At 53.2% G+C, this 45,064-nt stretch carries 29 protein-coding genes, 1 pseudogene and 1 CRISPR repeat array; of the genes and pseudogenes, 20 read left to right on the forward strand and 10 right to left on the reverse strand.

Going from position 1 to position 45,064, the window contains the following annotated elements:
• Positions 1 to 856: 856 nt before the first annotated feature.
• From purT to ccmS, 3 genes are all read left to right on the forward strand, one after another.
• Positions 857 to 2,029, forward strand: a complete 1,173-nt coding sequence (purT, locus tag OSC10802_RS0129750; RefSeq protein ID WP_017720430.1) for a formate-dependent phosphoribosylglycinamide formyltransferase — start codon at positions 857 to 859, stop codon at positions 2,027 to 2,029.
• A 159-nt stretch (positions 2,030 to 2,188) separates the two neighbouring features.
• Entirely contained in the window at positions 2,189 to 4,015 is a 1,827-nt protein-coding gene (locus OSC10802_RS0129755; protein ID WP_017720431.1) for an ABC transporter ATP-binding protein, read from the forward strand.
• A gap of 175 nt (positions 4,016 to 4,190) precedes the next feature.
• Positions 4,191 to 4,622, forward strand: a complete 432-nt coding sequence (gene ccmS / locus OSC10802_RS0129760) for a beta-carboxysome assembly chaperone CcmS (RefSeq protein WP_017720432.1) — start codon at positions 4,191 to 4,193, stop codon at positions 4,620 to 4,622.
• A gap of 132 nt (positions 4,623 to 4,754) precedes the next feature.
• Here ccmS and OSC10802_RS0129765 read toward each other — a convergent pair whose 3' ends face one another.
• Positions 4,755 to 5,648, reverse strand: coding sequence for an alpha/beta fold hydrolase (locus tag OSC10802_RS0129765; protein ID WP_017720433.1), 894 nt, complete (start codon positions 5,646 to 5,648; stop codon positions 4,755 to 4,757).
• A gap of 147 nt (positions 5,649 to 5,795) precedes the next feature.
• Between OSC10802_RS0129765 and OSC10802_RS42440 the strand changes: the two genes are divergently transcribed.
• The gene (locus tag OSC10802_RS42440; protein WP_017720434.1) at positions 5,796 to 6,287 is read left to right on the forward strand and encodes a GUN4 domain-containing protein; all 492 of its coding nucleotides are present in this window, start codon (positions 5,796 to 5,798) and stop codon (positions 6,285 to 6,287) included.
• Positions 6,288 to 6,388: 101 nt separating this feature from the next.
• Here the strand turns inward: OSC10802_RS42440 and OSC10802_RS0129775 are convergent, their stop codons facing one another.
• Positions 6,389 to 7,573, reverse strand: coding sequence for a DUF3747 domain-containing protein (locus tag OSC10802_RS0129775; protein WP_017720435.1), 1,185 nt, complete (start codon positions 7,571 to 7,573; stop codon positions 6,389 to 6,391).
• Between the two features lie 121 nt (positions 7,574 to 7,694).
• On the opposite strand from OSC10802_RS0129775, the gene OSC10802_RS51525 reads away from it, so the two are divergent.
• From OSC10802_RS51525 to OSC10802_RS0129790, 3 genes are all read left to right on the forward strand, one after another.
• A complete protein-coding gene (locus OSC10802_RS51525) occupies positions 7,695 to 7,910 on the forward strand; it encodes a hypothetical protein (RefSeq protein ID WP_155968576.1) in 216 nt (71 codons plus the stop codon).
• A 5-nt stretch (positions 7,911 to 7,915) separates the two neighbouring features.
• Entirely contained in the window at positions 7,916 to 8,647 is a 732-nt protein-coding gene (locus OSC10802_RS0129780) for a DUF7873 family protein (RefSeq protein ID WP_017720436.1), read from the forward strand.
• 623 nt (positions 8,648 to 9,270) lie between these two features.
• Positions 9,271 to 12,411, forward strand: a complete 3,141-nt coding sequence (locus tag OSC10802_RS0129790; RefSeq protein WP_017720437.1) for a protein kinase domain-containing protein — start codon at positions 9,271 to 9,273, stop codon at positions 12,409 to 12,411.
• A 134-nt stretch (positions 12,412 to 12,545) separates the two neighbouring features.
• Here OSC10802_RS0129790 and OSC10802_RS0129795 read toward each other — a convergent pair whose 3' ends face one another.
• From OSC10802_RS0129795 to OSC10802_RS0129810, 4 genes are all read right to left on the reverse strand, one after another.
• Positions 12,546 to 13,220, reverse strand: a complete 675-nt coding sequence (locus OSC10802_RS0129795) for a cyanoexosortase A system-associated protein (RefSeq protein WP_017720438.1) — start codon at positions 13,218 to 13,220, stop codon at positions 12,546 to 12,548.
• A gap of 27 nt (positions 13,221 to 13,247) precedes the next feature.
• A complete protein-coding gene (crtA, locus tag OSC10802_RS0129800) occupies positions 13,248 to 14,087 on the reverse strand; it encodes a cyanoexosortase A (RefSeq protein ID WP_232731784.1) in 840 nt (279 codons plus the stop codon).
• 376 nt (positions 14,088 to 14,463) lie between these two features.
• A complete protein-coding gene (gene pbpC / locus OSC10802_RS0129805; RefSeq protein ID WP_017720440.1) occupies positions 14,464 to 16,794 on the reverse strand; it encodes a penicillin-binding protein 1C in 2,331 nt (776 codons plus the stop codon).
• 570 nt (positions 16,795 to 17,364) lie between these two features.
• Positions 17,365 to 17,652: a hypothetical protein gene (locus tag OSC10802_RS0129810; RefSeq protein ID WP_017720441.1), complete on the reverse strand. Its 288-nt coding sequence runs from the start codon at positions 17,650 to 17,652 to the stop codon at positions 17,365 to 17,367.
• A gap of 90 nt (positions 17,653 to 17,742) precedes the next feature.
• Between OSC10802_RS0129810 and OSC10802_RS0129815 the strand changes: the two genes are divergently transcribed.
• A complete protein-coding gene (locus OSC10802_RS0129815; protein ID WP_044170133.1) occupies positions 17,743 to 18,744 on the forward strand; it encodes an IS4 family transposase in 1,002 nt (333 codons plus the stop codon).
• Positions 18,745 to 18,802: 58 nt separating this feature from the next.
• Here OSC10802_RS0129815 and OSC10802_RS51530 read toward each other — a convergent pair whose 3' ends face one another.
• From OSC10802_RS51530 to OSC10802_RS0129825, 3 genes are all read right to left on the reverse strand, one after another.
• Entirely contained in the window at positions 18,803 to 19,006 is a 204-nt protein-coding gene (locus OSC10802_RS51530) for a hypothetical protein (RefSeq protein ID WP_155968578.1), read from the reverse strand.
• A complete protein-coding gene (locus OSC10802_RS0129820) occupies positions 18,939 to 21,497 on the reverse strand; it encodes a leucine-rich repeat domain-containing protein (RefSeq protein ID WP_017720442.1) in 2,559 nt (852 codons plus the stop codon). The genes OSC10802_RS51530 and OSC10802_RS0129820 overlap by 68 nt, the downstream gene beginning before the upstream one ends.
• Before the next feature lie 654 nt (positions 21,498 to 22,151).
• A complete protein-coding gene (locus OSC10802_RS0129825; protein ID WP_017720443.1) occupies positions 22,152 to 23,135 on the reverse strand; it encodes an RpnC/YadD family protein in 984 nt (327 codons plus the stop codon).
• Between the two features lie 259 nt (positions 23,136 to 23,394).
• Between OSC10802_RS0129825 and OSC10802_RS0129830 the strand changes: the two genes are divergently transcribed.
• The 12 genes from OSC10802_RS0129830 (at position 23,395) to OSC10802_RS0129895 (ending at position 40,693) form a co-directional block, all read left to right on the forward strand.
• The gene (locus tag OSC10802_RS0129830; RefSeq protein ID WP_198525218.1) at positions 23,395 to 29,127 is read left to right on the forward strand and encodes an alpha-2-macroglobulin family protein; all 5,733 of its coding nucleotides are present in this window, start codon (positions 23,395 to 23,397) and stop codon (positions 29,125 to 29,127) included.
• 741 nt (positions 29,128 to 29,868) lie between these two features.
• Positions 29,869 to 30,336: a DUF4231 domain-containing protein gene (locus OSC10802_RS55025; protein ID WP_232731785.1), complete on the forward strand. Its 468-nt coding sequence runs from the start codon at positions 29,869 to 29,871 to the stop codon at positions 30,334 to 30,336.
• A gap of 197 nt (positions 30,337 to 30,533) precedes the next feature.
• A complete protein-coding gene (locus OSC10802_RS53405; RefSeq protein WP_198525219.1) occupies positions 30,534 to 30,716 on the forward strand; it encodes a hypothetical protein in 183 nt (60 codons plus the stop codon).
• 210 nt (positions 30,717 to 30,926) lie between these two features.
• Entirely contained in the window at positions 30,927 to 31,139 is a 213-nt protein-coding gene (locus tag OSC10802_RS53410; protein ID WP_017720447.1) for a hypothetical protein, read from the forward strand.
• 210 nt (positions 31,140 to 31,349) lie between these two features.
• Entirely contained in the window at positions 31,350 to 32,381 is a 1,032-nt protein-coding gene (locus OSC10802_RS0129855; protein ID WP_017720448.1) for an NADP-dependent oxidoreductase, read from the forward strand.
• Positions 32,382 to 32,508: 127 nt separating this feature from the next.
• The gene (locus tag OSC10802_RS0129860) at positions 32,509 to 33,123 is read left to right on the forward strand and encodes a hypothetical protein (protein WP_017720449.1); all 615 of its coding nucleotides are present in this window, start codon (positions 32,509 to 32,511) and stop codon (positions 33,121 to 33,123) included.
• A gap of 192 nt (positions 33,124 to 33,315) precedes the next feature.
• Entirely contained in the window at positions 33,316 to 33,546 is a 231-nt protein-coding gene (locus OSC10802_RS0129865; RefSeq protein WP_026098933.1) for a YgiT-type zinc finger protein, read from the forward strand.
• 135 nt (positions 33,547 to 33,681) lie between these two features.
• Positions 33,682 to 34,146: a VOC family protein gene (locus OSC10802_RS0129870; RefSeq protein WP_017720451.1), complete on the forward strand. Its 465-nt coding sequence runs from the start codon at positions 33,682 to 33,684 to the stop codon at positions 34,144 to 34,146.
• 149 nt (positions 34,147 to 34,295) lie between these two features.
• Positions 34,296 to 35,762 carry a DASH family cryptochrome gene (locus tag OSC10802_RS0129875; RefSeq protein WP_017720452.1) on the forward strand — a complete coding sequence of 489 codons (1,467 nt, stop codon included), beginning with the start codon at positions 34,296 to 34,298 and terminating at the stop codon, positions 35,760 to 35,762.
• A gap of 270 nt (positions 35,763 to 36,032) precedes the next feature.
• The gene (locus OSC10802_RS0129885; protein ID WP_017720454.1) at positions 36,033 to 36,662 is read left to right on the forward strand and encodes a class I SAM-dependent methyltransferase; all 630 of its coding nucleotides are present in this window, start codon (positions 36,033 to 36,035) and stop codon (positions 36,660 to 36,662) included.
• Between the two features lie 125 nt (positions 36,663 to 36,787).
• Positions 36,788 to 37,759 carry an alpha/beta fold hydrolase gene (locus OSC10802_RS0129890; protein WP_017720455.1) on the forward strand — a complete coding sequence of 324 codons (972 nt, stop codon included), beginning with the start codon at positions 36,788 to 36,790 and terminating at the stop codon, positions 37,757 to 37,759.
• Between the two features lie 333 nt (positions 37,760 to 38,092).
• A complete protein-coding gene (locus tag OSC10802_RS0129895; protein ID WP_198525220.1) occupies positions 38,093 to 40,693 on the forward strand; it encodes a PAS domain-containing sensor histidine kinase in 2,601 nt (866 codons plus the stop codon).
• Positions 40,694 to 40,928: 235 nt separating this feature from the next.
• Positions 40,929 to 44,777: direct repeats of the CRISPR family, unit length 37 nt; unit sequence GTTTCAATCCCGTTGCCGGGATTCAGCTATAGGAAAG.
• A 116-nt stretch (positions 44,778 to 44,893) separates the two neighbouring features.
• On the opposite strand, the pseudogene OSC10802_RS51540 reads toward OSC10802_RS0129895, so the two are convergent.
• Positions 44,894 to 45,064, reverse strand: a pseudogene (locus OSC10802_RS51540) (IS4 family transposase); the annotation flags it as partial.

Raw genomic sequence — 45,064 nt, forward strand, 5'->3', positions numbered from 1 at the left:
CGTAAGGGTGATGGGGAACCGGGAGTCAAGACAATTTGGCGTGGGCTGTGTAGACTCCATGATATTGCCTCTACTTGGCAACTGAGGGACTCTGGCCACCCCAAAGAGGTGATGGACTTCCAAATGGGCTATACATAAATCTTCATTAAGAAAGATGTGGGTAATGGATAGCCCGCTAGCGGGGAGGGGGAGTGTTTTCTTGTTCCTAGGCGGAGTCGGAACTGGGAGGATCCGCTTCCTCCCGTATTGAGAGGGGTGCGCGGTATCTGGTACAATAAATTTACTCGAAGTTTCACTAAGATCCTGGCGATTGGAAATCGCAGCTATACAAACAAAGCCCGCCTGCGCGGGCTTAAGAATGCTTTCATCTCTCGTTTTCTCGTTCCCAGGCGGATGGAACAGCTGGGAGGCAAAGCCTCACCCCTGATTGAGAGGGGTGCGCGGTATCTGGTACAATAAATTTACTCGAAGTTTCACTAAGATCCTGGCGATTGGAAATCGCGGCTATACAAACAAAGCCCGCCTGCGCGGGCTTAAGAATGCTTTCATCTCTCGTTTTCTCGTTCCCAGGCGGATGGAACAGCTGGGAGGCAAAGCCTCACCCCTGATTGAGAGGGGTGCGCGGTATCTGGTACAATAAATTTACTCGAAGTTTCACTAAGATCCTGGCGATTGGAAATCGCGGCTATACAAACAAAGCCCGCCTGCGCGGGCTTAAGAATGCTTTCATCTCTCGTTTTCTCGTTCCCAGGCGGATGGAACAGCTGGGAGGCAAAGCCTCACCCCTGATTGAGAGGGGTGCGCGGTATCTGGTACAATAAATTTACTCAAGTTTTAGAGCGGGGTCAACCAATCAATGGCAAAATCGATTAAACTGCCTCAAAAATTGATGCTTTTGGGATCGGGAGAGTTGGGCAAGGAAGTTGTGATCGCGGCTCAACGTCTGGGCAATTATGTTGTTGCCGTTGACCGCTACGCCAACGCACCGGCAATGCAGGTAGCTGACGCCAGCGAAGTGATTTCCATGCTCAGTGCTGAGGACTTGGAAAGGATTGTCGAGAAACACCGGCCCGATTTCATTATACCAGAGATAGAGGCAATCCGCACAGAGAAACTGCTAGAATTTGAGGGGCGAGGCATCACGGTAATCCCGACGGCGAAGGCAACGGACTACACGATGAATCGCGACCGAATCAGGGAACTGGCTCACCGGCATCTGGGCGTGCGGACGGCTCAATATGCTTACGCGGCATCGCTGGAGGAGCTGGTTGAGGTTTCGGAGTCGATCGGGTTTCCTAATGTGGTGAAGCCGGTGATGTCTTCTTCTGGCAAGGGCCAGTCTGTGGTCAAAGACCGAAGTGAGGTGGAAAAAGCCTGGAATTACGCGATTGAGGGTTCCAGGGGCGACACCCAAAAGGTGATTGTTGAGGAGTTCATCAATTTTGAGATAGAGATTACTTTGCTGACTGTTAAGCAGTGGGACGCCCCGACGATTTTCTGCCCGCCCATCGGGCACCGGCAAGAGCGCGGAGACTATCAAGAATCTTGGCAGCCGGCGGGGATTTCTGAGGCGCAGGTTTTGTCAGCGCAGGCGATTGCGAAAAAAGTGACGGATGCGCTGGGGGGTGCCGGCATCTTTGGGGTTGAGTTTTTTATCACGAAAGATGAGGTGATTTTCTCGGAACTTTCGCCCCGCCCCCACGATACAGGGATGGTGACGCTTATTTCGCAGAATCTCAATGAGTTTGAGTTGCACCTGAGAGCGGTTTTAGGGCTGCCGGTGCCCAAGATTGAGCAGCTGGGAGCTTCCGCGAGTGCGGTGATTTTAGCGAAGGAGCATTCGGATTCGATTTCCTTTGAGGGGGTGGCGGAGGCTCTGGCGGAGCCTGATGTAGATTTGCGGCTGTTTGGCAAGCCGGATTCCCGTCCTTTTCGGCGGATGGGGGTGGCTCTGGCGAAGGGGAGCAATGTTGAGGAGGCGCGGGAAAAGGCGGCGCGGGCGGCGAGTAAAGTCAGAATTGTCAGGTAGGAGAGGTACTGAGAAACATTGAGAAACCCGGTTTCTTAAAGAAACCGGGTTTCAGGGGCGTATAATTTCACTTTTGAAGTAAAATTAATCAGGTAAATACGAAACGGCTGCCCCTGGTTTTTTGTTCTCACGGTTGCGCTTGATGTTAATCTTACTTCAATGAAATCCCAAATCCCAAATCCCAAATCCCAAATCGACCCCCCCTCCCGGCGGAAACTCCCAAAAACGGCGCACCCCCTGCGGCGTCTGCTCGACTACGGGCACAAGTACCGACTGCAAATCTGGCAGGCAACGGTGTGTTCCCTCCTCAATAAACTCTTCGACTTGGCACCCCCCGGCTTAATCGGAGTCGCTGTCGATGTGGTCGTCAAAAAACAAGACTCCCTCATCGCTAAGCTCGGCGTTAAAGATATCTACGGGCAATTCGTAATCCTGTCGGTTCTCACCGTTATCGTTTGGATACTCGAATCCGTATTTGAGTACGCCTACGCCCGTCTGTGGCGCAATATCGGTCAGAACATCCAGCACGATTTGCGCCAGGATGCCTACCGGCACATGCAAGAACTGGAGCTCGCTTATTTTGAGGAGCGCAGCACCGGCGCGCTGATGTCTGTACTCAGCGACGACATCAACCAACTGGAGCGCTTTCTCGACTTTGGAGCCAATGAAATCCTCCAGGTTACTGCCACAGCGATCATTATTGGCGGCGCTTTCTTTATTTTAGCTCCCAGCGTGGCGTGGATGGCAATGCTGCCCATGCCGTTTATCCTGTGGGGTTCAGTTTGGTTTCAGCGCCTCCTCGCCCCCCGATACGCTGAGGTGCGGGAAAAAGTCAGCCTGCTCAACGGACAGCTGGGCAATAATCTCACCGGCATCACCACGATTAAAAGCTTTACCGCCGAAGAGTACGAAGCGGGGCGCATTCAGCGAGAGAGCGAAGCCTACCGGCAAAGCAACCACCGCGCTATCGCCCTTTCTGCTGCCTTCGTGCCGCTGATTCGGATGATAATTTTAGCCGGCTTCACCGCACTGCTGCTCTATGGCGGGATGGAAGCAGTTGCCGGCAAAATGTCTGTCGGCACCTACAGCGTGCTAGTCTTTCTCATCCAGCGGTTGCTGTGGCCTTTAACCCGACTGGGAGAAACCTTCGACCAGTATCAGCGGGCGATGGCTTCCACCAGGCGGGTGTTCAATTTGCTCGACACTCCGATTGCCATTCATCCGGGAGACAAACCGCTATCTGTCGCCTCAGTTCGGGGCGAGCTGGAATTGCGGAATGTGACTTTTGCTTACCGGGATAGAGCGCCGGTGATTAAGAATCTCTCCCTGCACATTCCCGCCGGCAAAACTATCGCGATTGTCGGCTCCACCGGCTCCGGAAAAAGCACCTTAGTCAAACTCCTGCTGCGGCTGTACGAAATTGAATCTGGCAGCATCACCCTGGATGGCGTTGAGTTGCGCGAACTGAATCTCAAAGATTTGCGCCGCTCCATTGGCTTAGTCAGTCAGGACGTGTTCTTATTTCACGGCACCGTCGCCGAGAATATCGCCTACGGCACATTTGACGCCGCGCCGGCAGATATAATAGCTGCAGCGAAAGTTGCTGAAGCTCACGACTTCATCACGCAACTCCCGCACCAATATGAGACAATTGTAGGCGAGCGGGGGCAGAAATTGTCAGGGGGGCAGCGGCAAAGACTCGCCATCGCGCGAGCAGTTTTGAAGAACCCGCCGGTGCTCATCCTCGATGAGGCGACCTCTGCAGTGGATAACGAGACAGAAGCTGCGATTCAGCGCTCTTTGGAGCGGATTATCCAGAACCGGACTGCGATTGCGATTGCTCACCGGCTCTCCACTGTGCGAAATGCCGATTGCATTTATGTCATGGAACATGGGAAACTGGTAGAGTGGGGCCGGCACGAAGAACTCCTCGAACAGCACGGGATATATGCCGGTCTCTGGCGGGTGCAAATGGGCGTAAGATGATAGGGGAACAAATTTAAACGTAAAATCACCTCTCCCCCCTACCCCGCTCGGTACAACAGAGGGGGAAAAATCTCCCCCCACTTCCGGATCGCCCAGAGGGGGGGTAGGGGGGGTGGGGTTTACGGCTAAGTTTATTCATGTCCACCTACTTAGTGCCAGCGACGGAATACAGACCATGATCATGTTTGGCAGGACCCAGCCGAATGGGGCAGAAAATAACTGGCGACGCCAGCTAGATGAGTTCGTCAAGGCGAACCAGGAAGAATTGGCCGCTTTAGCTTGGGGGCTATTTCTGGAAAAGGGAGAGGAAATTGATACTGTGGGAATTGACCTCAAGCCGGCACCGCATTTCGTCTACTGTCCCCGAGAGGCTATAGAAACCCTGAATCGCAAGGTTGACAACCACCTGCAGGAGATTTTGGGGCTTGTTGACAATCACAAACCTGAAAAAGAAGTTCTGATGATCGGGATTGGCAGCGACCAAATCAAGCTGATTTATTTTGAGCCGGAACCGGCACCCCCCGCTTGTTTTGAGCGAGTCGCCAAGGATGTCGATACCTTAGTGCAGCATCTGGAGCAGCGCATGAAAGAGCAGATCCAGTGCTGAGCGATGAGTTCGCAGTCAGGGCTATATACTCACAATACGTCCGGTTAAAACCGGACGCTATACAGACTTTCGCCCGCCTGCGCGGGCTAAATTTTATCATATCAAGAAACCTGGTTTCTACTTGGACAGGCATCAGTCAGTATCGCCCATAAAATCTAAAATGTGCTGGGCGGTGATCTGCGGCTGTTCCAGGTGCGGGAGGTGACCGCAATTTTTAATCCAGATCAGCTGGCTGCGCCGGATTGCTTTCTCAAACTTTGCGGCATAAGCTGTCCCTAAAATTTTATCATTTTTCCCCCATAAAATCAAGGTCTGCTGCTCAATTTCTGCAAGTTCGTCCGCAAAAGAGCCGTACCCGCCACTCTGGGTAAAAGCAATCAGCGCTTGATTCCAGCGGGGCATTTCCAGGTGCAGCGCCGCACACAATTCGGCATCTGGGGAAACAAATTTCGGGTCGCAGTAAGCGGCGAGGCTGATGCGCCGCCGCACTTTGGGATTGCGCAAAAATTCTGTAGCCAGGTAGCCAAGGGGCGGAAACAGGAATTTGCCGGCAACAGGACGCTTAGCCAAACCGGCACTGTCAATGAGGGCGAGCTTTTTGACCGCTTCGGGGTGAGTGAGGGTAAAGTCAATCGCCGCCGCACCCCCCATTGAAACGCCCACCAAAATCACCGGCTGGTCAATCAGAGTTTTCCAGAAGCAATAAAGATGGGTTTTGATGGCCGTCGGGTTTATGGGGATTTCGGCAAGGCGATCCGTAAAGCCAAAACCCAACAAATCGAGCGCCCAGGTTTCGCTGTGTGCGGCAAGGAGGGGCAAGAGGCGGCGGAACTCAAACACGGAGCTGTCGAAACCGTGGAGCAGCAAGATGGGTGTCCCGCCACTCCCCTGACGGACGAGGGTGGTGGCAACCGGCACCTGGCTCAAAGGAGTGGCAATTGCCTTTCGCTCAATGTTCTGGGCGAGGGCGATGGAGGTGGGCTCTGTGAGTCGCTCGACTGAGGGGGGTAGAACATTAACTTTCATGAATCTCAGTGTACCGCAGGCCGTCAAAGATTCATAGAATTTTGTGGGAGGGCGATTCCCCCCGCAACCCGGGGTGGGTCAGTCCCTTGACGCCGCCAATGCCGGTGGCGCAGTCGTCGTGCGCGCAAACAACAGGAGGGTGCGAGGATGTCGGAGCGAGATGAACTTCTCTCAACTGTGGGGATAGATTACACTCACTTGCGGAATTTACTGGCCGTTGGGAATTGGAAAGAAGCGGATCTAGAAACCAGCGCTGTCATGCTTCTGGCAGCCGGTCGGGAGAGAGAGGGCTGGTTCAGCTTAGAATCCATAGAAAAATTACCCTGCGCTGACCTGCTTACTATGGACAGTTTGTGGGCAAAATACAGCCAAGGTCGCTTCGGCTTCAGCGCCCAAAACCCCATCTATTTTGAAGCGGGACAGGACTTTGAAAAATTTGGCGAGCGGGTCGGATGGCGCGTCAGCAACTACTGGCTAAACTACTCAGAACTCACGTTCGATATTTGCGCTCCCACAGGACACCTGCCGTCGGGGGGAATCGGATACCAGCGCTGGACGAGATGGATAGAGGCGAGTTATTGCTATCTCGCCCACCGGCTCGTGACCTGTAGCGAATCTCTCGCTGAACCGCCCAGATAAAATTCCGCTGATTGCCCGCAATAAAACCCTCACCCCCCAGCCCCCTCTCCCATAAAGGGAGAGGGGGAGTAGTAGTGGGGTGCGTTCCGGAGGAACGCACCCTACTGTTCTGCTTTAACGCAGTTGAGCATCCGCAGGGTTGCTGCAGCTGCGTAGTTGCGGCGAGCCTGCTGATTTGGGTAAAAAGAATTGCCGACTTCATTCAACGGAGAGGCGACCTTGCAGTAGCCAGACATTTGGCTGATGTTTGCCGCCGCCCAGTGGGTAGAAGTGTCTGAGAAGGTTTTGGGTGTTTCTTTGGGAGTGAGTTCCGCACTCAGTCCGCGCTGTGTTTTGCCAAATTCCGCAGCGCGGCGCAGCACCGTTACCAGTTCCGCTCGCGTCACCGGCTGCTCGGGGCGAAATGTCCCATCTTGGTAGCCGCTGACAATCTTGTTATCTCGCGCAAATTGAATCTTGGCAGCGCTCCACCGGGAAGCGTCCACATCGGGATAGGGGCGAGATGCAGCTTGACTGGGAACGGTGATATTGACATTAGGCAGCCTTTTGAGCGATTCCACCACTAAAGACACCAGTTGCTCGCGGGTTAAGGTGGCTTGAGGGCGGAAAGTATTGTCGTTGAAACCCGCCACGAACCCCAGCGTCACAGCTTCGTCAATTTCTGGAGCGTAGACATCATTCACTACGTCTTTGAACTTTGACGAACTCCCACCCGGTGCGGTTTCGGGAGTTGCGCCCAGCGCTATGTCACTGGTAAAATAGACGTGGCCTAGGGTTTTTCCGTTGTAGGTTCTTTTGGTAAACCGCCAACCTGGATCTAGATTTATTTTGAGAAAGCCATCGGCGATGCCATTGGTCTTGCCAATCACAATCGGCGGGGCTTTTGGGTCCTTATTGGAAATCGCGACGAGCTGGATATCGCCATCGCGGTTAACTAAGTTAAGGGTGTATTGCAATCCAAAGTCTTGCTCCGCCATGCGGAGGGAATAGCCGTTGCTGTCTAAACCGCGCCCGCAAATGCCGGTGAAGTCAAACTGCAAGAGCAGGGCCTCTACCTTGACGGGGTTGGAGCCACTTTCGCTCCAGCACGGACGCTGGTTGGATATCTGCTCGATCAGCAGCAGTTTGTAACTGTTACCGGCAAGGGGCTGAGCGACGGCGATGAATTTGTTTTGGTCAACTTCTTGCTGGCCAAATGTGACAGCGAGCGCCTGGCTGAAAGCGCTGACGGTCGAGACTGTGGCTGTGGCAAGTGCCACCACAACCAGCCGGAGTGAAGTTTTCATGGTGTTTCGTTTTTTTACTCAATGGGTTGACTTTAGCAGGGATTCGGTAAGTTCCTCAGGGATATGTCTGCGGTTTGTCAAGGTCTTTAAATAACCAGGAGCATACACTGAAGTTTCTCTTATGTCGAGTCTGCTTTTCAGGACGCCGGCAAGGGGCGAGCCGGCATGGCTTGCGCCCTCCGAATTAACCCGCCCCCCCTTCCCGACCGGCGACCGGCGACCGGCACCCTCTACCGTGCCACCCGGTGGGCCTGTTTGGCGAGCGGGTCACACACCCCCCCAATACTACAATTGTGCTACACTAGGCCAGAAAGCGGATTCAGCAGACATTAAATAGCATTTATGGCACGCCTGAACCAGATTATTGCGATTGAGAAAGGGATAAAAAACCGGTCAGCTCAAGAGCTGGCGGCGGCGCAGCAAGCGCTCCAGAAGCCGGCGCTGCAGGCCGGCATCGCCCGCACCTACCGGCCCAAAGACGAAGAGGGCGAGCAGCTGCCGCCTGAGTCCAACAAGGTGCAAGTCAAGGCGGAGGAGGTGCTGCGCCAGACGGTTGAGATTCTGACCAAGCTGTTTGACGTCACCGCCACGAAGGACTGGACAAACTGTCGCGCCCGTGCGGACGTGGTGGTGGACGGTCAAACTCTGCTGGCGCAGGTGCCGGTATCTTACCTTCTTTTTTTGGAAAAGCAGCTGGCGGATTTGCAAAATTGTATTAAGAAGCTGCCGGTGCTTGACCCAGCGGAGACGTGGGCATTTGACCCCTCGGCAGACTGCTGGGCCACAGAGCCGGTGCAAACGGTCCGCACCAAGAAAATCCCCCGCAACCACGTCAAAGCTGAGGCGACAGAACACCACCCGGCTCAGGTGGAAGTTTATTACGAAGATGTTACAGTCGGGTACTGGCGGACGGTGAAGTTCTCCGGTGCCCTGCCGGCGAGCCGGATCAACGAACTGCTCGGGCGCATGGAGCGGCTGCAGCAAGCTGTTAAGTTCGCCCGCGAGGAAGCCAACAGCACCGAAGCAGAAGAGCAGCGTGTCGCTCAGCGAGTGTTTCAATATTTGCTAGGCTGACACTTGCAGGTTTTTAAAGTTTGAGTTAATATAGAAAAAGAGTACAAGCTCAAGCTCAAACTTTAACTTCAACCTGGTTAAAATCCTGCCACCGCCTGGCTTTGCAGCCCCAGTAGGAGCGGGATGAGCCAACCGGCTTCTGGCCGGTCAGGCGCGACCTCAAGTTCAAGTTATCACTCTAAACTCAGCATTCATCGCCGATCGCCAAAGCGAATGTCTGGGAAAATTCAGGGTCGAGATGCTGGCTCGTATCCAGCCTGGGGTGCCCCATACCCCGGTAGTTTAATTGGCAAAACGCGACTCTAAGTTATCCTTATGCCCTGACTTAAATGCAATGGCGTGCGCAAATGGGCGATAAACCGAAACCCGGGAGAAGGCTACTCACCCGGGTTTCACGCATTTTCGGGCCGGTATTTTATTTGGGCATCTCTCGTTCCCCGGCGGAGCCTGGGAACGAGAAATATATCATATTTGCCGAGAAATAGAAGCTGGCTGGGGCGGGCCAGGGCGACTTTACTTAATCTTAATTTTTGTAAAAAGTTTTGATGAAGAAGTAATAAATTTCACCGCTCTCACGATGAGATAGGCTAGAATGGCGTCAACGGTTTGGAGAAATAGGTGGTATGACGAATTTCCCGCCTCAAGAGAACACCGCCGACAACCGGCAGCGGTGCTACTGCCTCAATCCCGATTGCAAAAGTCCGGAAAATCCGCGAGACGCCGGGGTTTGCCAAAGTTGTGGCTCCCAGCTGCTGCTCTTGGATCGCTACCGATCCATTAAACCCATTGGGCAGGGTGGCTTTGGCAGAACTTTTCTGACTGTGGATGAATCCCAGCCATCCCAAACACGCTGCGTAATTAAGCAGTTTTTCCCCCAACACCAAGGCTCCAACAGCACCCAAAAAGCGGCAGAGTTATTTCGCCAAGAAGCCCAGGGGTTAAAAGTTCTCGGCAAACACCCCCAAATTGCCGCAATGCTGGCGTATTTTGAGCTGGAAGGACGCCAGTATCTGGTGCAAGAGTTTATCGATGGCCAAAACTTGGCTCAAGAACTTGCCGAGAATGGGCCTTTTGATGAAACCCAGATACGGGATCTGCTCAACAGCCTGCTGCCGGTGCTGCAGTTTGTCCACGATCGCCAGATGATTCACCGGGACATCAAACCGGAAAACATTATTCGCCGGCGCAGGGATCGCCGCCTGGTTATCGTCGATTTTGGCGCGGCAAAATACGCCACGGAAACAGCGCTGGGCAGGACTGGAACGGTGATAGGATCTGCTGCCTACACGGCACCGGAACAGACCAAAGGCAAGGCAACCTTTGCCAGCGATATCTACAGTTTGGGCGTCACCTGCACCCACCTGATGACTCAGGTGCCTCCTTTTGACTTGGTTGATACGAGTGAAGATGCCTGGGTGTGGCGGCAGTATTTGAAAACGCCGGTTAGCCCTCAGTTAGGTAAAATTCTCGACAAAATGCTACAAAGCGCCACGAAGCAGCGCTACCAGTCCGCAGAGGAAGTCTTGAAAGACTTGAATTCAAATTCGCTTCCCCAGGCACCAGCAATCAATAAAAAATGGCTGGTGGCGGGTGCCATTCTGGCGCTGGCATCGGCGGGAGTTCGGTCTTTGACTTATCCTGCGATTCAGCAGGTTTCGACTGTCAATAATGGGGGGGTGACGCAGCAGCCATCTGACCGGCAAGACACTCCGAAACAAGGCGGCTTGTATGTCCAGAAAGATGGGCGGCAGCAGGTTTTCCCCCTGAAACACACGGAAGTGATGGCCAAAATCGCTGGCAATCTTTCCCGGGTGGAGGTGACGCAGACGTTTGAAAATCCCTTTCAGGAACCTTTAGAGGCGGTTTATGTGTTTCCGCTGCCGGATGAGGCCGCAGTGGATGATATGGAAATAAAAATTGGCAGCCGCGTCATCCGGGGGGCGATCAAAAAACGGGAAGAGGCGAAGCAAGTTTACGAGCAAGCCAAGCGGGAGGGAAAAACTGCCGGTCTTTTGGAGCAAGAGCGGGACAATATCTTTACGCAGTCTCTGGCGAATATCAAACCGGGGGAGAAAATTGATGTCACCATTCGCTATACGGAAAGCCTGAAGTTTGAGAGAGGGGATTACGAATTTGTCTTTCCGATGGTGGTGGGCCCGCGCTATATTCCGGGAGGGTCGGGCGATGCCACCGGCAATACCAACAAGGTTGCAGACGCTTCGCAAATCACTCCGCCGGTGCTGCCGGCGGGCACCCGTTCCGGACAGGATATTAACGTGACGGTGGAAATTGAGGCGGGGGTGCCGGTGTCTGGGGTGCGCTCGACTTCGCATCAAATCCGCACGACACAAGACGGGCGCATCATGCGGGTCCAGCTGAGCAGCGAGACGGCGATTCCCAACAAAGACCTGGTTGTGCGGTATCAAGTTGCCGGCAAGCAAACCGAGTCGGCGGTGCTGAGTCAGGCGGATGAGCGCGGCGGTCACTTCGCCGTTTATTTAATCCCGGCGGTGGAGTATCAAACGAATGAGATTGTGCCCAAAGATGTGGTGTTCTTGATGGATACCTCTGGCTCGCAATCGGGCGATCCGCTGCTGAAATCTAAGGAATTGATGCGGCAGTTTATTAATGGGCTGAATCCGGACGACACGTTTACTATTATTGACTTTGCCAATACGGCAACGCAGCTGTCTGCTGAACCTTTGGCGAATACGCCGGCAAACCGCGCCAAAGCGATTGCTTATGTCAATCGCCTGGAAGCCAATGGGGGCACGGAGTTAATGAATGGCATGAACGCTGTGCTGAATTTCCCACCGGCACCGGCTGGGCGTTTGCGCAGTATCGTCTTGCTCACCGACGGACTGATTGGCAATGACGAGGAGATAATTGCAGAAGTGCAAAAGCAGCTGAAACCGGGCAACCGGCTCTACAGTTTTGGCGTTGGTTCTTCGGTGAACCGGTTTTTAATTGACCGGCTGGCAGAGGAGGGGCGGGGTGCGTCGCGAGTGGTGCTTCCGAATGAGCCGGCGCAGGAAGTGGCAGAAAAGTTTTTCCGCCAAATCAACAATCCGGTGCTGGCGAATATTGAAGTCCGCTGGGAGGGTTCTGGGAAGGAACCGGAAATTTATCCGCTCAAGTCGCCGGATTTGTTTGCGAATGAGCCGCTGGTGCTGTTTGGGCGCAAAGGCGACGGCAAGAGTGGCACGCTGCGCATAAAAGGGATTGCGGCGGGTGGCGTGCGCTATGAGAAGGCGGTGCCGGTGGAGTTTGAGGGCGGCGGCAATTCTGCAATCGCCCAACTTTGGGGTCGCGCCCGGATTAAGGATTTGATGAAGCAAATGTATGGGGGCGAAACTGCTCAAGGGGTGAAGGCGGTTACTGATACGGCGCTGGCTTACCGGCTGATGTCTAAATATACTGCGTTTGTGGCCGTTTCTTCTGATGTGCGAGTCGATACGAGCAGCACCCGCCAGGTGCGAGTGCCGGTGGAAATGCCGGAGGGTATGAATATCCAAGGGCAATTGAGCCCAATGCCGGCAGCCCCTCCTATGCTGGCAGCCAAGTCTGCGCCGGCACCTCCCCCTGCGCCGGCACCTCCCCCTGCGCCGGCACCCGCCGCTGCACCGGCACCCAGTCAGTCGTTTGATTCCTCTGTTCCGGAACCGGGGCAAATTCTGGGCAATATTCTGGCAGTTTTGTTACTGGGGATATACTTTGCCTGGAAGCGGTTGATGGCATTGAGAAGCACTCCGCCTCGCAATTAGAAAGAGGTTCGCAGTGCTGTGGGGGCGGGTTCACAAATATTTCGGTTGAACCCGCCCTGATTTAAATAAACCGCCCCGGTGAAGGAGCGCCAAGAAAAGAGAGAGGATTTCACAAATTATTTATAAGTGCTATATCATGGATTCGGAAAGCGCGGACTCCACCACTGATACCAGGAAAACCAGGCTTTTTCTAGAGTTTGGTAAGCCTTTTCATGTGAGGAATTATTTAAAGGGACTGACAAATGCGCCCAGAGACAGCGCATATCCCGAAAATCTGCCTGACCTAGCAACCAGGGAAGGAAACGGTGCGAGCGCACATCGTAGGTATATCGGTTGCGCCTAAACTGCTCATCTGTGACGGTACTTCCGCCACGCGGGTTGATACAGGCGCTCAGGTAGGCGCGTCCTTGGTGAGCGAAAAGGGTGTAGGAGCCTACCCCTTTTTTCTCGCGCAAAACCGGCAGAACTTTATCGGCAGATGAGGAGATAGCCGTGTGGGCTTTGATGTATGAGTCAATCCCACCAGAGGTAATAACAAAATAGCGCATCTCAATATCGAGGGGCACACCGTTTTGGATGTAGTGATAGCGCCTTCCAGAAAGGAATTTAGGACTTTTGGCAGTTTTATTGTCCAGGGGAGTGCTGGCCAAAGGCTGCCATTGCGGCAAAGAAACCGCTGCGGGAAAATTGAAGGGGGTGAGTGTGGGCTGGCTGCCGGTGGGATACAGGAGGGACTTTCCCAGAACCAAGAGAACACTGCCAAAGAGGGCAGCCAATAGCGAAATCCGGAGTCTTTTCCAGCCCTTCATAGTTTTTATAATTCTACTATTCCTATTTTAGGAGTGTTTTGCGAGGACTGTCAAGTGGCAAAATAGTCCGAAAATCAGCACAGCTATCGCAGAAAATATCAGAGATCCATCCCCGCGATGCCAGTATTCAAAGGCTTCTTGATTGGAGAGGGCGGCGAGGACAGCCAGGAGAGCAACCCGCACCCCATTGACGGCAAATCCCAGGAGGGCAGCCACCACCGGCACCAATATTTTTTGCTTCCAGCTAGTGGGAACTATGACTAGCAGGATAGATGCCCATCCCAATAGCTGGAGCATCAGACCGATGCCGGAACAGCCCTGGTAAACTTCTATAAAGCCGGTGGGGAGATTCACCAACACCCCCTGGCTAGATGCTGGAAATCCTAATAGCCAAAGGACAAAAACTGCGAATTTAGCGGTTAGCAGAGAGATATCAAAGGGGAATAGCCATCCCTCAGCTACGGAGAGAAAACAGAGGAGGCTGAGTTCTTGCCAGTATTGCTTTAATCCTTTAACGCCAGAGGCTAGAAGACCCAGCCCCAGACCGGAAAGGAAAGGTGAGATGCGAAGGAAAGAGGGATTGCCAGAGAGGTGGGCGCTCTTGAGAAGAACCAAAGTCAGGAGGGATGCGCCGAGAAAGCTGGAGAAAACATCGCTTTCCAGATTTAAGGTGTCGCGCTTTTTCCACAGCAGGGCGGATACCGCCACCCAAAACAGGACGGTCGTGCTCAGCAGGTCACTGTTTCCGCTTTTCCAAGTCAAAGTAAGATGCAGGGCAATTAAGCCGGCGGCTAGACCCAACAGCCATAATTTCAAGTCTTTGACAGAAAGTTTCAGGTTGAGCATAATTAGAGAGTAGCGACACATCCAATTTCGCACCACGGGGTGCCGGTTGCCGGCACCCGCCAGCCACTTCTGGAACTGGCTGGTAGCTACAGTAAATAGGCACTGGCTATTATAAATATGCTGTTGGCGAGCCGTGAGGGGTTAGACCTGTGGCTAGTTCCTCGGCGATTAGCTAGGTTCCAGGCGATTGCAAATCGCGGCTATACAGACGAAGCCCGCCTTCGCGGGCTAAGAGTGGAGCGAGACTCTCAAAATCTGCCCGGTTTTTTTCCAGCAAAGACGAGAACAGGGGGGGAAAGGGTTTCCATTTTCCCCCCCTCTCCCAGGGCGGGAGAGGGGGGTTAGGGGGGTGAGGGTGAAAACCTTTGCAAAAAGGGTATGCTCCCCTAAATGGGGGTCACTTCTTGCTTTCTCTAATCGAGAAGCCCCGGCGCGTGGGTCTGCTCTCACCTAATTGTACTTGAAAGCGGACCTCATCGCTAATTTCTCCCATTCTCACTTGCAAAGTCCACTCACCGGCAGTCATGGGCCAAAATAGGGAAGGGGATGACTGTGCGGCTAGCTTTTTGCCGTTCAGCCACCACTCCACCGGCGCGGCGGGTGCGCCGGCAAGTTTGAATTCTAAGCGGGAAGATTCTCTCTGGTTGAGCAGGAAATAATCGTCATTTTTAGGAAAAACTATCTTGAGTCCGCGAGAGAATGTGGGGTGCTGCTGCATTGCCAGCCACTCGCTGTACTCTGGGGACAGCTGTTGGCTGCCTGACTGGCGTTCGTAGGCGCTGAGGTCTTCTGGGTAGAAATATTCCCAAACTACTGAGGGGCAATCTGGTGCCGGTCGCCATCCGGTAATCGCGCAGATAGGGCGCTGCGCGAGATTTTTTGGCGGGGGGAAGCGGGCGGGTTCTTGATGTTCGTGGAGGTGCAACATGATGCGGTTCCACAGGGGCGCTGCGCCGGTGACTCCAGAAACTTGCCGCATGGGGTCGCCGTTGAAATTTCCCACCCATGTGGCTACAGTATAGTCGGTGGTGAAGCCGACTGTCCAGGTGTCGCGAAAATCGGAGGAGGTGCCGGTTTTTACGGCGGCTGGGAAGGGTAAATTCAGCACGGACTCGACGCCAAATGCTGCGGCGCGGGCGTGCCGGTCGCTCAATATGTCGGTAATCAGCGCCCAGGTTGCCGGTGAGTCAATTTCTTTGGTTTCCTGGGGTTTGGAGGCGGAGTCTGGCAACCCGAAATGGGTGACAGCCGGCACCGGCTTTCCCTGTCTTGCTAGGGTGAGATAAGCCCTGGCTAGCTCCCACAAACTGACTTCGCCGCTCCCGAGAGTTAAGCCTAGCCCGTAATAGTCGGCGGGATGTTTGAGGTGGTTAAAGCCGAGTTGGTGCAGCCGGTCTAAGAATGTCTGCACGCCGGCTTTTTCCAGCACCCGCACGGCGGGAACGTTGAGGGAGTTGGCCAGGGCCACCCTGACGCGCACCGGCCCTAAAAAGGTTTCTTCATTATAATTGGTTGGGCTGTAAAGTTTTGCGCCGGGGATGGCGTAATGTGCCGGCACATCTGCTAAGATAGTATTGGGGCGAATGATGCGCTTTTCTAAGGCTAATTGATAGAGGAAAGGCTTGAGGGTTGAGCCGGGCTGGCGCAGGGCTTGCACTCCGTCGTTGCGCCCCATTTGCGCTTCGTTAAAGTAATCGGGAGAGCCGGCATAGGCTAAAATTTCGCCGGTGCGGCTGTCGATAACTAAGGCGGCGGCGTGGTGGGCGTTCTTTGGGGCGAGGTCGCGAATGATTTGCTCAATTTGCGCTTCCACAAATTGCTGGAGGGGACGGTCGAGGGTGGTTTTGATCTGGGAGGGGTGCTGTTTTGGCAGTTGGCTGGCTAGCCAGAATAAGAAGTGCGGGGCGGCAATAATTCCCTGCCGGCGAGGTTGGAGAAGTATCTCTTCGGCGAGCTCTCTGTCGGCTTGGTTGCGGGTGATATATTTGTCTTTGACCATGCGGTCGAGGACGTAGGCTTGCCGCTTTTTCAGGGATTGCCAATTGTCGTAAGGGTTGAGGTAGGTGGGGTCATTGGGAAGGGCGGCGAGGACGCTGGCTCGCGCCAGGTTGAGGTCAGCGGCAGGGATGCCGAAATAGGTGCGGGAAGCAGCTTCTACGCCGTAGATGTTGCCTCCCATTGGAAGCCGGTTGATATAGGCGGAAAGGATTTCATCTCTGTTCATGCCGGCGGCGATGCGCCAAGCGAGCCAAATCTCGCGGAATTTGTTAGGTAAGGTGGGGGGGGAGGCGTCTAGCATCCGCGCCAGCTGCATGGTGATGGTGGATGCGCCGGAGACAATTTGTTTGGCTTGCGCTGCTTCCAGGAGGGAGCGGGCGATTGCTCTCATGTCTAGGGGACCGTGGTGATAGAACCGCTGGTCTTCTGCGGCGATTATGGCGCGGATAAAGTGGGGGGAAATCTGGTTGAGGGGAGCGACGGCGGTGTGCTCTTGGTCGCGGGTGAGCAAGGTTCCCAGGGGGAGTCCGTTGCGATCTGTAAATTCGATGGCTTGCCGGTCTTGTGCGATGTCTCTGGCGCGGATGGGTGCGAGATAGGGGAGGGTTCGCACTGTCAGGCAAAGGAGGGCGAAAGTTAGGATAATTTTGCACCGCTGCCGGTTTTTGCGACTCAGCCGGTGCCATGTGCTGTGCTGAATCTGTGTTAGAAGCTGGGGGATGTTTCTCATCTGCTATTTCCTGTGCCGGTGGGTAGTTACTTTATTTTGGCTTAGCTCAAGGTCGAATGCCAACCGGCAGCGTACCGTTTTAGACGTTTTCCTGGGGATTAGCTAGTTTCCTGGCGATTGAAATCGCGGCTATACAAACGAAGCCCGCCTACGCGGGCTAAAGAAACCTGTATTCCCTCTCGCTTGCTAGTTCCCTGGCGATTGAAATCGCGGCTATACAAACGAAGCCCGCCTGCGCGGGCTAAAGAAACCCGTATTCCCTCTCGCTTGCTAGTTCCCTGGCGCTTTCGTCCCCCCCTTTCTTCGTCTTTCCTCGAAAAAAACCGCGCTTTGGAGTGAGAATCTCGATCTACTCTTAGCCCGCGAAGGCGGGCTTTGTCTGTATAGCCGCGATTTCCAATCGCCTGGAACCCCGGCTAATCGCGGAGGAACTAGCTGTAGGTCTAACCCCTCACGGATTCGCCAACAGCTTCTTTCAATCGCCCGGTAGCTTTGGTGTTTTGATGTGAGCCGCCCTTCTTTGCCGGTGAGAGAAGGGCGGTTGCGCAGTCAGACAAAAGCGTATTCAACTCACACTTTGTATTGCTTGGCGTGATAGTCGCACAGCCACAAGTAATGCCCCTCTGGAGTTAAGATTTTCTTCAGACCGCCCCAGTGCTGCTGGGGGTCTTTTTCGTCCAAAAGTTGGCGCAAGGCACGCAGAGCAGCGCCATCGGCATGTTGTGGGTCTAGTTCTGCTGTGTCGCCAATCCCAACTTTGCCGGCTAACTCCAAATCGTCAGAGTCTTTTAATTCAGGCAGCTTGCCGGCCAATTCTTTCATCAAATCTATGTCATCTTTGAACACCGTTTCGTACACAAGTGTTGAATCTTAACAATTCGACATAAAAAAAGCGCCCAAAACGTGCTATGATTTGGGCTACGGTCAAATCAATCGTGTTAATAACCTGTGCTCAACTCATTCTCTAAGATTGTCCAAAATCGTTTGGCTTCTTTGCCTAAAAATGATTATCCTGTCCTTAACACCCGCTTGTTTATGTCCATATGGTTGAGCTATGCAATGGATAAAAGCTTGACCAGTATGAGAGATATATTCAAGCGACTAAATGGAACTGGCTATGAGCTAGATATTTCAACTTTCTCCAAAGCTAATGCGTCCAGAAGTCAAGAGCCATTTCTGAGACTTTATCAACAACTTAATGAGGAAATTTGCCGTCAAAAAAGCCTTCAAAAATATGAGCTGTGTCCTATTGATTCAACTGTCATTACTCTAACGAGTAAATTGCTATGGCTGCAAGAATACTACCAAGTCAAGCTTGTTAGCTCCTTAAATTTAACCACAGGAGTTCCAGAAGAAAACTTAATAAATTTTGGATACGACTCTGACTACAGATATGGAAAAGAGATGTTAGCTAGTTTGCCCCCAAACGGTGTAGGGGTAATGGATCGGGGCTTTTCTAGTTTAAAATTTTTACGGCTCGCCCAGCAGTCAAACAAGTATTTTGTCTTGCGCATACCTAACAACTACAAACTTCAATTTTCTGAAAATAAGGGGCAGTTTCTAGTTGGGACAGGCAAGGACTCAGGAATATATAGAGTTGTTAACTTTTGCGATCTTGAAAAGCGTGCTGAGTATAGATTGGCCACCAATTTGGAGCGGGCCGAAGTCTCCGATGAAGAGCTTATGGAAATCTACAAATATAGGTGGCACATAGAGTTGCTATGGAAGTTTCTTAAAATGCACCTTAAGTTGGATAAGCTGATTACTAAAAATGTAAATGGTATAGCTATACAAATTTATGTTTCGCTGATAGCTTACCTGATATTAAAGATAGTAGATATTCCTAAAGAATGGGGGACTACGCTACTAGATAAACTCCGCTATCTTCAATGTTGTATGTGTCAAGAAATCAGCTATGTCCACTGGATAGAACGACTTCTCTCTGGCTAAGCATTTTTACTCAGGGCAGGATAAATGTAAGCTAAAATGTAAAGTTTTGTGACAGAATTCAACACTTGTGCGTTTCGTATTCTTTGATATCTAGCACGTCCAGCCACGGGCCAACCAGAGGTGCGGCATATTTCAACACCCCGACTAACCGGCGGATATAGGGTGCCGTTACTTTCAGCCACTTGGCAGGGTCATCAATTTCGTAATGACCGCCTTCTTGGGTGGGATGCCAGCAGCCCGGCGCTTGGCAGTAGAGTTGCAAATCTAACTGCTGTCCCGCGAGCGCTATCTGCCAATTTTTTTTTGCGATCGCGCGGGCGCAGGACAAAGACGTTAGGGCAGTGAGAATCAATTTTTGCTTGTTCGCGGCGGAACTCATTGGTAAATTGCCGCTGCACCAGCTCTCGCAGATTTATTAACTCATCAATAATAGCCTCGTTTCCTTTAACAATCGTTGTTCTCAAGTCTGCCTGTCCCTCAACAAGTGTTGTTTCCAAATTTTCAATCCGCTTCAAAACAGCATCCTGCGTACTCCAGTCCAAGCCATACAGGAGTTCTGTTACTGATACATCTTCCATCGCCTCTGTACATTCAATTTTGTCCTTCTTTCTTTCAACTCGCTTCAGCAATTGCTGATAGTCGAATTCGTGGCGGCACGGCTGGCCGTTGTGGCCTGGACAAGGAATCTTGCGCTCGACCTGCAATCCTGGAAACCGCTTCAAAAGTACCTCGACGCCATCCTGAAGCAAGGCAAAGAAGTTGTGCGGGTGCTGTCCCCGGACTGTCAGCTGGAGATAGCGGTCGTGGGGAAAGGCTCGCACTAATGCCAGATGTTTTTGCTCAGTTTCGTAGGCAAAAAGGGCACCGGTGCGCCAGTGGGTGCGGGTGGTGAAGCGGTGCTGGCGGGCGATGAACCAGGTGGGGATGCCGGCGGGAATCGTATTGAGTTTGAACCTCATCGAGATTTCCTGGCAGCTGTCCGTTTGTGTGATTTTGCTCCATTTCTGTTCGTAATTTGGGGCTTCTAGGGGCAGGCGCTCCACAACGAGACTGATATCTCTGTTTTCCAGAGTTCGGTAGGAAAGGTCAAAGCGCTCCATCAGGCGCAGGAAATGCTCTCGCATATCTGGTGCGAGGTCATGCCAAAGTTCATTCATGCACTCGCGGGTAAAAATCCCGTTTTCCTGTATCACTTTTTCGCTTTCCAAAACTTTGCTGATGTATTCAGTCACCCACTGGGGCTTGAGGATAACAAGGTCGCTGAGTTCTTCACTGTTCTGGAAATAAAGAATTTCGCCCAATTCATGGAGCCATTGCCCCAGCACCGGCGTGCCCCTCTCGTCAACCCCCTTTTCGGCCATGATGCCGTACAATTGTTGCGGGGTGACGTGTTTTTCGGGTTGAGAGCGGAGGGCACTGGCGGCATTCAGCCAGGTGGTCGGCCAAATTTCACCCATCAAAGGCAACTTGGCAGCAGCTTCCGCAATCGCCAGCCGCAGCGCATTGATGCCTTTACCTGTTTTACTGCTGATTTCGCACTGACCGAGAATCTGGGGGTACTTGTCGCGTAACTCGCTAAGGGGAAGGTCGGCGTCTCGCTCGTCGATGTGGGTGGCGACGAGCAAAATGGGCGAGTCGGGAGCGAGTGCTTGGATGGTGTCGAGCCAATAGTAAAGTTTGCCTTGTTGAAATCCATACCGGGCATTCCAGGCTAGCAGGAAAAGCGAGCGGTTGGTGAGAAAGAATTGATGGGTGGCGTGATAGATTTCTTGCCCCCCAAAGTCCCAGGTGTTGAGCTGCATCGTAACATCCGAGCGGGTGGGATGAGCCACTTCCAGTGTCTGGAGTTCAATGCCGTGGGTGGTTGATTCCTGAGTGTTGAAGGGTTCGCCGCGCAGGGCACGCAACAGTGAAGTCTTGCCAACACCCCCTTCGCCCACCACCAGAAGTTTGGAAACCCACTGCGGCTGGCTGTCCTGCAAACGCTCCTGAAGATACGTTAAAATCGCCTCTGTTCCCTGCTCTACAATTTCAGGCGGCGGAGAAGTCAGTGGATTGTCGTCGATGTTTAAATATTCCAGGTTAGTCAGCCCGCCGATTTCCGCCGGCAGCTCCGTCAGTTGATTGCCCCTGAGGTATAGCTCTGTCAGGCTAGTCAGCCTGCCGATTTCCGCCGGCAGCTTTGTCAGTTTATTGTAGCTGAGGTATAGCCCTGTCAGGTTAGTCAGCCTGCCGATTTCCGCCGGCAGCCCCGTCAGTTTATTGAAGAGGAGTTTTAGCTGTGTCAGGTTAGTCAGCTTGCCGATTTCCGCCGGCAGCCCCGTCAGTTCATTGCCGCCGAGGTCTAGCTCTGTCAGGTTAATCAGCCGGACGATTTCCGCCGGCAGCTCCGTCAGTTGATTGTCGCTGAGGTTTAGCTCTGTCAGGTTAGTCAGCCCGCCGATTTCCGCCGGCAGCCCCGTCAGTTGATTGCCCCTGAGGTCTAGCCGTGTCAGGTTAGTCAGCCCGCCGATTTCCGCCGGCAGCCCCGTCAGTTGATTGCCCCTGAGGTCTAGCCGTGTCAGGTTAGTCAGGCTGCCGATTTCCGTCGGCAGCTCCGTCAGTTGATTGCCGCTGAGGTCTAGCCATGTCAGTTTACTCAGCCCGCCGATTTCCGCCGGCAGCTTTGTCAGCCAATTGTTTGAGAGGTCAAGGGATGTTACCCTATCCTTGGCAGCTTGTTCAATAATTTGCAGCAGTTTTTCATTCGTCATCAATTTACCTCACCGGCGTTTCTTCGGGTTAACGGTGGAGTCTCGCGCACCTGTCATCTAGCTGACTTGGTGCCGAAATAATACGGTTTCTCCTGTCCCTAATTCAGTTTCAATTTGACAGACTGCGCCCGGATGAACGCCTGGGAGTGGCCATCTCCCAATCGCTGCCCCGGATGGGTGACTCTTGACAGGGCAATCTGTCTCTTATTAGAGTGATTTTCACACCTTACCATTAACTCCCTGTCTTGTCAAGTAACTCTGGATTGCTGGAGATCGGGGCGGGACAATGCCACAGAGCGGGGCGCAGAGGCGGAGTGCGGGCGGGGGAAACCATTAGTGTCAACTTAAGCTGTGTCCCGCAGTCTCCCGGCGGTTGTAGACGCCCTTGGCGGCTTCCCGCAGGGTAACCGCAGCTATACAGACGAAACCCGCCTACGCGGGTTTTAAGGTTCTTGCTCTTCTCTTAGCCCGCGCAGGCGGGCTTTGTTTGTCGCAGTGAATTTCAATCGCCAGGAACCTAGCAATAGACGCGATTTCTAATCACCCGTATATTAACACAAGTGACATGAACCTGTGCTAAAGCGCCCGCACAAAAAGGGGCGGTCGCCCTTGGGGACAGAGGCGACCGCCCAGTTCTATCAAGACTGCCGGGTTTCAGGCTGAACCGGCTCCCCCCTCGGAGAGAGCCTGCTCAATGAGCTGCTGGAATTCGGCGAGCGAGCCAATGGTAATTGCCCGCTTATGAAGCCTTTTCAGCAGAGCCGCATCCTTCAGCTGATTAATGACATCGCTCAGCTCAGTGGGGACGCTTTCAAACCGAGTCTCCAAGACTTCGATAACAGCCTCTCGACCCATTTCTAGGATGCCTTCTTGGATGCCATCTTCCCGTGCTATACGCTCAAAAGGTGCGACAAACGGCATTTTGTTTTCCTCCTCGTAAACTCTGACCTGTTCTTGAAAGGAACGCTCCAACTCTTCTGGGAGCGCCATCATCCAGTTGATTAACCGGAATAGCTCCAGGATATCTTGCCGGTTGTAGCCCCGCTGGTAGAGGCTCTTGGCTACCCTCAGTTTCCATTGTAAGCGTTCCTCAGGCTGCCGGCGCGTGGCTTGAGTTTTCAGGTGCGCCATCACGAGCGCAGCAAAGGGATTGCTGCTTTGCTCCAGCACCGACCACTGGGCTTCGTAATCTAACAGTTTCACCACGGGAAACTGCAAACCTGTCCGGCTTCCCCAAAGCTCGTACTCAAATCGGTTGGGACGCCAGGACGCCTGCTCATCGGCCAAAACGACTAAGGTCGCCACCGGCAGCTGGTAGCGGTCAAATAGCCGGTAGTTGTAAACATACATCCGCTGGGCAAACTCTGACTCCACTTGGCTCTGCACTTCTACATGCACCAGCACCAAGCTTTCAAAGCCGTCTGAACGCCAGACTCTCACCAGTTTATCCGCCAGACGCCGGCCCAGTTCGGCATCTCGCACGACTTGCTGGAGTTCGGTATCGAGAAATTCACAGCCCCTCTCCCAGTTTATGTTAGCGTGAGCTAGGGGGAAAAAGAAGGCCATGAACGCTTCAAAGTAGCGGTCGAGCGCCTCTTTCCAGGGACTGTCATAATCTGCAGGGGGTTGATTGGTCATAGACTGTTGGACTTGCCGGCTCTAGCGCGGGGTTTCCTTATTATTGTACTGGCAAAATATGGGGAGAGTGTGGGGGGAGTCCGTCTCAAATATTAAGAAAAATTAAAATCACTTGCAGACGGAAAAATCTGCGCTTTAATAAAGATATGCCCGTCTCAGATGGCGGGAGACATAGTAGAGGAGTTGTGTCACTCCGATCGGGCTGCGTGTGGGGCGGGACGCAAGCGACCGCCCAGGTAAATTAGCTGTGAGGAAAGACATGGGTCTAATCGTCAAAAGTTGGATGAGGTTCCTGCTCATCCTGACACTCGTATGGGGGATAGCCGGCTGCGGTTCGCTGAACAAAGTGGAACAATTGCCGCCGGTTGCGCCTCTCGCTACGCCGCAACTGCCAGACTGGATTGAGCAAATCAGTCCCACCGGCTCTGCGGAACCTCTCGCCCAGATCCGGATTCGCTTTAAAGACGCTCTAATTCCGGTGGAGAGTCTGGACAGTCCGGAACAGCAGGCCAAATTAAAGCAGTTTGAGATTCAACCGGCACTTCCCGGTCAATTTCGATTTTTGACCCCGCGCATGGTGGGCTTTCAACCGGAAAGAGCGCTGCCTAAAGCCACCCGAATCCAAATCACCCTGAAAGCCGGTTTAGAAGACCTGAAAAATCACCGGCTCGCCCAGGATTTTGCGTGGACATTCAACACTGAACCCATCAAGCTGACCAATTTGCCGGCCACTAAGAAAAGTCCCTATGCTGACCCAGAACCCATCGACCTAAAGCCCACACTGAAATTCACCTCCAATGTCGAGCTGGATCTGGCTTCGGTGGCGGAGCATTTGAAGCTAGTGCCGGCGGGCGGGACTTCGGCAGTGGGGCTGGATGTCGCCCCGGAAAAAGCAGAGGAACAGAACCGTAAAGGCGCGGAACCCGCGCCTGACCCGGAGTCAAAATTTGACCCTTCTGCTCGCCCCTGGAATTATACCATAGTTCCCCGGCAAAGTCTAGAAAAAGGGACTCGTTACCGCTTGGAATTTTCCCCCGGTGTGCGTCCCGCCCGTGGCAATCTGCCAACTGAAAATACTTTTGCCAGCGAGGTGGAAACTTATGCGCCGCTGGCCTTTAAGGAAATCAAGTATGTGGGACAGCCCGATGCGGGGGGAGCCTACGGACGGTTTGTTAAAGGCAGCGCCCTGCTGCAATTTAATAACGGGCTGGTAGCGGATTCCGTACTTCAGAATATTGCCGTTACCCCTGCGCCCAAAAAGGAGCCGCGACTTGTGGGAGCGGTTGAAAACCAAAGCGCTGTCACTCTTAACCCTTGGGCGTTAGAACCGGCAACCACTTACACCATTACCATCGGTGCCAACCTGAAAGACAAGTTCGGGCAAACCTTGGGCAAGCCAGTTACGGTGAAATACGAAACCGGCGATGTGGCGGCGGACATCTGGGCCCCCGAAGGCTTGAATATTTTCCCCGCCGGCAAAGACTTGCAGCTAAATATTTCGGCGGTCAATCTGCCAGACTCCCAGTATAAAGCCGGCTTCAAGGTTGTGCAGCCGGCAGATTTAGTCTATACCAACTCCGCCTATCCCAGAGAAGGGGAGTATAATTTACTCCCCAATACCGCTGACTGGCAATCTGTCCGGGTATCGGGCAAGAAAAATCAGTCCGCAGAAATGGCAGTCCCCTTGCGGGAAAAGCTGAATTCCCCCACTGGGATGCTCGCTTATGGCGTGCGGGCGCGAACCAATCGCTACCAGGAGAATGGGCTGGAAAAGTGGCGCGAACCGGCATTTTACGGGATGGTGCAGTTAACTAATTTGGGAGTGTTCGCCCAGTGGTTTCCAGAGTCGGGGCTGGTTCGAGTGCACCACCTCTCCGACGGTTCGCCAGCAGCCGGTGCGCCGGTGGAGATCTATCAATCCAAACTGGAGGCGAAATCTCAACCCAAACCCGCCCCTTGCGCCACCGGCAAAACCGACAAAACCGGCACCCTGCTGCTGAGACGCCAGGATTTGCAGCAGTGTCTGAACAGTCAGAGTGCGGAAAAACCCCCAGAATTGCTAGTCATTGCCCGTGAGAGCAAAGATTGGGCATTCGCCCGCACTCAGGAGTACAGCGGCGCTTATGGCTACGGCATTTATGCCGGCTGGGATGGTGACAAGCCACAATCGCGGGGCACAATTTTCTCCGACCGGCAGCTTTACCAGCCCGGAGAAACAGCCTGGCTCACCGGCGCTGCTTACTACCTGCAAAATGGCACCCTCAAGCAGGACAAAAATGTCCGCTACACAGTTACCCTGGAAAGCCCAGATGGCAGCAAAACTAATTTGGGCGCTCAGACGACGAACGACTTTGGCACCTTTTCCCTAGAAGTGCCGGTGAAACCCAACCAGCCGCTCGGCTACTATTCTGTCCGGGCAAAGGGAGATAGCGGAGCCGAAATTACAGGGCAATTCCGCGTCGCTGAGTTCAAGCCGCCCAATTTCAAGGTAGAGTTAAGCCTTGACAAACAATTCGCCCTGCGCGATGATAAAGTTGAGGCTAAAGCCAAAAGCACTTACCTGTTTGGAGCGCCGGTGGAAGGAGGAAAAGTTAAATACTACGTCACCCGCAACAAGACTCAATTCACCCCGAAGGGGTGGGATAAATTCTCCTTTGGCCGGCAGTGGTTTTGGCCAGAGGAAGAACCTTCTGTTTCCAGCGATGTCCTGCAGCAGAATCAGGTGCTGGACGCCAGCGGTCAGGACAGTCTAACCGTAACTGCCGGCAAGGATTTGCCCTACCCGATGGTGTATCGGGTGGATGCGGAAGTCTCAGATGTGTCTAATCTGTCGGTGGCGAATTCCCAGACCTTTACCGCACTGCCTAGCGATCGCCTGATTGGGTTGCAAAGCAATTTTGTCGCCGATGCCGGCAAACCTTTTCCCATTCAAGTCACCGTCACCGATCCGGCAGGAAATGCGATCGAAGGTGAGCGGGTGCGCGTGGAGCTGCAAAAGATGGATTACAGCCGCGTCACGCAGGTGGTAGAAGGGAGCCAAAATCCTCGAAATCAGGTCGAATACAAGACTGTGGCGCAAGCGGAGGTGAAATCCGGCAAGAGTCCCCAAACTGTCTCGCTCAACCCCCCGGAAGCAGGCTCCTACCGCATCCGGGCCAACTTTGCCGGTGCCAAAGATGAGATAACCGCCACTGATTTGCAAATCTGGGCGACGGGCGAAAGTGCGGTTTCTTGGGGGCGGCGGGGCGACAGCGATCGCCTGGAAATCAAGCTAGACAGAGACACCTACAAACCGGGCGAAACTGCCACCGCGCTGATTCAGTCGCCCTACCCAGAAGCGGAGCTGTACTTTGCAGTTGTGCGCGATAAAACTCTCTACCGGACGATTGCAAAAGTTAAGGGAGGTGCGCCCCAGATTGAGTTCCAAGTCACCCCAGAAATGCTGCCGAACGCAGCAGTGGAAGCTGTATTGGTGCGACAGGGCGCTCCTTTGGCTAAGGTGGAGCCGGGAAGTCTGGAAAACTTGGCGCGGATTGGCTTTGCTCCTTTCAAAACCAGTTTGGACGAGAAGTATTTAAAGGTCAAAGTCACGCCCGATAAAACAGAATTGCAGCCCCGTGCTGAGGAGACGGTGCAGCTGGAATTGAAGGACGAGCGGGGGAACCCAATCAAGGGACAGTTCACCGTTATGGTGGTGAATGAGGCGGTGCTGCAACTGAGTGGCTATCGCCCGCCGGATTTGGTGGAAACGGTTTATGCTGAGCAGTCGATTTCTACTCGTTTTGGCGATAACCGCGCTGATGTGGTGCTGCAACCCCTCGCCTCGCCGGTGCAAAAAGGTTGGGGTTATGACGGCGGGCTTTCATCGGGCGCTGCCAACACTCGCATCCGCAAGGATTTTCAAGCTTTGGCTTACTATAATGGCTCGGTTATTGCCGACGCTAAGGGGCGGGCTAGTGTTCGCTTTAAACTGCCCGACGATTTGACGACTTGGCGGGTGATGGCGGTTGCGGCGAGTGGGGATATGCGGTTTGGAAATGGGGATGCGACATTGATCTCCACTAAACCTTTGATGTCTAATCCGGTGCTGCCGCAGTTCGCTCGTCCGGGCGACGTTCTGCAAGCAGGTCTGTCTGTAACGAACACTACCGGGCAAAAAGGAAATCTGGCGATTAATGGCGAGGTTAGCGGTGCGGTGAAGTTTGAAAAGAACCAGAACCGCCAGAATTTGCAAACGCAGGCGGAAGCCGGCACCCGCGCTTATCGCTTTCCAATGGTGGCGGCTAGCAAGGGTGAGGGTAAGGTGCGGTTTGTCACCCAACTGAATGGGACAGCTGACGCTTTTGAAGTGACTCTGCCGGTGAAGCCGCTAGATGTTGCCGAACAAGTCGTCGAAACCGGCACAACTGACAGTCAGGTCAAGATTCCCCTGAATGTCAGCAAAAATGTTGTGCCAGACACCGGCGGGTTGGAGGTTTCTCTCGCCAGCACGTTAATTCCGGAGATTGCGGCACCGGCACGGCAGGTGTTTGAAGAGGATGACTTGCCTTTCCTAGAGCCGGCAGCGAGCCAGCTGGCCATTGCAGCTAACCTGCAAATTATGGGCAAACAGTACAAGCAGACATTTGCTGATTTCAACACCACCGAACAGGCTGCCCAGTCTTTCAATTGGCTGCAAAAACTCCAGCTGCCAGACGGCGGTTTTGCCGCATGGCCAGGGCAAGAGAAATCTGACCCGTTTGTCACTCCCTACGCGGCGGAAAGCCTTGCCAGAGCGAAGGCTGCCGGTTTGGCAGTTGATTCTGGGATGGTTTCTCGCGTGACTGCCTACTTGAAGAACATTCTGGCTGACCCCGGAAAATATGAGTTTTGCGACCAATTGTGCAAGACTCAGGTGCGGCTGGGGGCGCTGATGGCGCTGGCAGAACTCGGAGAGAAGCGCAATGATTTCCTGGCAGACATTTACGCGCAGCGGGAGCAATTCGATGCGGTAACTCAGATTAAATTGGCGCGTTACTTATCTCAGTTCCCAGAGTGGCAGGATGAGTCAAGAACGCTGTTCAAGCAGCTGCAGGAGACTGTAAATGAGACGGGGCGCTCGGCTGCGGTGAATCTGCCGCAAGGCTGGCGGTGGATAAGCTCGCGCACGACGGCTCAAGCTCAAGTGCTGCGTCTCGCGCTCGCGCAAAAGAGCAAACCGGAAGTCACCGACCGGCTGTTGGAAGGGCTGCTAAATCTGCGGCGGAAGGGCACTTGGGGCAGCACTTACGATAACGCCGAAGCGCTCAACGCTCTGGTGGAATACAGCAAAACGGAGTCAGCGCCGCCGAACTTTACTGCTGCGGTGAAACTTGCCGGCAAGCAGTTAGAGTCAGCTCAGTTTAAGGGGTACGAAAACCCCAGCCTGTCTCTGAATGTGGGGATGACGCAGTTGCCTCGCGGCAGCAGTGACTTACTCCTCCAGAAATCCGGGAAGGGCACGCTGCACTATCTGGTGGCGTATCGCTATCGCTTGCAGGGAAATCAGCCGGGCCGGTTTAATGGGTTGCGGGTGTCGCGAGAAATCCGCCCTGCGAATGAGGAAAAAGTGCTGGGCCGGCAAGAGCTTCGCGCTCCCGACCAGCCCCTGACTGTGGGCAGCGGGCAGGTGTTTGATATTGGGTTGGAAATTGTTACCGACCGTCCTGTGGATCGGGTGGTGATTGCTGACCCGCTGCCGGCAGGTTTTGAGGCGGTGGATGAGAGTTTCCAAACCTCCACACCGGCAGTGCAGGCGCAGGCAAATCGCTGGCAAATTGGCTATCAAACGATTTATCGCGATCGCGTGGTAGCTTATGCCGACCGTTTGGAGCCGGGAGTTTATACTTTGCACTATCTCGTGCGTTCGGTTACGCCAGGAACATTCCTGTGGCCAGGTGCGGACGCGCATTTACAGTACGCTCCTGAGGAGTTTGGGCGTTCTGCTTCGACTACTTTGGTGGTGAAAGAGTGAGGCGATAGGAAACCCCAATAGCACAAACCCGGTTTTTTGAAAAGCCGGGTTTTTTTCTTGGTGAACTTGCCTCCGGCTGTATCCCTGGACGGGCGCAATTGGCCCGCCCCTACAGCCAGGGAACGAGGTGAGAACCCGAGCAAAAGTGACTGGCGGAGGGGTACCCGCACCCGGTTGGGGGGACTGTCCTATATAGGGAGATTCAAAGCTTAGATGTGTTGGCCCTGGCGGGGCTGACCAGAATCCAGCTAGAATCTATTGACAGCTTTTTCCTTTTGGCTTATAATTCTGAATGATGGCCAAAAAGTTCCCGCGGTCGCCGAATTACAGTCGCGAGTGGGGAGAGAGCGGTTTGTCCGCTAAACTGGCTGCATTTTTACCCCTTAGAGAATCGAGAAGGCAACAATGAGCAGTTCCGAAATGGCCTCTACGGAGGAGAAAATACCGACAGAGATTTACGGTCCGAGTCAAGCACTGCTGCTTTTACTGAAAGTAGCAGAGTATCTATTTCTGACCGCTTTTGTCTGTTCAGGCATCCTTGCAATCCTTGTTCCAACCGAGCAAAGAAATCCCCCATCAATAGCTATTTCTCTAGCGGGATTTATTTTTTTCTTTCTCCTAAACAGAGAAGTGGTAAAATCCGCAAACAGTGAGTTGGATATTAAGCGAAAAGCAGAGTTATATCTGGCCAAAACTAACCCATCCGCGAATAACTCGATAACCCTAGGGAGAGAAAAGGCTTTGCAGTATTGCCAAGAATTGATTGACGATTACAAGAGAACTCGCAGTCAATCGCGGAATATTTACTACACTTTGCAACTCTCGACCATCTTCTTCTCTGGGGTAACACCAATTCTAGTCCTGGTAGACAAATTGCTAGTCGGTCAAAATTGGCTGAAGTGGCTTCCTGTCATCTGTCCGGCCATTGCCTCTATCGTTGCCAGTATGGTCTCCTCTTTTCCCTTTCAGGAAAATTGGATTTCTGCCAACACGATTGTTGAGCTGTTAGAGGCTGAGCAAGAGAAATTTGTCTTGGGAGTGACTCCGCTTTATCGTTCCTACGATTCCTCCGATACCGCCGAAGAAGACCAAAAGGCCAAGCAAGCCATCGAAAACTTTATTGTTCAGGTGAATAATATTCACCTCAAGCAATTGCAAGAATCAAAAAATACGATGCCACAGGAGGAACAGTCAGAGAAATCTAGCTAGCGGGGCGGGTCATGCTGGCCCTAAGCTTAGGATGATTGTTCCAAACGGATAAGAGGAGAGAGGCGAGGATCGCTTGCCTCTCTCCATCACAGGGTTTACTTTTTGCTTTCCCTACCGTTAGGCTACAAAATTATGACTGGCTGGTGCTCGCCGGCGATTGCAGAGGAATAACTTTAGAACTTTAGGAGGAATGAGTGTTGATGCTTGCGCTAGATTTAGAACAAAAGCGTCCTTCCCAGGAGGATGTGCAGCAGATGTGGGGCGAATTGCAGGTAACACCTCTGCCATTCCAACATCCAGCCCTTGACGAACTGTTGGAGCGGTTGCGGGCAATTTACGTTAATGGCGGTGCCGAGTTCGCACGGTTTCAGCTGTCGTAACACCCGGTTTTCCAGTGGTTCTGCTCTCAGAAAAAGCTGCCTAAAATTAGCTTTTTTGACCGCTTCCTAACCGCACCGGCAGCCGCCAGCGCTTTGCCCTCACTGTCAATTCAAAATCCACTCCCTTCCCCGCTCAATTTAAAAGAAGATACTAGCGCCTTTACCTTTGACGGGGAGTTGGCAAAGGTTCTGGTGCGGGGCTGAGCTTATATGAGCTACCAGGGTACTGCAGTCGAGGCGAAGGCGATTGGAGTGCGATTTTGTGACGCTCTTTTTGGCCCGCGATACGACGAAATCAAAATGTATATTTCTTATGATGCTTGGTCGCCTTGGTTTGGGAACGTTGCGTGGGATGTTACATGGTTTGGGGTTGACAAACGCAACAGCCAGATATGGCTCTTATGCGCCACCGATACGGATTGAGAGCTACGGTGCTGTTGGCCAGCATGTAGCAATTTACTGAAAGGACTTCTATCAATGTCAAACAATGGTCTGGCTTGTGCTAAAATAGCTGAATATGAAGGCTGTTGCCGCCGGCATTGAGAGAGCCAGCCCCTGGCCTGCGTTCGAGACAGGCACTTAGGATGAGCCAAGCCGCTCTTCCGGAGAAAATTACGCGCGAAGGAGAAACCCATGACAAGAACGATCAACCGGCAGTTTTGTTTAGTTTCCCGTCCTGTAGGGGAGATAAAGGACACCGATTTGGAGTACCGGGAGGTGCCGGTTCCAACCCCTAAAGATGGGGAGGTGCTGGTACGCACTATCTATCTGTCGCTCGACCCTACCAATCGCATTTGGATGAGCGATAGGCCGCAGTACATGCGTCCCGTTGAAGTTGGGGCTGTCATGCGCGGCATCAATTTAGGGGTGGTGGAAGAGTCCAAAAATCCAAACTTTAAACAGGGGGATCTGGTTTCGGGTTTGCTTGGCTGGCAAGATTACGCGATCGCCGAAGGGAATACCGGCGTGTCCATCACGCGACTGCAGCAGCCCCTGTCCGCACCGCTCAGCGCCTATCTGGGAGTGCTGGGACTGACGGGTCACACGGCGTATTTTGGGCTTCTGGACATAGGACAGCCCAAGCAAGGGGAAACTGTTGTCGTGTCGGCGGCTGCCGGTGCGGTTGGTTCCATTGTTGGGCAAATTGCCAAGATTAAAGGCTGCCGTGCAGTGGGGATAGCCGGCTCGGATGAAAAATGCCGGTGGATAGTCGAAGAACTTGGCTTGGATGCGGCGATTAACTATAAAACCGCCGACGTTGCGCAAGCTCTCGCTGAAACTTGCCCGAATGGCATTGACGTGTATTTCGAGAATGTTGGCGGCGCTATCCTTGATGCCGTGCTGGCCAATGTTAATCTGTCCGCGCGGATTGTATTGTGCGGTTTGATTTCAGCTTACAATGCAAAAGAACCAGTGCCAGGGCCGTATAATTTCGGCATGATTCTGATGAAGCGAGTTCGCGTGCAGGGATTCATTGTCAGCGATTATTTTAGCCGGTGGCCGGCGGCTCAAAGTCAACTTTGGCAGTGGCTCGGAGAGGGGAAACTTAAATATGCTGAAGACATTGTGGAGGGCTTGGAAAACGCACCCAAGGCGCTGCGAAAGCTTTTCGACGGGAGCAATCAGGGCAAACTGATCGTTAAAGTCTCAGAGGGACCGAGCTGAAACGTTTGATTTTGGGGAAGCCTCGCGGGTTGCGTTAAGAACTGAGAAACCGGGTTTCTTAAAGAAACCCGGTTTCTGAATCGAAGTCTCTCTTCCCAACCTGAGCCTATCAAAAAGGAATTAATAGATGGAATACGACCGCCTCAAGGCTGCAATAGATTTGTTGCGGGAGGCTGCTAGCCGCCTGCAAAGCATGGTTGAAACGACTCCAGCAGAGAGAGCGAGCAATCTGACCGTCGCTGAAGCGATGGAAACTGTGAAAAAGGCTGTGGCGGAAATGTCAGCTGCTGTTAATCCTCCCCTCACCACTCAGATCCCTCAGGAGTTGCTGGATAAAGCTGAAGCTCTAGGAATTCCGCTAGACGATTTGGAAGTTCGGGTTGCCATTTCTTCTCACCACCCCAGCCAGCTGGCGGGTGTTTTGCAGGAAATTGAAAGTCGGGCTGCTAACATCAAGCGGAGGCGCGAATATTTTCTGGTGCGGCTTCCGGATATGCCGGTTGAGCAGTTGGGGCCAAGAGTGCCGGTTGTCACTGCGGCTGATTTGAAGTGGCCTCAAGAAGCTACCCCACCGGAAGTGATAAATGCCATTAAAGCTAAATACGGCATTGACAAACTGATGCTGCAGCGAACGTCGAGGCCATCTCTGTTTGAGAGGATTAAGGAGGCGAATGAAGCTCTAGCCAAAGCTCAGCCGGCAGAGCCGGTTTCCGACCCGGATGACGACGAGATTCCGTTCTGAAGTGCGGGGTGCCGCACTGCGCACCCCACTTCTGAGTGCTGTGGGCTGCACGGGCAGCCGGCCCCCACACCCAGATGTCGTATAATGGAGAGAGCACTGCTTTCGGCGAACACGCGGTGCGTGAAGTTAAGCTATTGCGCTCTGCGAACCTGATGGCGGTCAATGGATTAATGATTATCAGCGGAGGTAAGTATGTTCAGATGCCAAGTGTGTGGCTCAACCCAAGCCAGCGAAGATTTGGTGAGCAAAGTTTTTCAGATTGATGGCAAGCCGGTTCTGGTTGAGCGGATTCCCGCCAAAATTTGTTGCCGGTGCGGCGAAGTCACATTCAGTCGCGAAACAGCGGAAAAAGTCCGGCTGATGGTGCATGGCGAGGCCAAACCTTTGAGGTCGATTAACATGGATGTTTTTGCTTTTGGATGACTTCTCATAGCAAGGCAATCGCTTTTTTTAATTTCGCCCATACAGCTGAATTGTAGCGTTACGCAGTAACGCACCTCACTGCAGTACCCTTGCTATAGGAAGTATCGCACTAACAGAAGTTATTGGTTTAAAATCATGCTATCTACCCAAAACCCAACCACCGGCATCGCTCCGGGTTGCCTGCGCCGCGTGCACCACATCGCCTTCAACGTGCGCGATCTCCAGGCATCCCGCAACTTTTACGGCAATATCCTGGGTCTGCACGAACTCACCGGCGACGAGGTTCCCACAACCCTGCGAGAATTGGTCGCCGCCGGCAAAGTCAGCAACTTCGTCACCCCAGATGGCACGGTTATCGATTTGTTTTACGAACCGGATCTCGCACCGGCAGACCCAGACCCCAAACGCGCCTTTACCCGCGCCAATCACCTGGCATTCGACATCGACCCGCACTTATTTGACCGCGCTGTTGAGGTGCTGCGACAGCATCAAGTGCCCCTGGATCATGGCCCAGTGACCCGCCCCACCGGACGGGGAATCTACGTCTACGACCCCGATGGCTTTATCATCGAGATTCGCTGCGACCCTCTCGATACTTGACCGGCTGCAGAAACCCGGTTTCTTAAAGAAACCGGGTTTCTCGATGACACCAGCTCCGGTTTGTGGCAAACTGTAAGAAGTGTAAAAACTGCTGCAGCTCCAACTGTCCTGGGGATGCCAGAAAAACCCATTCACTCGAAGAATCCGCCGTGACTGCCAAGCGAATTATCCTCTGGTATCGCAATGACCTGCGGCTCCACGACCACGAGCCCCTCCATGAAGCGATCAAAGCAAAAGCCCAAATCATCCCGCTTTACTGCTTTGATCCGAGGCAATTTGGCCAAACCTCTTTTGGTTTCCCCAAAACCGGCAACTTTCGCGCCCAATTATTGCTGGAAAGTGTTGCTGACCTGCGCCAATCCTTACAAAAACTGGGCAGCAATTTGGTCATTCGCAAAGGCCGTCCAGAAGCTATTATACCACAGATATCCAAACAATTGGGCGCTGATGCTGTCTATTTCCATGAGGAAGTCACCTCAGAAGAGTTGGCGGTAGAAAAAGCTCTCAGCAAAGCGCTGAAGCCGCTGGGTGCCGCGCTCAAATCTTTCTGGGGGCACACGCTCTACCATCCAGACAATTTGCCTTTCGGCATCAGCAATATCCCGGAAGTTTTCACCAACTTTCGCAAGCGAGTTGAGCAATCTTCAGAAGTCGATCCAACTTTCCCAACCCCCAAACGTCTCCCCCCCCTGCCCGAAATTGACACCGGCACCCTCCCGCAACTGGCAGATTTCGGACTTCAGCCACCCGCGCCCGACAAGCGAGCCGCCTTACAATTTAAAGGCGGGGAAACGGCTGGACTGGAAAGAGTCGAGCAATACTTCTGGAAACAAGACCGGCTGAGAGTCTACAAAGACACCCGAAATGGCATGCTCGGCGCGGATTACTCCTCGAAATTTTCGCCGTGGCTGGCACTGGGTTGCCTGTCGCCGCGCTATATCTTCGAGCAAGTCCAAAAATACGAAGAACAGCGGGTTAAAAACGATTCCACATACTGGCTGGTATTCGAGTTGCTGTGGCGGGATTACTTCCGCTTTATCTGCGCCAAGCACGGGAACCGCATTTTTCACCTGTCAGGTCTGCAGGGGGTGCCGATTCCCTGGCAAGAAGACTGGCAGCGATTCGCGCTCTGGAAAGAGGGGAAAACCGGCTTCCCCCTGCTTGATGCTAATATGCGGGAACTGGCCGCCACCGGCTTTATGTCCAATCGAGGCCGGCAAAATGTCGCCAGTTTCCTGACTAAGAACTTAGGCATCAACTGGCAAATGGGGGCTGAGTGGTTTGAGTCTCTGCTGATTGACTATGATGTTTGCAGCAATTGGGGCAACTGGAACTACACTGCCGGTGTGGGCAATGACGCGCGGGGCTTCCGCTTCTTCAACATCCTCAAGCAATCCAAAGATTACGACCCCCAGGGCGAATACGTGAAACACTGGCTTCCCGAACTGGCCAAGGTGCCGGCTGGCAAAGTTAACGAACCGTGGAAATTATTGCCGGTTGAGCAGCAGCGTTTCCAGGTGCGAATTGGTGTTGATTACCCCAATCCTGTGGTAGACTTATTTAAGTCAGCTGAGGCGAATGAAAAGGTTTACAATGCGGCCCTGTCGCGCAAGTAACGCCGGCAGGGAATAAATTACCAGCCTCTCCCTTCGTTCCCAGGGCGCGGGCGACAATCCCCTCGTTACCAGGCGTAATTTAGAGCTACCTGGCGAATGGAATTCGCGGCTAGACAAACGAAGTCCGCCTACCCTACGGGAAGGGCTTCGCCCAACGCAGACTTCAGAATTTCTTGAAACCCGCGCAGGCGGGTTTCGTCTGTGTAGCTGCGGTTTCCAACCGCCAAGCAGCCTATAACCTCTGCCAATTTCACACCGAAATGGTATATTATGATGAAACCTAATGCTATAAACAGCAAACAGAAATTATTCGATCGGTGGGCCCCCAACTACGACTGGGTGTTTACCTCAGTATTCTATCAAGCGATTCACCACCGGCTGCTTGAGTGTGTGAATTTGCCAGAAAAGCCGAATGTGCTCGACATCGGATGCGGCACCGGACGCCTGCTGACTCGCCTCGCCACCGAGTTCCCAAATCTGCAAGGAACGGGTTTAGATTTCTCTGCTGAGATGATCCGTCAGGCCCGCCGGCGCAAGCCCGATAGCGTTCGCCCCCGTCTCATCTACCTGCAGGGGAATGCTGAGTCTCTTCCTTTCGCTGACGGGCAGTTTGATGCGGTGTTTAACACTATCAGTTTCCTGCACTACCCGAACCCCGAACAGGTATTTTCTGAGGTCAGCCGGGTGATCGCTCCGGGCGGGCGCTTTTACTTAGCCGATTTCGCAGTTCGCTGGCAAACCTCTCCGCAGTTATTATTATCGATGTCCCCGGGTGGAATCAGACTTTACAGCCCTCAGTTGCGGGAACAGCTAGGCGTGCGAGCGGGATTGGGCTGCGCGGGGCATTACGATCTTCTCGGGCCGGTTTTGCTTTCTATTTTTACTAAACAAACCATCTAGAACTTTACAGGTGTTCCCAGTAGGGTGCGTTCTTGCGGAACCCACCCTGCGAGTCGGTTCCCCTGGGGCGTTGCGCTATCCGCTAATTTTTGGCACAATTACTACAGACGCAAACACCAGCAACTATGCAAGCAAAATCTACTACAGCACAACCCACTGAGGGGGGAACCGACTCTCTCCCGCAAACACTGTTTTACACTTGGCGCGATTACCGCGCTTCCTACCAACTCCACACACCGGCACATTCAGATGCCGGCAGCAGCCTCCCCCTGCTGCTGCTACACCCGATTGGTGTGGGGCTGTCGCGCCAGTTCTGGCACCGTTTTTGCAAAGCGTGGTATCAAACCGGTCGCCGGAATCCGATTTACAATCCAGATTTACTCGGATGTGGGGAAAGTGATATGCCGCGTGCGGCTTACACGCCGGCAGATTGGGCTGAGCAGTTACAGCACTTTTTGCAGACGGTGGTGGGAAAACCGGCGGTTATTGTGGCGCAAGGGGCGCTGATGCCGGTGGCGATTGAATTGGCGCAATTGCAGCCAAATTTGATTCGCGGGCTGGTGCTGTCTGGCCCGCCGGCTTGGGGAATTATGACCAAACCTACGCCGGCTTGGCAGCAAAAATTGACTTGGAATCTGCTAGACTCACCGGCAGGCAGCGCTTTTTACCGCTACGCCCGCCGCCGGCAGTTCCTGCAATCGTTTTCCACCAAACAGCTGTTCGGTGATGCCAATTCGGTGGATGCTGAGTGGCTGGACACTCTGGAAGCCGGTGCGGCAAATCCAGCCAGCCGGCATGCTGTTTTTTCTTTCCTGGCTGGGTTTTGGCGAAAGGACTACAAACCGGCAGTGGCGGCCATCGCCCAACCAACGCTTGTTGTTTTTGGGGAAAAAGCATCCAGCATCAGTCGGGAAGGCAAGCAAGAGCTGCCGGCGCAACGACTGGCTGACTATTTGGACTGTCTGCCGCAGGGGCGGGGGCTTCAAATCAAGGGGCGAAATGTTCTGCCTTATGAGTCTGCCCCGGAATTTGTCGCTGCGGTTGCCGGGTTTGTGGGGGAGCTGGAAGCTGATAGCGTGAAAAACCCGGTTTCTTAAAGAAACCGGGTTTCTGCGGGATACTTCATCCAACTGAAAACCGCTCTGACCAGTGAATCCCCTCCCGGTAGGGTGCCTCTGGACGCACCCCACCCCCACTTTTCACCGGCTCTCGATTTCCCTCATGAAAATCATCCTATCGGGGGATTGTGTTTGTGAAATAGCTGGGCAAAATAAAAATTAAAAGAGTCATACTCCCCCTCCCCAAAGCGCGGGGAGGGGGTTGGTAGGTGGGGTTCTTCAGCTTATTTATGCTGACCTACTGCTGGGGGCAAAAACGTGGGAGAAAATTTCAACGAAATTCAACAAGGGGGGGGGTCGGATTCAGAAATAGTGGAAGCATTCCGGAACCTGCTGCAGGAAAATGCGGATATTAAGCGCCAAGTTGAGGAGCTGAAATCGGCTTTAAACGCAGCCAATAACCGGCTGCTAGAGGAGAGAATCCGCTGCGAACAGGCGGAGGAAGCGCTGCAGCGAGAGCGCCGGCTGTTTGCGGGAGGGCCGGCGATCATCTTCCGGTGGAGATCGGAAGAAAATTGGCCGGTGGAATATGTGTCTCCCAATGTGACTCAGTGGGGGTTCAATCCTGATGATTTTACCAGTGGCAGATTGCCCTACGCCAGCATCGTGCATCCGGATGATGTGCCGAGAATTGCGGCTGAACTGCAAGCGCATAATGCGGCGGTTTTGGACTCCTTTGAGCAGGACTATCGCATTTTCCGCGCCAGTGGGGAGGTGCGGTGGGTTTGCGATTTCACGGCGGCTGTCCGCAACGATCGGGGGGAAGTTACCCACTATGAAGGATATGTTCTGGATATCACCCACCGCGTGCTGGCAGAAAAAGCGCTGCAGGAGGCAAAAGACCAGCTGCAAGCGGTGCTGGATGCGGTGCCGGGGTGCGTTTCTTGGATTGGTTCGGATTTGAAGTATCTGGGCGTGAACCGGTATTTGGCGAAGACTTTTGGGCGCACACCGGCAGATTTTGTGGGAAAGGAATTGGGGTTTATGAAGTCAGCGGGTGAGCTGAAGGAATTTTTGTCGGAATTTTTCGCCTCACCGGCACGGGAAGCCTCGCAAGAAATGGCTTTTGCGCGCCGGCAAGATGCCGGTGCTGCAGTGGGGGGGAAAAGACATCACATCCTAGTCGCTCAGAAGTACCTTCAAGGTGAGGCGGCTGTGTGTGTCGGCGTTGACATTACGGAACTCAAAGAAGCTCAGCAGGCGCTGCAGCTGTCGGAGGAGAAGTTCTCAAAAGCTTTTCGCTGCAGCCCGAATTGCATCACCATCAGCACTCTCAAGGAGGGGCGCTACATTGATGTCAATGAGACTAGCTTGCGCATTTTAGGATACCGGCGCGAGGAAGTCATTGGTCGAACGGTTACGGATCTGAATATTTGGGTCGAGCCGCAAGATCGGGAGCGCATGACACAGGCGCTGCAAGAGCGGGGTGCGGTTGACAATATGGAAGTTAAAATCCGCACGAAGACGGGCGAGGTGCGGGTGGGTTTGCTTTCGGCTGAGATTGTCGAGATTGCCGGTGAGCGCTGTTTGGTGGCGGCGACGAATGATATTACAGAGCGAGTGCGGGCGGAGGAAAAGCTGCGGGCGGCGCAAGAGCGCGACCGCTTGCTGGCAGAAATTGCCCTGCGCATTCGCCAGTCACTCGATTTGGATAATATTCTAAATAGCACAGTTTGTGAGATTCGTCAAGTCCTGAAAGCTGACCGCGTTTATATTGGCTATCTGGATGATAATTCTGACGCTTTGGTGGTGGCGGAATCGGTGGCTGCCGGCTTCCCGCCGATGCTGGGATACGCGCTGAAGCGCGACATTTATTTTAGGAAAGTTAAGGCGCTATTTGACCGGCATCCGGTTGGGGCTGTTGCGGATACTTCTGCAGTGCCGGTGCTGCCTTATCTGGCGCAACACTATGCGGACTACCAGATTAAGGCGAGCTTGGCGGTGAGGATTGTGGTGGATGAGAAGCCGTTTGGTTTGCTGGTGGCTCACCAGTGCAGCGGGGCGCGTTGCTGGCAGCCTTTTGAAATAGAATTGCTGGATCGACTGGCAACTCAAGTGGCGATTGCGATTAAGCAAGGGCAGCTCTACCAGCGGCTGGCGGCACTCAATGCGAATTTGGAAAAGCAAGTGGAGGAGCGCACGGCTCAGCTGCAGCAGCGCAATCGGGAACTGCAGGAACTCAACCAGATGAAGGATTTGTTTTTGCACGCGGTGACGCACGATTTGCGCACGCCGGTGATCGGTGCGTTGCTGGTGTGGAAGAATTTGCTGAACAGTTCTGCGCCGGGTGCTGGCGGGAGTCAGCCGCCAGCAATTCCGGTGGCTCGCTCGATTCTGGAGCGGATGGTTCAGGGGAGCGAGCGCCAGCTGAAATTGATTAATTCGCTGCTGGATGTTCACGCCAGCGAGGTGCGGGGGATTGCGCTCCAGCGGGAGCAGGTGCGCCTGGGCGAGCTGATTGAATCGATTGTGGAATATTTCCAGCCCCTGCTGGCAAAAAATCAAGCGACTCTCAGGAATAAGGTGCGGGCTGATTTGCCGGTGCTGAGTGCGGATTCGGGGCAGCTGTGGCGGGTGTTTGAAAATTTGATTGCCAATGCTTTGCATCACAACCCGCCGGGATTGAGTCTGACTGTTACTGCGGCGGTTGAGGGGGGTGAGGGGGAGCAATCGGATTCCCAGATGATTCGCTGCGCCCTGCAGGATAATGGGGTGGGGATGAGTGAGGAGCAGTGCGAGGAGCTGTTTGAACTTTACGCACGCGGCTCCCAGACACGCCGCTCCACCGGCTTGGGTTTGGGGCTGTATTTGTGCCGGCAAATTATTGCGGCGCACGGGGGTAAGATTGGGGTGATTAGCTCGCTAGGTGCGGGGGCGACGTTTTGGTTTACGCTGCCGGTGGTGGATTTTTGAAGGTTGGATTTTGGATGCCTGGATGCAAAGATTTTGGATTGTGAAAGCCGGCGGTAATGTGTTTTCCTATAAAGGAACAGTGAAGTTACAATAAACTGGTTTTATTGTAGCGATCCGGCGTTTTTTTGACCGCTAATACGCCAAGAGACGTTGCCGGTGGAGTCGGTTGCCGGTGGAGTCGGAAGGGTTGCCGGTGGTGTGAGACAGGTGTGGGGAGCCGTCGGATAGGTCGTTTGTTTCAATCCCGTTGCCGGGATTCAGCTATAGGAAAGATAATTCGGACCCAGAAGCGTTTTATAACGCTCGACGTTTCAATCCCGTTGCCGGGATTCAGCTATAGGAAAGCTGGAGAGAGCGAAGTCCCTAATCGTTCTGGATCATGTTTCAATCCCGTTGCCGGGATTCAGCTATAGGAAAGCAAGCTTCGATAGGACGCCATCCAGGGATTGGGAAAGTTTCAATCCCGTTGCCGGGATTCAGCTATAGGAAAGCATTTCAGCCTCGGCGCTAGACCTTTTAAGCGTTCTGTTTCAATCCCGTTGCCGGGATTCAGCTATAGGAAAGTCTAGGAACTCCCGGCGGTTGACAAGCCGCAAGACACTGTTTCAATCCCGTTGCCGGGATTCAGCTATAGGAAAGCACGAGTCAGTCTACAACGCGGCGTGCGAGCTCGCTGTTTCAATCCCGTTGCCGGGATTCAGCTATAGGAAAGTCTCCTTGCGCCAGTTTTTTGCTTGACAGTGCTGCCGTTTCAATCCCGTTGCCGGGATTCAGCTATAGGAAAGGGAGGTGAAGTCTTTTACGCCACGAATATATACTGATTTCAATCCCATTGCCGGGATTCAGCTATAGGAAAGAGCCCCCAAAATAGGAGCAAAATGCTTTTTTTCTCCCGTTTCAATCCCGTTGCCGGGATTCAGCTATAGGAAAGCTCTTTCTCGCTTCTCCTCTTCAGGTATTACGAGTTTCAATCCCGTTGCCGGGATTCAGCTATAGGAAAGCTAAAACTAGTCTGGCCCAAGCTGCAAGCGTGGCCGTTTCAATCCCGTTGCCGGGATTCAGCTATAGGAAAGATATATCTTCGCTATTTGCTCAACGGAGTAGATGTTGTTTCAATCCCGTTGCCGGGATTCAGCTATAGGAAAGTTGGCCGGCTGCCCCGATTGCTAGTCGGGTAAAGTGTTTCAATCCCGTTGCCGGGATTCAGCTATAGGAAAGGGCGGATTCTGGGCGTGGGTGAAAGTTCACGTGCAAAGTTTCAATCCCGTTGCCGGGATTCAGCTATAGGAAAGCTCTGGCTCTGCGACAGCCAGAAAACCAAGAGCAAAGTTTCAATCCCGTTGCCGGGATTCAGCTATAGGAAAGGAAATTGTGCAGGCGATGGCGCGCGTCCGCGACTGGTTTCAATCCCGTTGCCGGGATTCAGCTATAGGAAAGCCTTAAAGGCTGGTTTGATGACGACCCTGTTGGCGCGTTTCAATCCCGTTGCCGGGATTCAGCTATAGGAAAGGAAAACTTGGCGGAAGGCAAGCGCACCCTGCTGCTGTTTCAATCCCGTTGCCGGGATTCAGCTATAGGAAAGCCTGGGCCCGGAAGTTGAGTCGGCACCCGAGCCGGGTTTCAATCCCGTTGCCGGGATTCAGCTATAGGAAAGCGCCACCGCTTTTTCTGCCGCAATGAGCTGCTGCTCGGTTTCAATCCCGTTGCCGGGATTCAGCTATAGGAAAGCTTGCGGTCATCCCCGCAGCCTCCCTTGGAGCGCCTGTTTCAATCCCGTTGCCGGGATTCAGCTATAGGAAAGCAGGCTCTCTCTTCCGCTCGCAATAGAAGTTCTGAGTTTCAATCCCGTTGCCGGGATTCAGCTATAGGAAAGCATACAGTCCATAACATGGAAGGCCGAAATTGGCGTGTTTCAATCCCGTTGCCGGGATTCAGCTATAGGAAAGCCTGTGCAAAATTTAATTAAAACTTTTGCTTATTTAAGTTTCAATCCCGTTGCCGGGATTCAGCTATAGGAAAGCTGGGTGCGCCGGCGTGCAGTGGGGATCATCGGGGACGGCTCGTTTCAATCCCGTTGCCGGGATTCAGCTATAGGAAAGCGCGACGCTTATTCTTGATGAGGCGGAGCAGGTAGTTGTTTCAATCCCGTTGCCGGGATTCAGCTATAGGAAAGTGTCGAAGCCAGCTGTAGCCGTCCCCGACATTGACGGTTTCAATCCCGTTGCCGGGATTCAGCTATAGGAAAGTATTGGCGAAGAGATACTTGATAGCGAAGGGACTTTTGTTTCAATCCCGTTGCCGGGATTCAGCTATAGGAAAGCGTAGAGCCTCCTGTTGCTGAAAAAACTAGGTTAAAGAGTTTCAATCCCGTTGCCGGGATTCAGCTATAGGAAAGCCTGAAGAAAAGCTGCCCAGTTTAGACGACCTAAGAGTTTCAATCCCGTTGCCGGGATTCAGCTATAGAAAAGGATAGTAAAAAGCCAGTGCCCTAACATCTCTTAGCTGTTTCAATCCCGTTGCCGGGATTCAGCTATAGGAAAGTAGAGGAAAATCTTTCAAGTTGCTCGCACAAAGATTGTTTCAATCCCGTTGCCGGGATTCAGCTATAGGAAAGCCCTGGCAGAGTAAGGCGGCTTGCAATCGGTCGATAAGTTTCAATCCCGTTGCCGGGATTCAGCTATAGGAAAGTTCTAAATGAGCGCTGTTTGTTTAAGAGTCTTAAAAGAGTTTCAATCCCGTTGCCGGGATTCAGCTATAGGAAAGCCGGGCGGCGGCGGAAACCCGGGTGAAGCTGGAGCAGTTTCAATCCCGTTGCCGGGATTCAGCTATAGGAAAGCCCTTTTGAATCTAGAACTGGCTAACCTGATTAAAAGTTTCAATCCCGTTGCCGGGATTCAGCTATAGGAAAGCCAGGATAGAAATGGGCATTTACGGCCCCTTTGGTTTGTTTCAATCCCGTTGCCGGGATTCAGCTATAGGAAAGTCCCGGCGATCCACCTTTGGTAGGTGGCCCTGGGTAGTTTCAATCCCGTTGCCGGGATTCAGCTATAGGAAAGCACCGGCGCTGGCTCTGGGATTCCTGGGAAGCGCGTGTTTCAATCCCGTTGCCGGGATTCAGCTATAGGAAAGGAACTTGCCCAATGGCGCGAATTCTGCGAGTGGCTCGTTTCAATCCCGTTGCCGGGATTCAGCTATAGGAAAGTGGGCAGGAGGCCCAGTGGGGCGTCCCATCTGGGTTGTTTCAATCCCGTTGCCGGGATTCAGCTATAGGAAAGCCCGCGTTGACTGCAAGCGCAGGTCAGGCAGGAAGTTTCAATCCCGTTGCCGGGATTCAGCTATAGGAAAGTCCCCATCCAGATGCCGGGGAGGGCGATGGGCACAAGTTTCAATCCCGTTGCCGGGATTCAGCTATAGGAAAGCAAAGCCTTGTGGGGAGCAGTTCTAAGTCCATCGCGTTTCAATCCCGTTGCCGGGATTCAGCTATAGGAAAGCCGGGTCAACGCAAGAGGCAAACCAGTCCTGTATCGTTTCAATCCCGTTGCCGGGATTCAGCTATAGGAAAGACACGAACCACTTATGGCAGGTTTTGCCATTTGGCGTTTCAATCCCGTTGCCGGGATTCAGCTATAGGAAAGTTGTAGCCTGTGCCACGACTGACACAATTTATCACGCAAGTTTCAATCCCGTTGCCGGGATTCAGCTATAGGAAAGCGCCGGCAGCTGCGAGCGCACCACCGGCAGCTGCGAGCGGTTTCAATCCCGTTGCCGGGATTCAGCTATAGGAAAGGCACGAGATCTGGAGCTCCTGCACTCGGGCTCCAGGAAGTTTCAATCCCGTTGCCGGGATTCAGCTATAGGAAAGGTTCTCCCCCCGGCGGTCTTAGTCCTGTTTCGGCTCGTTTCAATCCCGTTGCCGGGATTCAGCTATAGGAAAGTTCCGGAACGCGAAACGTGATCGTGCTTCAGGATCGCCAGTTTCAATCCCGTTGCCGGGATTCAGCTATAGGAAAGCAACCCGCAGCCGACAACTATACTGCTCGAAGAGTTGTTTCAATCCCGTTGCCGGGATTCAGCTATAGGAAAGAATGAGGCATCTTTTTGCGTCCGTCAAGAGCGTGCCTGTTTCAATCCACAAGTGTTGAATTCTGTCACAAAACTTTACATTTTAGCTTACATTTATCCTGCCCTGAGTAAAAATGCTTAGCCAGAGAGAAGTCGTTCTATCCAGTGGACATAGCTGATTTCTTGACACATACAACATTGAAGATAGCGGAGTTTATCTAGTAGCGTAGTCCCCCATTCTTTAGGAATATCTACTATCTTTAATATCAGGTAAGCTATCAGCGAAACATAAATTTGTATAGCTATACT

The organism is Kamptonema formosum PCC 10802, from assembly GCF_000332335.1.
In the GTDB taxonomy this organism is placed as follows: domain Bacteria; phylum Cyanobacteriota; class Cyanobacteriia; order Cyanobacteriales; family Oscillatoriaceae; genus Oscillatoria.

What these genes read in the sequence shown, in the direction of transcription:
- OSC10802_RS0129865 (WP_026098933.1), top strand. Translation starts at nt 33,316, where the DNA reads ATGTTCAGATGCCAAGTGTGTGGCTCAACCCAAGCCAGCGAAGATTTG.
- OSC10802_RS0129860 (WP_017720449.1), top strand. Translation starts at nt 32,509, where the DNA reads ATGGAATACGACCGCCTCAAGGCTGCAATAGATTTGTTGCGGGAGGCT.
- OSC10802_RS51525 (WP_155968576.1), top strand. Translation starts at nt 7,695, where the DNA reads ATGTCGAGTCTGCTTTTCAGGACGCCGGCAAGGGGCGAGCCGGCATGG.
- OSC10802_RS0129820 (WP_017720442.1), bottom strand. Translation starts at nt 21,497, where the DNA reads ATGACGAATGAAAAACTGCTGCAAATTATTGAACAAGCTGCCAAGGAT.
- OSC10802_RS0129855 (WP_017720448.1), top strand. Translation starts at nt 31,350, where the DNA reads ATGACAAGAACGATCAACCGGCAGTTTTGTTTAGTTTCCCGTCCTGTA.
- OSC10802_RS0129825 (WP_017720443.1), bottom strand. Translation starts at nt 23,135, where the DNA reads ATGACCAATCAACCCCCTGCAGATTATGACAGTCCCTGGAAAGAGGCG.
- OSC10802_RS53410 (WP_017720447.1), top strand. Translation starts at nt 30,927, where the DNA reads ATGAGCTACCAGGGTACTGCAGTCGAGGCGAAGGCGATTGGAGTGCGA.
- ccmS (WP_017720432.1), top strand. Translation starts at nt 4,191, where the DNA reads ATGATCATGTTTGGCAGGACCCAGCCGAATGGGGCAGAAAATAACTGG.
- OSC10802_RS0129890 (WP_017720455.1), top strand. Translation starts at nt 36,788, where the DNA reads ATGCAAGCAAAATCTACTACAGCACAACCCACTGAGGGGGGAACCGAC.
- OSC10802_RS0129830 (WP_198525218.1), top strand. Translation starts at nt 23,395, where the DNA reads ATGGGTCTAATCGTCAAAAGTTGGATGAGGTTCCTGCTCATCCTGACA.
- OSC10802_RS0129775 (WP_017720435.1), bottom strand. Translation starts at nt 7,573, where the DNA reads ATGAAAACTTCACTCCGGCTGGTTGTGGTGGCACTTGCCACAGCCACA.
- OSC10802_RS0129870 (WP_017720451.1), top strand. Translation starts at nt 33,682, where the DNA reads ATGCTATCTACCCAAAACCCAACCACCGGCATCGCTCCGGGTTGCCTG.
- OSC10802_RS0129755 (WP_017720431.1), top strand. Translation starts at nt 2,189, where the DNA reads ATGAAATCCCAAATCCCAAATCCCAAATCCCAAATCGACCCCCCCTCC.
- OSC10802_RS0129795 (WP_017720438.1), bottom strand. Translation starts at nt 13,220, where the DNA reads ATGAAGGGCTGGAAAAGACTCCGGATTTCGCTATTGGCTGCCCTCTTT.
- OSC10802_RS0129780 (WP_017720436.1), top strand. Translation starts at nt 7,916, where the DNA reads ATGGCACGCCTGAACCAGATTATTGCGATTGAGAAAGGGATAAAAAAC.
- crtA (WP_232731784.1), bottom strand. Translation starts at nt 14,087, where the DNA reads ATGTGTCGCTACTCTCTAATTATGCTCAACCTGAAACTTTCTGTCAAA.
- OSC10802_RS0129765 (WP_017720433.1), bottom strand. Translation starts at nt 5,648, where the DNA reads ATGAAAGTTAATGTTCTACCCCCCTCAGTCGAGCGACTCACAGAGCCC.
- OSC10802_RS0129885 (WP_017720454.1), top strand. Translation starts at nt 36,033, where the DNA reads ATGATGAAACCTAATGCTATAAACAGCAAACAGAAATTATTCGATCGG.
- OSC10802_RS42440 (WP_017720434.1), top strand. Translation starts at nt 5,796, where the DNA reads ATGTCGGAGCGAGATGAACTTCTCTCAACTGTGGGGATAGATTACACT.
- purT (WP_017720430.1), top strand. Translation starts at nt 857, where the DNA reads ATGGCAAAATCGATTAAACTGCCTCAAAAATTGATGCTTTTGGGATCG.
- OSC10802_RS0129790 (WP_017720437.1), top strand. Translation starts at nt 9,271, where the DNA reads ATGACGAATTTCCCGCCTCAAGAGAACACCGCCGACAACCGGCAGCGG.
- pbpC (WP_017720440.1), bottom strand. Translation starts at nt 16,794, where the DNA reads ATGAGAAACATCCCCCAGCTTCTAACACAGATTCAGCACAGCACATGG.